Here is a 56,313-nt window from a genome sequence, read left to right on the forward strand (position 1 = left end):
CGCAGGCCACCGCAAAGCAGGCATAGCCGAGAAAGCAGGTGACAACGTGGTAGGTCAGCCAGTTGCTCTGCAGCGCCGGCACCAGCGGATCGATGACGTCGTTGAGGTAGAGCTGCGCCCAGACCATGCCGAGAAAGGCGAAGGGGACGACGAAGGCGCCGACCGCCCGCTGCTTGTACTTCAGGTCGATGAGGATGTAGATCAGCAGGATGGTCCAGGCAAAGAAGACCACCGACTCGTAGAGGTTGGTCAGCGGCGCCCGGCCGTCGGCGCCCAGCATCTGGTACGACTCGTACCAGCGCATGCCGATGGCGGCGGTGTGCAGGGCAAAACCGATGTAGCAGAGGATGTTGCCGACCAGAGATACGGTCCGGCTGCGGGTGACCAAATAGGAAATAAAGATGACCATGGCGCCGAAATAGGCGATGGTGGTGAGGTTGAAAAGCTTGACGCTGAGCATGAGAATCTCCCTCGTTCTGGGGTTGGATCCAACGATAACGGTCCAGGGCGGAAACGCCGCGAGGATAATCAGCCCTGCGCGCCCGCCTCGGATTCCGACACCGGGCCGGCCGCCAGTTCGTCCCGAAGCCGGGCAGTGAACTGATCGAACCAGATCGCGAAGGCCGGCTGGTTGCGATGGGCGTGGCCGCCTACCCGCACCCGGCTGCCGTTCTCCGTCGGCTCGATGCTGACCCAGATGCGTCGGTGCGACAGGAAGAAAGCAGCGAAACAGCCGGCCACCATCAAAAAGCAGCCGAGCCAGACCACCCAGACGCCGGGATCCTTCGCCACCTGCAGGCCGGTGTAGAAGCGCTGTTCGAAACCGTTCAGGACAAAGGCGTAGGCCCCGCCGCGCCGGGCGTCGAAATCGGGAAAACGCTGCAGCACGACGAAGGGCCGGCCGTGCCGGCCTTCTGCGTCGTTGACGTGCAGCTGGATTGCCGGCCCGAAATTCCGGTAACTGTCGGTGAAGTTGGTCACGGCGAAGGAAGCGCCTCCGGGCAACGGGACATGCTCGCCCAACTTCGCCTGCACCTTCACCTGCTCGCCCGTCTTCCGCTCGGTGACGACCAGGTCAAAGACCGGGTCGCCGGCCGGACCGTAACTCGACTGGTAGAAGGTCAGGCCGCGCCAGGTGAGCGGGTCATTGACCTCGATCGTCTTTCTCAGCACCTCCTTGCCGTCTTCCAGCACCACCAGGTCGCTGGTGAACTCCTTGGGGCGCCGGGTTCCCGGATAATAGGTCACCTCGAAGTCGTCGCACCGCACCTCGAAGCCGATGGGGATAGGCGTCTCGCTGCCGCGCGGCCAGACCTTGTCGGTGCTGCCCCCCTCGACGATGTTGACATAGGCCTTGTAGCCCCAGACATTGCCGATGATCGCGCCGGCGAAAATGATCAGTATCGACAGATGTACCGCGTAGACACCGAAGCGGGTCCAGGCCATCTTCTGGGCGAACAGATGGAAGCGCCCGTCCTTTTCGCTGACGACCGGAGCGGCGAACTGGTTGCCGACCATAGCGGCCAGGCGCTCCCTGAGCGTGCCGGCATCCGCCGCCACCACGAATTCGTCACGGTTGGCAAGACTTCGATAGTGCCTTTCATCCGGCGTCAGTTCCGGCTGCCGCACCAGCTTCAGGATGCGCGGCAGGCGCTTGATCGAGCAGCAGATCAGGTTGATGGCGAAGATGTTGAGCAGGGTCAGAAACCACCAGGAATGGTACATGTCGACGAAGTCGAGGGCGACAAAGACCCGGTAGGCGGTCTCTCCGTACTCCTGGATGTACTCCTGCGCCGGCCGGCCCTGCTGGATCACCGTGCCGATAATCGAAGTGATCGCCAGCAGAATCAGGGTGACGATGGCGAGTTTGAGCGAACAGAAGAAGTCCCAGATGATGGCGAAAAAGGATTGTTCCTGTTTGTCGGTCACGAAAATACTCCTGCTGAAAAGCCTGGCGACGCCGGTTATGCGGGCCGGCGCCCCGTCGGGATACTCGGAAATCGTCGCGAACGCCGTCGTCGACAGCGTCCATCGAATCTGGCTGGATTTCCGGCCGGCTTATAGCAGCAGGACGGTGGAACGAATGACTTTCAGGGCGGGATTTCGCTGTGGACCAGACAGGCCGAGACCGAAACCCGTCATTTCGGGCTGCCGGGAAGTCCACTGCGTCGCGGAAGGAACGAGAAACGCCAGGCTGCCGACGGAGCGGAATGTCGGCCCCTGGGGAAGCAGGTGCGCCCGGTCGGTATCCGGCCCGGGGTGATGATTGTAACAGGGGGGACAGCAGCTTCCGGCGTCGGCCGTGCGAGACAGGCAGGGCGCGGCCGGAGCCTGTTCGTGGACCTGCACACAAACAGCGGCGCCCGCGTCCGAACAGCAGACCGCCGCCAGGCCGCCGCCCAGACCGAAGAGCAAATAGCCGAGAAAAACCAGCCAGCTCAGATGTTGAAACAGTCGCTTCCTTCGCACAGAACTTTCCATGAATTCAACAGGCCGACAGATGCGCCACCGGATCAACAGCAAGCAGAATGCCAACCCGGTCTTCCCCACCGAAACGAATGGCGGCAGCCTCTCGTCGTGACAGATTGTCAGCCGAGTTCGAAACGGCATCCCGCCGCGGCAAAGAAATACCGGTCGCCCAGGGCTGCGGCGAGCCGGGCGCCGTTGGCCAGCCCGGTGCAGTGCGAAGCGCCGAGCCGCCGTATCCCGAAAGAGTCCAGGTGATCGAGGGTCGCCTCCAGCTGGGCCGGTTCGGCAAAACCGAGATGGGTGCCGCCGATCACGGTGTGAATCGGGCGGCCGGGAAGACTGGCGCGCACATGCTGCAGGGTATTGATCAACCCGGCATGGGCGCAACCGAGAACGACCAGCAATCCGGCGGCCGTATCGACCACCAGCGCCTGGTCGTCCAGCAGGGGATCCTGATGCCAGCAACCGTCGGCATCCCTGAGTTTCATGGCCGGATCGACCGGCTCGAACGGCGTCGTTCGCGGCACCTCTCCGGTCAGGTAGATCCCGGGAGCAATCGCGCGAAACCCGGTGGCGAGATCGAAACGCGCCCCCAGACCTTCAAGGTAGGGACGGGTGTAGCGCAGTCCGATCTCCCGCTGGCGGTCCTCCTTTTTCCAGTACCGCGACAGAAACAGGTCCGGATGGGCGAAGACCTGCACCGATCCGTCCTGCTCCCCGAGGGCTGTCGGCAGTCCGGCGGTATGGTCATAGTGTCCGTGGCTGAGAACGATGCCCTGCGCCTGCGCCAGGTCGACGCCGAGCACGGCGGCATTGTTCCGCAGACCGACACCCTGCCCGGTATCGAAAAGCCAGGACCCGGCATCGGTTTCGATCCACACCGCCCAGCCATGTTCCCCCACCACTCCAAAGGGGGATGCCACGCTGTTTTCACAAAGAACCGTGACCCGTACCTGCATGACCGCCTCCTTTCTCGTCCCGTCACACTGCATTGTGTCCTAAAATTTGAATATATCAAAAAACGTATTAAAACAACACCTTGCGGGCGGACAAAAGGTCGCACGCTGGTCGAAAACCGTTCACTCCTCTCTTCCCGGCACCGTCGTTAGGCAGGCAAAGCCTCCAAAACCATTTGTTTTTTCACATGTTCCGGGTCATAATGATCCCGCCCCCCGGCTGGCCGGGACCTTGCTGACTTCTCTTCATTCGCATGCCGCCGGAAAAGATCATGACTGCGTGCGGATCCGGGGCCGCACCAACTGCAACGGTTTTTCAACGGCCCGTTACGGGCCGACACCCGAACAGGGGGGGGAGGAGCATGACCACACCACAACCTGTCGGCAACCGGTCCTACCGCCTTCATGGCCTGTTTCAGGCTGTCATCCTTGTCTGCCTGCTGATCTTCGTCACCTGGTCGCTCTTCGCCATGAACCGGGCTCGCGAGGAGAAATTCCGCCTCGAAGCGCTCAGCAGCTGCCGGGTACTGGAAGTCGCCATCGCGGACATCCTGCACGACGGCCCGCCCCTCCAGATTACCCGGCAGATCGGTCTGATACAGCAGCGCATCGACCGGCTGGTCGCGAGTGACCCACACATCGTCAGGCTCAGCGTCATCGCCAGGGCCGCGGACGGCACCTACCGGCACATCGCCAGCAGCCTGCCCAGCCGGATCGGCCAGCCCGCCAACCCGGAAGATCTCGATGCCTTCTCTTCCGGAGAAATCATCTTTCTCGACGAAGACTACCAGGATGTCGGCGCCCTCGACATCACCTACCCGGTCCGTGACTTCGACGGCGGGATCATCGCCCTGCTCGGCTACACGGTCAGCCGGGAACCCGATTCCACGCCGATGGTTCTCGGCGGTCTTGGCCTGCTGATCTTCTGTCTGCTGGTCTTTCATCTCCGGCAGGCCCGCATCGTCGTTCGCCAGGAACGTGAAATCCAGCAGAGTCTGCGCCGCCAGCTGCAGAACGAAGAAGCGCTGCGCGCCATGAGCGAAGAGCTGCACCAGGCCAAAAAGATGGAGGCGGTCGGCATGCTGGCCGGCGGCGTGGCCCACGACCTGAACAACATGCTGATGGGCGTCGTCGCCCTGCCCGACCTGATGCTCGAAGAAGGCAACCTGACGCCCCGCCAGCGGGAGCAGCTGATCGCCATTCGCGAGGCCGGAAACCGGATCGCCGCCGTCGTCAGCGACATGCAGGTTCTTTCCCGCGACAGCGCCACCAGCCAGGAGGTCGTCGACCTCAACCAGATCGTCCGCGACTATCTCGAGTCTCCCGAATACGCCGAAATCGCGGGCCGTCACAACGTCGAGCTGTCATGCGATCTCGCGCCTGACCTGCCGGCGGTCATCGGCACCGGTTCCCACCTGCGCAAGATACTGATGAACCTGGTCATCAACGCCATGGAAGCCTGCAACCGGCAGGGCCTGATCAGGGTTTCCACCAGGCCCGTCACCCTCACCAGGGCCTACGAAGGTTACGAAACCGTTCCGCCGGGCGACTACGTCCGGTTGCGGGTCAGCGACAACGGCTGCGGCATCGATCCGGAAAACATGGGCCGCATCTTCGACCCCTTCTTTTCGAAAAAAGTCCTGGGACACAGCGGCACCGGGCTCGGCCTGGCCATCTGCTGGTCGATCGTTCACGACCATGGCGGCTATATCGACCTGTCCGCCAACGATCCCGGTTGCGTCTTCGACATCTACCTGCCGGCCTGCGACCGGCAGACGAAACCCGCCGTTCCGGACAGCGTCGAGTTGCCGCGGGCCCAGAACTCGACAACCACGGTTCTGGTCGTCGACGACGAGCCGGAAGCACGAAAGGTCGCCTGCGACATGCTCCGACTCCTCGGCTACCAGGCTCTGGCGGCGGAAAGCGGCGAGGCCGCCCTCGCCCTGCTTCGCCGCCAGCGTGTGGACCTGGTGCTGCTCGACATGGTCATGCCCCCCGGCATGGACGGACTCGAAACCTACCGGCGCATGCTCGCCCTCGACCCGGGCCTGAAAGCTCTCGTCATCAGCGGCCAGGCCGAATCGGGCGACGTTCACGAGGTTATGCGGTTGGGGGCGGGAGCCTTCCTGAAAAAGCCGCTGAGCCTGCAGCGGCTGGCCCAGGCGGTGCACGAAGAACTTAAGCGCAATCCTGACGGCAGTCCCGAACCGGACGACCGCAACACTGAAAATCAGGACGTCCAGGCCTGACAACACCGGTTGCGACCTTCTTCTCCGTTCAGTCAGTTATCCCGGCCCGTCTATCCGCTGCCAGCGGGAGAATGACGCGGGCTTGACAGGCGGTGGCAAAAAGGGGCAGACTGAGATAAACACTTGAACACTTGCTCAACTGTTGGAGCATAAGAGATGGACACCGACGTCTGTCAAGTCACCGTCATTGACCGGCAGCGCATCGACCGGGCGGCCCGGCAGATGCCGTCGGAACCGGTTCTCACCGAGGTCGCCGCGACCTTCAAGCTGCTCGGCGATCCGACCCGGCTGAAGATCCTGCATGCCCTGGCGGCCGGTGAACTCTGCGTCTGCGACCTGGCCGCCCTGCTCGAGCTCAGCGTTTCGGCCGTCTCCCATCAGCTCAGGCTGCTGCGCGGTCAGGGCGTGGTCCGCTTTCGCCGCGAAGGGAAAATCGTCTACTACCAGCTCGAAGATGAGCACATCCGTCAGGTGATGAGCGATATGCGCACCCACATCGAAAGCTGTCGATAATGCTTGACCTGCTGCTGAATATCCTGCGTGAAAGCTGGCTGATCCTGCTCGAGTCGGCCCCCTATGTGCTGTTCGGATTTTTCGTCGCCGGGCTGCTCAAGGCGCTGATTCCCGATGACGCCGTCGCCCGCCATCTCGGTGGCAACGGCGCCGGCGCGGTAGTCAAGGCGTCGCTGTTCGGCATTCCGCTGCCGCTCTGCTCCTGCGGGGTGATTCCGGCCGCCATCGGCCTGCGCAAGCAGGGCGCCAGCAAGGGGGCGACCGCCTCCTTCCTGATCTCGGTTCCCGAAACCGGCGTCGACTCGATGGCCATCACCTGGGCGCTGCTCGACCCGCTGATGACCCTGCTGCGACCGCTGGCGGCCTTCTGCACCGCCATCTTCGCCGGCCTGTGGATCAACCGCCTGCCGGAGCAGCCCGAATCACTCCCGGCCAAAGAACCGGCCGAGCAGCCGGGCTGCGGCTGACCGGAGAAAACCGACGGGGGTGCCCCGTCTGCGGCTGCCCGCCCACCGCTGCCGACCCGACTGCGCCAGGGGCTCGGTTACGCCTTCGGCGACCTGCTCGGCGATATCGGCAAATGGCTGCTGCTCGGCATCCTGATCGCCGGGCTGCTCTCGGCGCTGATCCCGGAGGCGATCTTCCAGCGCGTCTTCGCCAGCGAACTGCTCTCGCTGCTGCTGATGCTCGGCATCGGCATCCCCCTCTACATCTGCGCCAGCGCCTCCACCCCGATCGCCGCCGCACTGGTGCTCAAGGGGCTCTCCCCCGGCGCCGCGCTGGTCTTTCTGCTCGCCGGCCCGGCCACCAACGCCGCCACCCTGACCGTGCTCGGCCGGCAGCTCGGCCGCGCCGCCACCCTGCGCTACCTGCTCAGCATCGCCGTCTGCTCGCTGCTGTTCGGCTGGCTGGTCAACCGCCTCTACGCCGCCGCCGGGATCAACATCATCGACTGGTTGGCCCCCACCGAAACCGCCTCCAGCTCTCCTCTGGCCATCGCCTCGGCCCTGCTTCTGCTGGCCCTGATCGGCTGGAACCTGCGCCCGAAACGGGGTTGCAAGAAAGACTCCTGACTTCTGACTTCTGACTTCTGACTCCTGACTCCTGACTCCTGACTTCTGAAAAGATGCTGCATTTGTCTTGACTCCGTACTATTGTACGGGGTGCATACTTTTCCATGTAACCCGTGGGGGACACCATGACCGAACTGACTATCGGAAAAGTCGCCCGAATGGCCGGTGTGGGCATCGAAACCATCCGCTTCTATGAGCGGCAGGGGCTGATCGAACAGCCGCCCAGACCACAGAACGGTTTTCGAATCTATCCGCCGGAAACGATCCGCAAAATCCGGTTCATCCGTCGCGCCAAACAGATCGGCTTCAGTCTGCGGGAAATCCGCGAACTGCTCGATCTTTACTTCTCTTCCGGAGCCAGCTGCGACGAAGTCCGACGGCGGGCCGAAGAAAAACGGGCCGACATCGAGCAGAGGATGCGCCACCTGCAACAGATGGGACAGGCACTGCAGCAACTGATCGATGCCTGCCGACAGCGCGGACCGGATGATCCCTGCCCCATTCTGGCCGAACTCGTGGCCGACGAACCCATAACAGGGGACAGCTCCCAGCCACCGAGGTGACCGATGAACGTGTCGACAAAACAGGGAAAACTTGCCGGTCTCGGCCTGATCGGCGCCATCATAAGCGGCTTTCTCGCGTCAGGATGCTGCATCGGCCCGCTGCTGCTGGTTTTTCTCGGCATCGGCAGCGCCGGTGCATTGAGCGCCTTCGAACCCTGGCGCCCGATCATGATGGCGCTGACCTTTCTGTTTCTCGGTCTGGCGTTCTATCTCACCTATCGCGAACCGAAAGCAGCTGGTTGCGCGGATGCCGCCTGCGACCGCGTCGGCAGGAAACGATTCCGGAAGCTGCTTCTCTGGATCGTCACCCTGTTTTCCCTGGCGCTGCTCTTTACCCCGCAAATCATGCCCCTGCTGCTTGACTGAAAAACCGAGGTGAACCATGGAAAAAATTCTGAAAGCCGCCGCACTCCCCGTTCTCCTGGCCATTCTGGCCCTTGCCCCGACATACTGGTCACGACTGATCCAGGGACAGGGAGCCTATGGGGTCATGCCCGTCCATGCGGCAGAAATTCGCACCGTCCGCCTGGCCCTCAAGGGGCTGGCCTGCGCCTCCTGCAAATATGCCGTCAAGACCGCCCTGAGCAACCTGGACGGCGTCAGCCGGGCGGATGTCAGCTACAAGAAGAGGAGGGCAACGGTTCTTTTCGACCCGGACAAGGTGACGACACAACAGATGATCGAGGCGATCGAAAAGATCGGCTTCCAGGCCGAAATACTGCCGGAAAACGGGCGTTGACCGGGAGGGAAAGCATGCAACAGCTGATTTGCTACTGCTTTGAACACAGCGAAGGGGAAATCCGCCGGGAGGTGCTGGAAAGAGGCGGCCACAGCCGCATCCTGGAGCAAATCCGGATGGCGAAGAAGGCCGGCAGCTGCCGCTGCGCCGAGGTTCACCCCGAGAGCAGATGATGTCTGCCCGATGTCCGCCGTGTCGTGGACGCAGCCAAAAAGGACTTGAGAGATGACGATAAAACCTGAATCGACCCTGACCTGCCCACACTGCGGTCACCGTGAAACGCTGACCATGCCGACCGATGCCTGCCGGTTCTTCCACAGCTGCAGCGGCTGCGGCAAGCTGCTCAAACCCCTGCCCGGCGATTGCTGCGTCTTCTGCTCCTACGGTGACATTCCCTGCCCGCCGATCCAGCAGCAGCGGAATACAGGATGAGCGACGCCAGGCGCTTTCGCAACCGTTTTCTGGCCGCCCTGGCGGGTACCGGGCTGGTCGCGCTGTGCTGCTTCACGCCGGTCCTGGTTCTGCTGCTCGCAGCTCTCGGCTTGAGTGCACTGACCCCCTATCTCGACTTCGTGCTGCTGCCGGCGCTGGTGATTCTGGCCCTGCTCAGCTTCCTGGCCTATCGACGATGGAGGGCTGTCGACAGATAGGGGGTTCCGGCTCAGGTTTTCGTCTTTCCCGCTTCGTCTTCGTAGGCCCGGGCGATACCGCCGGCGGCGGTTTCCCGGTAGAGCGACGGCAGGGCCTGGCCGGTCTCCTTCATCACCCTGACGATGGTATCGAAGGACACCTTGTGCCGACCGTCGGAGAGCAGGGCGAAATGGCAGCAGGCCAGCGCCCGCGAAGCGGCATGGGCGTTGCGCTCGATGCAGGGGATCTGCACCAGCCCGCCGACCGGATCGCAGGTCAGTCCGAGGTGATGCTCCAGCCCCATCTCGGCGGCGTACTCGATCTGCGCCAGGCTGCCGCCGTGCAGCTTGGTCGCCGCCGCCGCGGCCATGGCGCAGGCAGTGCCGACCTCACCCTGACAGCCGACCTCGGCGCCGGAGATCGAGGCGTTGTGCTTGACCAGGTTGCCGATCAGCCCCGCCACCGCCAGCGCCCGCAGGATATCCTGCCAACTCAGCTCGAGGGTTTCGTCAAGGTAGCGCAGCACCGCCGGCAGCACACCGCTCGAACCGCAGGTCGGCGCGGTGACGATGATCCCGCCGGCGGCGTTCTCTTCGGCCACGGCGTAGGCATAGGCGCAGAGCAATCCGCTCTGCTTCAGGTGTTCACCGAACAGCGACGCCTTGCGGCAGAAGGAGCGCGCCTTGCGCGCCAGCCCCAGTCCGCCGGGCAACGGCCCCTCGGTCTGCAGGCCCCGGTCGATGGCGGCACACATCGCGTCCCATATCCGGCCGAGAAAGGCCTCGATGCCCTCCCCCTCGCGTTCGAACACGTAATCCCCCAGGGACTGCCCGTACCGGTCGCAGTGTTCCAGAATCTTTTGCAGACTGTTCAAGGGGTAGACGGAATCCACTTGTTCACCGACCATCCCTTCGGCGTCGCGCAGGGCGCCGCCGCCGACGCTGCAGACCTCCCAGCCGGCAAGCACCTCCCCCGATTCGGCCAGCGCCTCTAAGCGCATGCCGTTCGGATGCTCGGGCAGCCGCTCGTCGGGACGCCAGACTATCTCCACCGGCTTCGGAGCGAAGGCCTCTTCCAGCGCCCGGTCGGTCAGGTGACCGCGGCCGGTGGCGGCCAGGCTGCCGAACAGGGTGACGCGAAAGCCGGCGGCACGCGGGACGCGGCGGCAAAAGCGTTCGGCGGCAAAGCGCGGCCCCATGGTGTGACTGCTCGACGGGCCCTGGCCCACACGATAGAGTTGACGAATCGAGTCCATGCTCACTTCCGGTCGCAGGCGGCCGACGCCGCCGGTCTTCCCTGTAAGCTTAGCAGGACGGAGCCCGACCATCATCCGCCTCAGCCGGAAATACCGGCAGCGATGGTCGCCATCCCCTTGCGCTCGAAAGAAAAACAAAATATATTGAAAGCTGAATTTATCAGAAAGGAAAACCGCATGGACATCTGGTTGATGCTCGGCGTAGTCGCCGTCTGGGTCATCCTGCAGAAGTGGATTCTGCCGAAAATGGGCGTTCCGACGTGAATGTCCGACAGTTGCGACCTTCCGGTGCGGAAGGACCAGAAAACCGATAACGACAAAACTTCCTGAACGGCGGCCCCGGCCTGGCAGCGGGTCGGGGCCGTTCCCTTTCACCCCTGCCGCCGCAGACCATCGACGGCGAAACGCTCCGCCAGCACCTCGACCAGCCGCGACTCCGCCTCGGCCATGAAATCCCCTGCCGCCGCAGCCGGCCACCGCAGACAGCGGCGCAGGCTGGTGCAGGCCTCGGGATCGAAACGTCGCTGCTGACCGCACAGGGCGTAGAAGCGGTTCACCTGCCGTGTCATCTCTTCCAGATCGGGATCGACCAGCAGGCAGGCATGGGCCAGCACGACCGAACGGCGGCGGTTGCTGCCCGCCCAGCGCTGGGCCGTTCCCGCCAGCTTGCATCCGCCCACCTGCACATTGTAGCGGCCGTCGCAAAAGGCCCCCGCCACCTCGCCGACACCCGCATGCACCCCGAAACCGTCCAGCCAGGCTGTCAGCAGATCGCACAGCAGCCGGTAGCCGTCCTCAAGGCGCCAGTGCGCCGGGCGGGCGAAAATCAGGGCGAGATTGAGCACCCCCGGCCCCTGCGGCACGCAGGAGCCGCCGCTGCAACGCACCACCACCGGCCAGCCCTCGGCGGCCAGCCGTGCGCCGACAGCGGCAAAATCCGGCCAGCGCGCCTCGCGCCGGGTCGCGACCAGACAACGCGGGTGGCGGGAGATGACCGCCAGCGGCCCGGACTCACCCGCCATCACCCGTGCGAGCAGCGCATCCTCCCGGGTCAGGCTCCCCGCCGGATCGGACAGCGGCGGCAGCCGCAACAGCCGCCAGGGCAGGTCGGAGCAGGGGACGGAAAGGTGGGAAGGGACCGAAGACGTCATGGATGGAGTTTACCCGAGACCGTCCCGGAACGCATCCCGCCGCTCCTGGCGGGATACCGGCGCCAAAAACCTGCAGAGCGGCAAAACCCCGACGTCCTTCGGCAGACGGCGGCAACCCGCTCAGGCCGTGTGGTTCTGCGCCGCGTCGGCGTTGTCCGGCCGGCAGTCCTCGACCAGTGTGTCGCTCAGGCTGTCCACGCAGGCGAAATCGTCGAACCAGTAGCCCCGGGGATTGCGGCGGCAGATGATGATCTTGCCATCGTTGGCCGGGTTTGGCGCGCGATGATAGCGGAACATGATGTGCCCTTTGGTCAGGCCGATGACCTCGATCTTGCCCGTCCGATGCGACATGACCAGCCGCGCCCGCCGCGCCAGACCGCTGCTGCCCCGCCAGGCGTCGACGAAATGGCGATAGGCCTGCTCCAGCGGCAGGGTGTACGAGCGGTTTCCCCTGGTCGGCCGACACTGAAAGACGTAATAGGGAGGGATGCCGAGAAAGGAGAGCTGGTTGAACAGATCCCTGAGCACTTCCGGGTCGTCATTGATGCCGCGGATCATCGGCGTCTGGTTGGTCAGCATCACGCCGACTTCGGCCAGGACCCTCAGGGCGCGCTTCGCCTCGGCCGTCAGCTCGCGGGGATGGTTGAAGTGATTCATCAGGTAGAGCTGCGAACCGCCGCGCACCGTCCGGGCGAAAAGATCGACCAGCTCCCTGTCGTCCAGAATCCGGTAGGGATTGAACGCCGTCATCTTGCTGCCGATGCGGATGATCCGGACATGCTCGATGCTCGAGAGCGCCTCGAGAATCGGCGCCAGCCGGGCCGCCGACATCAGCAATGGATCGCCGCCGGTCAGCAGCACATTGGAAATTTCCGGATGACTGCGGATGTAGTCCAGTTCGGCGTCGACGTTGCGCACCGTCTCCTGGTTGCCCTTGAGAAAGAGCCGCTTGCGAAAGCAGAACCGGCAAAAGGCGCCGCAGACATTGTTGACCAGCAGCAGCGCCGTATCCGGATACTTGTGCTCGAGCCCCGGCATCACCGTATAGCTCGCCTCGCCGGAAGCGTCCAGGCTGCCCCATTCCACCAGCTCGTCCTCGTGCGGCACCACCAGCCGGCGAATGGGATCGTGCGGATCACTCCAGTCGATCAGTGACTGGTAATAGCTGTTGCTGCGAAACGCGAAACGCTCGGTCACCCGGGCCAGCCGGGTCCGCTCCTCGGCCGCCAGCTCGGGAACCTGCTGCAGTTTGGTGATATAGGAAACCTTCATAGACACCTCCCCAAGGGCCGGTCAGAGACCGGCAGAACAGAAAAAAGAATGACGCGCTGGAAACTGCCCGACAGAAGGGCCACAGGAAGATTTTCAGCCTAACAAAACTTGACCGGAACTGTCAAAAAAGCCCGGCGCGAACCGGGTCGGGCAGAAAAAGAGGTTGCCGGGGGCCACCCAGACACCCGGCACCGTTCAATCGCCCGACTGAATATCGACAAAGATCCGTGCCGTCGAACGGCCGGGGGCCTGCAGGTCAAGATCGAGGAAATAGCCGAAAGGGGTCTGGACGGCCTGATAGCCGGCCGCTTCCAGCCTCCGGGCGCTGCGTTCCAGCAGCGCGGCGGTAAAATCGGCATCGGCCTTGCTGGCGGCGAGGTGGGAAAAGGAGTGAAGCAGGATCGTGCGGCTGTCGTTTTTGCGCGCACCCCACTTCAGGTTCTTGACCAGCTTCTTCTCGACCCTGGCCGGATCGTCCTGATCGACGGCCTCGGCGTGAATCAATCCGACCAGCACCCGGGTGAGCTCACCCGGTTCATTGCTGTCGGGAGCCTCGGAAAGGGATTTATGGGCCGGCCGCCAGGCAAAACGGTCACAGAAGATCATCAACAGCTTCATGCCTAGAGTGTAGCAAAGAAAGCCAGAGCTGGGCACCCGAATCGTCCGGGGCCAAGCTGACCAGGGCATGGTCGCCCTGTGGAAGAATAGCCTCGGTTTCATCCTCGGCCAGCAAAATCGCTTTACCCGCCCCAGGACGATGAGATGGTTGCCGAGGTCCGGCCCGGAAGACCTGCGGGCGAGGGCAGCCTTGAAAATAGTTGGGCCGGATGGACTCCCTTCCCCGTGCAGGGAATAGCGCATCCGCAGTAGAATAGAAGCAGGCAGGATACCTGCCCTATGGCGCGAGGAGTTCACCATGAAACATCCCGGGATTCTAGCCCTTGCACTCCTGATCATCGGCTGTTCCGGCAGCCAGCTAGTCTGGCAGCACCCGTCGGGACTAGGGGAGACCGAACGGCTGCAGGCCGAAAGAACCTGCGATATGCTCATCGAAGAGGAATCTTGGCGCACCCCCTATTTCCCACCCTATTACGGCCGCTACTTCCATCACCCCTACGGTTACGGCTATCCCTTCCACTACCGGCACAGCTACGGATACAGTTACTATGACGACCCGGGCAACGTGTGGGCAGCACAGAAAGCGTTCCGCGTCTGCATGCGGGCCAAGGGCTGGGAGCAGGTTGAAGTCGACGAAAAAGGCACGGTCACGTACTGAAGCACCTCTGCCGAGGGGCCGTCCTCTCCGGGGGAGCTTGCGTCTCCAGTTGCCGCATAGCCCGGCCTGGCTGGCGCACGGTGAAAAAACAAACCGCCGAATCGCTTCGAGTGGTAGTCTATCATCAGCCTCTGGCAGGTAGAAGAACCGGAAACGAGCAGTTAATGGCCGCCGGATGTGTCGGCCCTGTTCGGAACCTGAGCCCATGGAGTAAAATATCACTATGAAAAAAGGGATGATCGATCTAAGCCAGGCGACCTGCGAGGTCTGCCGGGCCGGCGCGCCCCCGGTGACGGAAGAAGAGGCCGCCACCTACCTGAGCGGGCTGCCCGACTGGGAAATCGTCACCATCGACGGCGTCGACCGGCTGCGGCGCAGCTTCAGGTTCAAAAACTTCGCCGAGGCCCTCGCCTTCACCCATGCGGTCGGCCAACTCGCCGAGGAGGCAGGCCATCACCCGGCGATCCTGACCGAGTGGGGCCGCGTCACCGTCAGCTGGTGGACCCACAAGATTGGCGGCCTGCACCGCAACGATTTCATCATGGCCGCGAAGACGGATCGGCTGGTCTGAACTCATCACCTCAAACCGACTGCCTTCATGCGGGAAATTCTGCCCTGGGTGTCCCTATGCCCGACCTGGCATGGAGCCCTTGAGGAGGCGGGCCAAGGTGATTCAACCCCGCGGGTGCGGGGAACACGGGCGCGAAAATCGCGCATCAAAGAGACGTACCGGTTCATCCCCGCGGGTGCGGGGAACACGGGCGCGAAAATCGCGCATCAAAGAGACGTACCGGTTCATCCCCGCGGGTGCGGGGAACACAGGCGAGGTCTCCATTTTCGCCGCCGAATTCCGGGTTCATCCCCGCGGGTGCGGGGAACACATCGACACCATTGCTCCGTCGAACCCGGTGAACGGTTCATCCCCGCGGGTGCGGGGAACACTACTACTCCGACACCAGCCCCATGGTCGGCGACGGTTCATCCCCGCGGGTGCGGGGAACACAGCATCATAACTCTTGCCGCTACCCGGCACACCGGTTCATCCCCGCGGGTGCGGGGAACACGCCATCGACCAGGGCAGCCAGTCCGGTAACATCGGTTCATCCCCGCGGGTGCGGGGAACACCCGAACGAAAGCAGAAACGGACATACCAACGGCGGTTCATCCCCGCGGGTGCGGGGAACACACCGGCAGGCAAACTCAGCATGTCACCCCCCCCTCGGTTCATCCCCGCGGGTGCGGGGAACACTTTTTAGTGTGCGCTCGAACCGTCATTCTTTTCGGTTCATCCCCGCGGGTGCGGGGAACACACCGGCGAAGACCGCATCAACTGCCGCCCCAACGGTTCATCCCCGCGGGTGCGGGGAACACTGTCCGCTGGTGGCAAAAGTACGGGGAAAAGCCGGTTCATCCCCGCGGGTGCGGGGAACACGAATTTAACGCCAAAAAGAGTCATGCTGTCACCGGTTCATCCCCGCGGGTGCGGGGAACACTGTCAAAGGATTATCGGTTCAAGGTCGATTGACGGTTCATCCCCGCGGGTGCGGGGAACACGTCTTCATAACAAAAAAACAATAATTCTATATCGGTTCATCCCCGCGGGTGCGGGGAACACCCGCCGCAGTCAATCCCGGCTTCATCTCCGGACGGTTCATCCCCGCGGGTGCGGGGAACACGTCTCGCTGAAATTCAGCTGAGGGATCGACTGCGGTTCATCCCCGCGGGTGCGGGGAACACCGAGCCAGCGCCTCGAGCAGGTGGCCCTGACGCGGTTCATCCCCGCGGGTGCGGGGAACACAACCCATGCGCCTCTTCCCGCTCATATCCCTGCGGTTCATCCCCGCGGGTGCGGGGAACACGTCTCCGCAAGCCGCTGAATCTGCTTGCAGGCCGGTTCATCCCCGCGGGTGCGGGGAACACTCGCCCTCACCTCGACTTTTTCTCAACATATTCGGTTCATCCCCGCGGGTGCGGGGAACACAGTAAATTCCGTGCAGTTGACGATTCAGTTCTCGGTTCATCCCCGCGGGTGCGGGGAACACCCAATCAGGCCGTTGAGATAATCGAGACAATCCGGTTCATCCCCGCGGGTGCGGGGAACACGGCTGGAACTCCACCCACACATGGTGGGCGAGCGGTTCATCCCCGCGGGTGCGGGGAACCCCCCCCCTCACGCTTTCGGGGATGATCGACCACCGGTTCATCCCCGCGGGTGCGGGGAACACTGTGCCGCCTTCCACCGGGCCTGTCTCTCTCGCGGTTCATCCCCGCGGGTGCGGGGAACACATCCTCTCGCCCCGACCAAATAAAAACAGCCGCGGTTCATCCCCGCGGGTGCGGGGAACACTGCTGCTCCCAATGCTCCCGGCAGAAAAGATGCGGTTCATCCCCGCGGGTGCGGGGAACACGCACTTGCCAAGCACAGCGCCAAGGGCTAAGACGGTTCATCCCCGCGGGTGCGGGGAACACCTCGCCGGCATCGCGCAGGCCGCCGATGAACTCGGTTCATCCCCGCGGGTGCGGGGAACACGGGTTGCCGGTGATGTGGCAGACGATTTCGACCGGTTCATCCCCGCGGGTGCGGGGAACACGTCCAGCAGGTTGCGGGCCTCCCGGGCTTTCTCGGTTCATCCCCGCGGGTGCGGGGAACACCGTGACACTCGCGGCACAAGGCGCTGGTTTATCGGTTCATCCCCGCGGGTGCGGGGAACACGTGGTGACCACACGCTTGCCCTCCGGCGCGTCCGGTTCATCCCCGCGGGTGCGGGGAACACATCCTCTCGCCCCGACCAAATAAAAACAGCCACGGTTCATCCCCGCGGGTGCGGGGAACACATGGCCGACGCACGTGACAAGGGTATCGACCCCGGTTCATCCCCGCGGGTGCGGGGAACACAGGAAAAAATGAACCTCGGAATCAGTCTCGGCCGGTTCATCCCCGCGGGTGCGGGGAACACTGGTATATCGATTACAGCCGGAGCTGTTATCACGGTTCATCCCCGCGGGTGCGGGGAACACGTCGTAGTCGCCGTAATACCATGACCGGCAGCAGGTTCATCCCCGCGGGTGCGGGGAACACATCACCTATCTCCTTTCAAAAATGCTCTTCCTCGGTTCATCCCCGCGGGTGCGGGGAACACCATGGACAAGCGACAACCCCGACTGGTGGGGACGGTTCATCCCCGCGGGTGCGGGGAACACCATGAGCCTGGCCGGATGTGTGATTGATGACTCGGTTCATCCCCGCGGGTGCGGGGAACACCCGGTCCGGATGATCGAGGGAGCGCCAACCCACGGTTCATCCCCGCGGGTGCGGGGAACACCCCAGATAGCTGCGGGTGTTGTTGCGTTCGAGCGGTTCATCCCCGCGGGTGCGGGGAACACGTAGTTCGCGCCGACAGCCAGCCGTGCGTAACCGGTTCATCCCCGCGGGTGCGGGGAACACCAACAGGTAGTGTTGTCGTAGACCAGTGTGAGCGGTTCATCCCCGCGGGTGCGGGGAACACAAGGGAATCAGCAGCCCATCCCGGCAAGCCTGCGGTTCATCCCCGCGGGTGCGGGGAACACAAATGCAGGCGGAGTCGCACCAAGGTTAAATGCCGGTTCATCCCCGCGGGTGCGGGGAACACCAGTGCTGGATGCACAGGGCGCCGGGTTCAGTCGGTTCATCCCCGCGGGTGCGGGGAACACTTTCAGCCATTGAGTAAGGGTTGAAATCCATTCGGTTCATCCCCGCGGGTGCGGGGAACACCTGAGCGACCGCAAGAGCTTGAGAAAAGAAATCGGTTCATCCCCGCGGGTGCGGGGAACACCTGTCGTACAGGGTCTGTGAAGAAAGGTAGACCGGTTCATCCCCGCGGGTGCGGGGAACACGGCCGTCAGTTGGTTGACCGACAGCCCCATGGCGGTTCATCCCCGCGGGTGCGGGGAACACGATTTTCGCATCGGCCAGCCGTCGGGCGGCGTCGGTTCATCCCCGCGGGTGCGGGGAACACACTTCTTCTATCTAATCGAAAATATTATGTTTTCAAAGATCAACTAACCTTACCAAATAAAATCCCTCACTTCCCATACACCCTGGGGCTATCCGACAAACCATCTGTCGGAAGGAAAGAAACCAACTTGAGACCATCCATTTCTTTCGGGATACGGCGGTTGGCTCCCAAGGTCATGAAATCAAACCCGGATTCGGTATTGGAGCTCCAAGCCATCACTGCATTGCCATTGTCGATCCCCTTTTCTAGATTGTTCCAGATCATCTCACGGACCCGTTTCGATACCTTCCCCACATAAACACCTGCCCGCACTTCCAATAGCCATAGAGCTAGACGGCCCCGCAAACGCGCCGGGGCATTTTCAACCACGATGACCAGCATCGCCAATCCCTTCCTTATTCGGAATTGCCATCTCAACCGCCTCAGCGTGCGGTTTAGGCGGATCTAACTCACCGGCATTCAGCACCTCTTCGATGGCCGGAATGATCCGCTTGAGGAGCTTGGTCTGGCGAAACGCATCCCGGCAGGCCAAGCGAACCTGACGCTCAAGATCATAAGGCTTTTTCGCAGCGATCCTGAACGCCACAGGAACCACCGTGTCGAATTTGAAAATATCGGCAATGTCATAGACAAATGACTGGGGTTTGCCTGTATGGATAAACCCTACGGCCGGCGCGTAGCCAGCCGCAAGGATGGCCGCTTCGGTGATGCCGTAAAGACAAGCAGTAGCCGCTGACAGACAGCGATTCGGGATGTCACCGCTGCCCCACTGAGTATGGTCGTAGTTGCGCTTTCGCCATGGCACACCATACTGCCGAGCAATGAGCTCGTACATTTTGCGTACCCGTACCCCTTCAATCCCGCGGAGCTGTTCGACACTACGTCGTTCCGGCGGTTTCTCTTTGAACCGCAATTCATACATCTTGCGAACGACTTTCAAGCGTGCGGTATCATCAAGAGCCAATTTGGCCTGATACAAAAGACGGTCAGCCCGGGCACCACCGGGCTGACCTGCCGCGTACATCCGTACCCCGGCCTCGCCTACCCACACCAGAAGGCAACCGACTCGAGCCGCCAGCACAGCTGCCGCATGCGATACCCGAGTCCCCGGCTCCAGCATCAGGCAGGCGACCCCACCAAGAGGGATATGGGTTCGCACACCATTTTTGTCGACCAGCACGAAGGCCCCGTCGAGAACATCGAGATGGCCCTTTTCGACGAACAACACCGATACCCGGTCTTTCATCGGGATCGGTTTCAGCGGTGGCAGAATCGGCTCGGTCAAATCCCCCTCCCGTAGCTGGAATTGTCAATTGTCAGGCGACCGACTGGTTTCGCTTTTCCGGTTCGATAGCCAGGCGCAGCCCCATGGCGTGCAGAATCGCGGTGAGGCTCTTGATCTCCGGATTGCCACGGTTTGACAAGGTTCGGTAGAGGCTTTCGCGGCTGAGCTGGGCTTTTCGAGCCAGGGCGCTCATGCCGCCGCAGGCTTCGGCAACATTACGCAGGGCCAGCAGAAACACAGCGCGATCCCCCTCCTCGATAGCCGCGTTGAGGTATGCGGCCGCCTCAACCGGGTCTTTGAGCGATTCGATCAGGTCACGTTGGTAGGATGTCTGTTCAGCCATTCGCCGATCTCCTTTGATGGTACCGCCAATATTCACTTCGAGCGAGCAATGTCTCGCCTCTGTGACGACTTGTCACCCCCGAGCAGCAACAGCACCAAGCGCGCGCCGTCCCTCGATACCCAAATAGACACGATACCCCGGGCCGAAATTGATGCGGAGCTAAAAAAACGCCCTCGCCTACCGAACGATGATCTCCCAGATTTCCGAGACGCTCTCGATCCAGGCGCACCCGGATGCGCGCCCGACCCTGCACATCACGCAACCCTTCGAGCCAATCCTTGAAGGGTTTGTCACCCCGTTCGGTGACGTAGTAGTCGATCTTGGTAAGGATATGTCGGCATAATTGTAACTTATAAGCTACAAGCGGTCAAAGGGAGAGCTCTGCATCATCACGCAGGAGCCAGCGACAGCAGGCCGCAGCCGAAGGCTTTGGCGGGGCCGATGTTGGTTGTCACTCCGCCATCGGCACCACAGACAGGAGTCCAAGCCCCATGACCTTGCCGTGCCCAATCCCAGTCTGCAAAGCGCCCCTGAACTTGTCCTCGTGCGTCACGGTGAGGATGCCATCATACAGCACTGAAAAGACCCGTATCTGGTTTCCGGAGTGCTGTCGCCCGCGCAGCATCTGTTCTTGGGAAATGCGCACGTCTATTCGACTTTGCGGCGATTCAGTCAAGTCGAACGCAGCAAAACGAGGCATGGCGAAGCCATGAAGCTGTCCCTTCCTTTCGATCCATTGTTCCTGCTCCTCCTGACGCAGCAAACCCAGCCTCTTCCCTGCTCTACAGACGCTGGGATTGGCACGCAACCGGAAGCGAAACCGTTGCCCGGCCTTGAGAGAATCGATGTTGAGGCGGTCCATCAGGTCTATGGCAGGGGCAATATCTGCCAGCCAGTCTTTCACGCCGATCCGCTCCCAGTCTGGCAGTGTCCTGCTCTGTACCAGAATGCGAGGCTGTCCAAGGGCATCCGTCTCCGGTTCGAGACGCCAAAGAAATCCTCCCTTCGGGCACTTTGATTCCGGTGGGCTGAAGGCACGGCACAAGGTCGCGTGCAGCTGGTAGGGGTCGGACAGATCACGTCTTGCTTCGCGGCAGCGAAGATTGAGGTGAATTCTATGCAGGTACATGGGGCACCTCCTGCGGGAAGGGGATCCATTCCGAGCTTACATATCGGGCCCCGAAACGACGCTCGGCGAAGGAAGACAACGGCTGGTCCATCCTGAGAAGGCCTGAACCAGCATCCGATTCCATGGAAAGCCGCAACCTCTCGGGGACACTTTCCCAGTCTCGGGGGGAAGCGATCCATGGATAGCTCCTCAGGGTGTCCGCCAGCCCGGCATCCTGAATCCCGTCTCTAAGCCAGACAGGCTCGGACGGGACATAGGACTTTCTCCCCAATGCCAACGGCCAGACAGGATCGTGCAGGGCTGCATGCACACGCTCCAGCAGAGAACGGTCATTTCCGGACAACCCCACCAGAAAGGCGGCATCGGCCAGATAATCCCGGCGTGAAACGATACCATCCCTGGAGAGTCTTCCGTCCGCCTTGATGACCCTGTCTCCCTTGGCACAGCCCGCTGTCTGGTAATCCCTCTTCGGGATGCCCGGTCGGTCATGACGTACCCCCATGACCAGCCTGGTCAGTGGCTCGAGGTCTGTCCAGTTTTCGCGGTCGATTCCCATCGCGGCGGCAATCAGACCCAGTACACCCGATTTGCTCGGCTCTTTGCCGGTGTCACGCTGGTCAAAGCGACTGGTCGTTCCCCACGATTGCATGGGTCCCACCAGCCGAAGCAACAAGGTCGGCATGGCTCACTCCTGTACGGCTGCGAGGGTCCCGTCCAACAACTCTTTCAATGATGCCACGACGCAGCCGAACCCTTCGTGCCGGGCACCAGCAAGATTGAGCACCAACGTCTGCTCGTCACCGCCATAGGCGGCCTGCAATATCCGGGCTTTTTCCGTCATAGCTTCGGCTGATTTCCGGGTTAAAGATTCCCCCTTACCGACTCGGATAGCGGTTTCAAAGGCATTTGCCAGGCTGCGTGGTGCCGTGTTGCGGCGGACAGCAATGGCCACAAATTCGGGCGGGTTGTGGGCTGCGAAAGTATTCTGCTTGCCGGTGGGCGCGGCCACCACAAAGCCTTCCAAGAACGCCCGCAGCCCTTTCCGGGCCAGCTCGGCATCGCCCTGAAGATTGTCAACGAGTTTTTCCCAGTCCACGACTGCGTAACGATAGAAACAGGCGGAATTGAATTCCACTGTCCCCATCATATCGGCACCCGCCGTGTCCTCCGGCTTGAGATCGTCCACCGCCGTATAAAAGTCGAACTCGCGGTCGACGGCATGGGTCGAAATGGCGTGGGCCACCTGGCAGGCGGCATCCTGATTCTTCTCCGGAAGATCGGCCAGCATGCGACCGAAAAGCGCGACATCCACCGCTTTGCCGCCGTTGAACACCTTGTCGAGAGCCTTCTTCAGCTCGGGATCGGCATTCTGCGCCGCCCGTTTCTTGGCTTTACCAGCTTTCTTCCCTTCCGCCACCGATTCGGCCGCAGGCGAGATCAATTCCCACTTTTCATGAATAATGTCGGCCAGCGCAGCGATCTCCCGTTTGCCGAGGAACAGGAGATATTCGGTCTTGCCATCGTCCTTCACCGAAATTTCCATGGCGGCCAGCGCCAATTTGGCCTTTTCTCTGGCTTCGTCCTCGTCATGCCCCTTGTCTTTCAGGGCTGCAGTGATTTCCTCGAGAACCCGCTTGGTCCGGAAGGCCACATCAGTCTCCTCAAGTGCGGCCCGCTCCATCAAATCTGTGAAATACCGGCGCACAGCGCGTTTGAAACACTGGCTGGAAACCCGAGCGCGGCGGGTGCCGCCGAAAATGGCATCCTTGGGTGCGCCGGTGTCGTCGCGGTTGAGGTTCGACGGGGCGAAATTCTGCAAGGCATGGATTTCAATCAGCGTCTTCATTGGACATTCTCCTCCTGTGTGTTGGATTCGATGGTAGTGTTGGTTGCGGCGCTCCTGTAATAGTCGCGCGCCCAGCGATTCTGAACCGGTTTGCGGGGATTGTTCCAGGCCAGAAGGTCGCTCAGCAAACTGCCAAAATCGAGTGGATAGTCTTTGAGCAGTGCAACCATCTGGCGCAAACGATGAAGAAGTTGATCTCTGTCTGCATCCAGCAAGGCGACAAATCGTTGTTCCGTACTCAAGGAACCGTTGGCACTTTGATAAGCTGCGCACGCTCTGCCAAGAGACATCGGTTGCCCCTGCCGCCCTTCGCGCCAATGCAGGGCCCAGAGTCCGGCGGCGAGGTAGTGCATACCGCGTCGCCACTCGCTGGATTCATCGGGAAGAAATGGCTCGACATAGGGGTAGGCGGGGGGAAATGCGCCCGGCTCATACGCAAGGCTTCGCCTGAGCACGGCCCTCACTTTTCTGTCACGGGCATTCAGATCTTCCAGCCACTCGAAAAATGCACTCATACTCCCTCCTCTTGCGGTTCGAGTTTGGCGATTTCGTTAGTAAGTTCATGTAGCTTGCGGCTCAGTGGTCCTTCTGCTCTGGCCAGCGCCCTGATGGCCCACGCATTACCTGTGGATACAGATAACCTTTGATGCTCCCAGGCTTCGCTTAATGCGTGTCTGACAAACTTCAACCAAAGCCCTCGGATATCCTCTGGGTCTCGATCAAGCGTGAATTCCGACAAGATTTCATGAAATCTTGTCTCCAGGATGGACCAGTACCTCGGAGAAACAGGCATCTGCTCGACGAAAGCACTGATATCCTTTGCGGCTGGCTCGCGATTACCGCGACCAAGCAAATCACGCGCAAAGTTGCGGCATGCCTGCCAAAGCGCCTTTTGGGCCCCTTCCGCATCCATAAGAAACTGGCGGATATCTGATCTTATGTAACGGTTGCCCGCCAAAGCTTCAGGGAGTGTGAAGCGCTCCATGCGCCAGAACTCGATCTTTGCCTTGTTGTTCGCCTGGCCAAGGATCATCACCGACCTGGGCAGCCTCTCCCGATCCGTTTTCGCAAGCCGCGCCGCATGTTCAATAACCTGGGGCGCGAGTTTCGAATCGTCAGGCAGCAGAGAATCAAAATCCCGCCAGATTCCGCGCTCGCGAAATTGAAGTGGCAGTCTGCCAAGCTTTACATCCTCGCGATAGCCAACCATCGGGTCGATGTAATCGGTGGCAGCAATGCCAACACCTGAAGCGAATGCCAATTGACTCACGTGTCCGTCTTTTTCCTCCTTCAAACGGATAGAGCGGGTGCGCCAGCTGAACAGATCGGCCAGCCCGCCAGGTGGGCGAGCGATCCCTTTTTTGAGATCTTCGACCGTCTCAGGTTCTCGCTCCCAGAGAGGGAGGTCATTCTGTATGACCGCCCGATTTTGAGGGACCAGAGAAAAAATGAGGGTTTCCTCGAGATTGCGGGCTAGAGGCAGGGCCATAACCGCGGTCGCGGAAGGGGCTGTGCCGGTGTGGGCAAGTTCGCTCTTGCCACAGCTGACCGCATATGTCTGAGTGGCCAGAATCCAGCGAGCTGCAGCCGCCGACGAAATACTCCCGGGGGAATCGACAACGACGTGATCGAACAGAATCTTGGCGTTATCGGCATTATGTTCAGTCGCCAGTGCCGTCCAGGCCCGCCAGATTTTCGGTGTGAAGGACGGGACCTGTCCGAACGGGTATTTCTCATGGAAGAGCCAGAACCTGTCTCGCCATTTTTCGAGATAGGCGTTGATCTTCGCCACCGGAAAGCCGGAGCGGAACAGATCCCTGGCCTGATCGAAATCGGTGGGTCCCTCAAGGGCGCGATAGAGGACGGCCAGCAGGAAGCGGTGCAGGGCAGCGACAACCAGGGGAGAGGGGTCTTCGATGGCGGCGATTTTCTTTGCATCAAGCAGGGTTTCGCGAATCCCCAATTCGTCCCGACGCCCGTTAAGCAAACGGACCGGAATCCATTTCTCATCAATCAGGTTAAATCGACTCATGCCTCCTCCTTTGTGTCGTAAACTAATCCGAGATCGTCATCCAGGCGCACTGACTCATCCAGCTTCCACCGGCCCTCTTCATTTAGTTCCAGGGGAAAGGAGTTTCGCAGTAATGTAGATTTCTTCCAGGCTTCGGGCACCCCCAGGGCCTGACAACGCCTGACCACCCCCTTGCGCGAAAGGCTCATCGAACGCAATGACCATGCTCTGGCTTTGAAAAACTCCGGGGGGCTGGTCGGATCGAAGCCATCTCCTGGGAACAGCGGGATAACCACGACCGAGGGATCGCCAAGTCGGGTCTGAGCAATCAGAGTCGGATGCAGGCCGGGCTCGTCCTCGTCGGCCTTAACCCCACGCCCGGTGTCGTTCCAGGAAGCATCATCGGGGAATCCGATGAAGGCATGGTTCGCCTGGTTTTTTCTGGAATAATCGGCACCGTCCCCCTGTATGATTGCCTCGCACAACCTCTCCTGAAGCGCTTCCGGCACTTCGACCTCTTCTTCATAAACACTGGCAACCAGAGCGTCGATCTGGTCCGGCAATATCAACGTCGACATGCCTCGCAAAAGGCACCAGGTCCGCAACAGTACATCCTCGCGATAGACAGCCCCCCACCAAAGCGGCTGACCGAAATCGGGCGGCTCATCACCCGAGAGGCCGGCAATCACCAGCAGCGGTTCGGTCAGCGGCCGGCCATTTCTGGGATGCCGCCAGAGACGACCGGCGCGTTGCAGAACCAGGTCGATGGGAGCAAGATCGGTGACAATCAGGTCAAAATCGAGATCGAGACTCTGTTCGGCGACCTGGGTGGCGATGAGAATTTTGCGGCCTGCTCGGCAACCCTTTTCGCCGAAAACCTCCAGGGCCTGATCCTCTCGCTGTTGTCGCCATTCCGCCGGGAAGCGGGCATGGAAAAGAAATATCTCGGTGCCATCGGACAATCGTTTTCCGACCCGCTGCCCATTCCGAACCAGGGGGGCGCCCGCGGGAAAAAGGCGGTAGAGATCCTGCGCACGCTGGACCGTATTGACCAGGGCGAGCCCCATGCCGCCGTCTGCCAGATGCTCCATCAGAGCCGCTTGCAGACTGGTGACATCGGCCGGAAGTGACTGTAGACGCACTACTCGCCGCCGCTCGGGATCAGCTTCGATGTGCACCTGTTTCACATTGTCCGGAGAATAGAGTGTCAGGCGCGGGTAATCAGCTTCCTGCTCGGGCAACGTACCCTTTACAACTTCCGCCAACTTCCTCCGAGTGGACGGCGAGAGGGTTGCCGACAGGAGAATGACTGAAGAACCCAGAGCCAATAGCCAACGTAGCAGGTGGGCCAGAAGCGTGCCGGTATAGCTGTCATAGGCGTGGATTTCGTCGAAAATCACGACCCGGTTGGCCAACCCCCACAGCCGTACGAACTGGTGCCGCACCGGCAGGATGGTCAGCAGTGCCTGATCCACAGTCCCCACCCCGTATTCCGAGAGAAGAGCCCGCTTCTTGTGGGTGAACCATTCGCCAGCGCGGACCTCCCCGCCAAAGGACTCATCGTGAATTCCTGAAAGTCTGAGGTTCTGAAATGTCTCGTTGAGTTGAGTCGCCCCGTGGAGCAGTTGCAGATCCAGCTGGCGATCCTTCCCCTGGCGGCTAATGAATCCGAGCGTACGGGCGAACATGGCGTTGCCGGTGGCTTTGGTGGGCAAGGCCACATACAAGCCGCGATGCCCGAATTTTCGTTGCAAAGCCAGATGACCGTAAAATGCCGCTTCGGTTTTGCCTTCACCCATGGGGGCTTCCATCAGCAGAATGGAAGGGGTGCTGACCGCCGCCAGGAATTCGGCGACTGCCTCTTGCAACGGCCGAGGCTGAAAGGAAAAAACCTGATCGAAGGATTTTTCTTCCGAACAAAGCGGCGACCGAGGCAACCAGCCAATGGCATCGAGCGCACGATCAGCCTGTGTGCGACGCCTTTCAAACCATCCCTGCAAATCCTGGCAATCGTCGGAATTGCCAAAGGGAAACCAGTCCTCGTTGGAACCGATCCAATCGGCGAAACTCGTCAGCCCCGCCAGCAGCATGAAATCGGGACCGGACAAAGTCTTCTTGGCTGGGGGCTTAGATGGCTTGAAAACAGTGAACAGCGATTCCAGAAGTTCCTGGCGGGCCTTCTCCCAGTCGCTCTCGCCAAGGGCACGCCGGTCCCCCATGAGGCGATCGAGGGTATTCGATGCGGCCCTCATCCCGTGGTGGCAACCAACGGCATCCGCTACCAAATCGGCCAGGTCATCAGGCCAATCCTGCGCCCGCAACCATTCAGCGAGTACGCCCTGGCTGACAAAAGCGTGGTTGATGTCGGTGCTGGGGCTGCGCGGATTCTTCAGTGAAAGCCGGGAAAGAAGTTCAGGCCATTTGCATTGGAACCCCGGACAGGCTTTACCGAGATCGTGGCAGGCGACAATCAAAAGAAACCAGGGGCGTGCTTCTTCCCATGGCATTCCGAAGATGGCAGCAAGCCGCTGACGAGTCGATTTCGGCTCACGGGCAAGAATGGCATCGGCACTGGCCGCAACATCAAGCAGATGAAGCACCAATGGATGCCACCGCAGATCACCCTTATTACTACTATCTGATTTGGCCCAGAGGAAATTTAACACCTCACTCACGATCCCCTCCATGATTTGCCGCCCCAATATCGCCGGCCACTCTACCAGCAAAATCTCAAAAAAAATCTCACATTGAAGCGACAGGCTCACCCAGTCTATGTTCCTTCGTACAAACGCGGATCGGCACCCTCCTCCCAAAATTCCTGCACGATGGTGTATTCACCGCTCATCGTCCAGCGCGGGTCACCCAGAGTGCAGGGTTTGCACCCTTTGGCGTTATCGAGGTCACTTCCATAGAATTCGAAGAAGGTCCCGTCATCGAGCACCAGGTGCACCTTTCTGGCCGGGCTGCCGGGGTGCCTGTTTGATTCCAGGGCCACCACACCAACAATTCTGCGGGGCACATAGCCCAGCTTGCGACCGTTCCATTCGATGCGAACGGCGAATGCATCATGGGGATTGTCCGGTTCCGCCCGAAGCTGCAACGTCTGTCCTGGCCGCAGTATCGGCAACAGGGCCGTTCCCTGGTAATAGCGAAACCCCGCGATACTGAAGCGGTTGAGCAGAAGGCCGCGGTCCGGCGACCGGGCAATGGCAGGCCGGTGGAGCAGGGCAACAGGGACGGACAGCAGTGACTTCAGAAAAGAGCGGCGCTTCAACGGCATGACGACCCCCTTCGATTGTTGACCGTGCCGCCATTCTGCCACGCCACCTGGGACATCTGGTGTCCTACATGTGATTTTTTTCAGCATACAGTCCCGATATCCGTTGCGCTTCTTCCACAATTTCACGGCGCAAGGCTTCCGGAGCCAGGACTTCGACATCCGCGCCGAACTGCAGAACCCGCAACTTGATTTCACGCAGATCCGCAACCTTGAAGCGCAGAATCAGCGACCCGTCGGGGCATTCCTCGACTTCCTGTTCCGGATGCCAGATTTCATGTCTGATCCAGCGCGCCCGGTAAGCGTTGAAATGCAGCACGACCTGCTGGTGTTTCAGTCCCTGAAACAGGCCGAACGCTCCCTCCAGCTCACGCTTCCACGAAGCCGGTGGCAGAGGGGTAAACGAATCAGACGTCAATTGCACATCGCTCATCCGCCCCAGGTTGAATTTTCTCCAGTCCTGCTTCTCGCAACACCGGGCCAGCAGCACCCAGCTGCCAAGGTAATGTTGCAGGTGATAGGGCTCGACCAGACGCTCGCTGCGTTCACCACTGGCAGGGGAGAAATAATGGAACTGCAACCGGCGCGACTGCAGCAGACTGTCGGCGACCAGGCGAAAGGCCCGGGGATCGGCGGGGGTGTAAGCGTTCCAGACGGCGGAAAAGGCGGTGGCGATGCGCTCGGCGCCAAGTCCGATATGATCGGTGGCGGCAAACAACCTGCGGCCGAAGCGTTCTATTTCGCGGCTGATGAGCCCGCCGGCACTGTCGGCAAGCAGATTTTGCGCCAGAAGAATGGCAAGCAATTCGTTCTGGCTGACCTGCAGGGCCGGCAGGGAAAAATCGACGTCTGTGTAGTAATAGCCCTTGCGCCGGGAATCGTATTCCAGCGGCATCGCCAACTGGTCGCGCATGTAATCAATGTTTCGTTGCGCCGTCTTGGTTGAAATTTCAAAGTGCTCGGCCAGAGTCGTTGCGTTCGGATAGCGCCCTGCCCGAACTTGCCTGTCGAACCAGTAATAACGGATGAATTTGAGGTGCCCGGCCATGAGTCGCCCCTTTTCCAACGAGGTGGCAGAAAAAACGAACGCCTCATATTAGTCTCCGCTTCTCAAAAAAATCTCAAATCCGTCCCCTGAGGCAATTGGCGGCCTTATTCGCCTCACATTCCGAGTCGAATCTGGCGCTTCGGACCTGGTTTCTACAGATATGGCGAGGAGAGCTTGCAGACGGAATCGAGCAGCCTGACGGGGAGGGGCAGGGCAGGCTGCGTGGGTCGATGGCGTGAATGGTACTTGCCCGAGGCCGTCCAGCCCCCCGGTGAGGTTGAAAAGGGGACGGAATCTTATCACCCTGACCTGCACGACTGCGATGAAAACGAAGCGGGGGATGCTGTCGCATCCCCCGCCTGTTTTGCCTTTCCGTGCAGCAGAAATTCGGGGCTATTGGGCCTTTTTCAGGTAATTGAAGAAATCGGAATCGGTGGAAATGATCAGGCGGCCGTTTTTTCGGATCCCTTTCTTGTAGGATTCGAGCGTTCGCGAGAAGGCGTAAAACTCCTTGTCCCGATTGTAGGCCCCGGCATAGATCGCGGCGGCCTCGGCATCGCCACGCCCGCGAATTTCGAGCGCCTGTCGCAGTGCCTCGGAACGGATCTCCTTCAACTCCCGCCCCATCTGGCCGAGGATGTCGGCCTTTTCGCCCTCTCCTTCGGAACGGTACTGGGTCGCCACTTTCTTGCGTTCATTGATCATCCGCTCATAGACGCTGCGCCTGACCTGCTCGATATAGTTGATCCGCTTGATCTGGACATCGATCAGTTCGATGCCGTACTCGGGAGTGCTGGCCCTGGCCTTTTCCAGCATGCCGCGCATGATTTCCTCGCGACCGATGATCTCTTCACGCGGAATCTCGGCGCCATCGATCACGAAACGTTCGCTGGCGCCCTTTTCCGGAACATAATCGCTGCCGCGAACCAGTTCCACCAGCAGTCGTCCGGAGACGGCGTCGCGCACTACCGAATCGATAATGTCGTCAAGGCGGCTCTGGGCGCCAAGTTCGGTGGCGACGGTCTTGTAAAAAAGCAGCGGATCGGTAATGCGCCAGCGGGCCGTGGTGTCGATCCAGATGAATTTCTTGTCCTTGGTCGGAATCTGGTTCGGGTCGCCGTCCCACTTGAGGATACGTCGATCGAACCGGATGACATCCTGAATGACCGGGATCTTGAAATGGATGCCGGCGTACTTGACGTCGCCGACCGGGGCGCCGAACTGGGTGATGATGGCCTGTTCACCCTCGGTGACGACATAGAAGCCGCCCTTGGCAATCAATACGGCGGCCACAACAAGGACCGCAATCAGGGACTTTTTCATTTTCCGGCCCCTCCTTTCTCGCCGCGCAGCTGCAGCAACGGAAGGATGGCTCCGCCCTGCTCGTCGAGGATGTAGACCTCGTCGAGCCTCGGCAACACCTCTTCGAGAGTTTCGAGATACATCCGGCGCCGGGTGACTTCCGGGGCCTTGCGATACTCGGTCAGGATCGACAGGAAGCGGTCGGCCTCGCCCCTGGCCCGGTTGATCCGTTCGGTCGCATAACCTTTGGCTTCCTGGATCAGCTTCTTCGCTTCACCTCGGGCCTTCGGCACCTCGCGGTTGTACTGTTCGCGGGCCTGGAAGATCAGGCTCTCCTTCTGCTGTTCGGCCTCGTTGACTTCGTTGAAGGCCGCCTTCACCGGGTCGGGCGGTGTCACGTCCTGGAACTTGACGGTGACGATGCGGACGCCTATGTCGTATTCGTTGAGAATTTTCTGCAGGTCAGCCTCGATCTCGCCGGCGAGCTCGGCCCGTTCGGTGGTCAGAACCTTGCTGACGTTGGAGTTGCCGACCGCCTTGCGCACCATCGCTTCGGAGATGTCGCGGATGGTTTCAACCGGCCGGCTGATGCGGAAGACGAACTTGAACGGGTCGGCTATCTGGTACTGGACGATCCATTCGACGTCACTGACGTTCAGATCGCCGGTCAATGTCAGCGACTCTTCCTCAAGCCCCTTCTTGGTGTAGGACGTACGGACACCCGGCTTCACGGTACGGAAACCGAACTCCTCCTTCAAAACGCGGCCGGTCGGCACGGTGTAGATCCGATCGATACCGAAGGGGAGCTTGAAGTGGAGGCCCGACCCGGAAAAACCGGCGAACTTGCCGAAGCGGAGAATGACCGCCGTCTCTTCGGTATTGACCTCGTAGAAACTTCCCAAGACACCGAAGCCGAGAATGATGATCAGAGCGACCAACAGCAGCCCACGACTCGGCTTGAAGCGGCCACCCTGCATCTTTTTTTTCACCTTGTTGGCGAAATCGACGATTTTCTTCTCCAACTCTTCACTGGAGGGGCCGTTACCCCAATCCCGCATAAAACCTCCTGTCCTTTGGTTTCCTGACCATGTTCGGTATTTTTTCGATTATGCCTTGAAGTTTCACTCTAACACCTTTGGGCGGCAAAAAAAGTTTAAACAGTTTTTTTTTTTCAACCCTGTTCAAGGGATGTTTTCGCCGGCCGATCTTGGCGACCGGCATCTCCTGACCGAGAACGACGATGAGTACCCGGAAGAAATTCGGACTTACAGATACGGCGAGAAGAGCTTGCAGACGGAATCGAGCAGCTTGACGGGCAGGGGGCGGCCGTCGACTTCGGCCTGGGTGACGGGGCGGGACTGGTCGCGGACGGCGTCGAAGTGCCGGCTCAGCTTCCAGTTGAGTTCGCGATCGAAGACGGTGAGGTTGAACTCGAAGTTGAGCCGCAGGCTGCGCGGGTCGAGGTTGGCGGAACCGACCAGGCTGTAATGGTGGTCGACCAGCAGCAGCTTGCTGTGGTTGAAGGGGGGCGGCTGGTAATAGATACGGGCACCGTACTGGAGCAGTTCCCAGAAGTAGGCGCGGGCGGCCCAGCCGACGTAGGGCAGGTTGTTCTTTTGCGGCAGGATGATCTCGACCTTGACACCACGCAGGGCGGCACTGTTGATGGCGACCAGCAGGGGGCGGTCGGGGATGAAGTAGGGGGTCATGATGCGGATGTGCTCGCGGGCGGAGTTGAAGGCGCCGACCAGCAGCCACATCAGCTTGTCGAAATCCTCGTTGGGACCGGCACTGATGCCACGGCAGAAGGCGAGGCCGCCGGGAACGGCGGGCGGATACTCGGGATTCTGGAACCGGTCGCCGGTGGCGAAGGCCCAGTCTTCGAGAAAGGCCTCCTGCAGCTGACCGACCACCGGCCCCTGCACCCGGAAATGGACATCGGCGGTGCGGCGCGGATTGCGCACGTCGGAGGCCAGATGCCGGTCGCCGATGTTCATGCCGCCGGTAAAACCGAGGCGGTTGTCGATGACCAGCAGCTTGCGGTGGTTGCGCAGGTTCAGGTAGATGCCGCGGCCAAACAGCGACGGCGGCAGAAAGCGGGCGATGCGCACCTTTTTCGAGCGGAACAGGCGTCGTGCCGGGGGAAAATCGTAGCGCTCGCCGATGGCGTCGATGAGTACCCGCACGGTGACGCCCCGCTCGGCCGCCGCCTCCAGGGCGGCGACGAACTTCTTGCCGGTGCGACCCGAACCGAAGATGTATGTCGCCAGGTTGATCTCGTGTCGCGCCGACTCGATCGCCTCGAGCATGGCCGGATAGGCCTCTTCGCCGTTGAACAGAGGTTCGACCAGGTTGCCGGAGACCAGCGGCCGGCGGGTGACGGCATCGGCCAGGGCGAGCAGGGCGGCGTTGTTTTCATGCAGAAAGACCGGATCGTCGTCGACCGGCGGCAGCCAGCAGCTGGTGTTCGGCTCCGGCCAGGGGCGCTCTTCGCCGCGTGTCTGCCAGTCGCGGGCACGGGTGCGGATGCGGTTGATGCCGAGCAGCCAGTAGAGTCCGGCTCCCAGCCCCGGCAGGGTGAAGCAGATAAGGACCCAGATCAGGGCGGCACGCGGATCCCGCTTGGTCAGCAGGGCGTGCCCGGCCGAAACCAGGGAAAAGATGAAAATGAGCAGCCAGAGGATGGTATCGAGCACGCCACACCGCCTTTGCGAGAGGTCCGGGCCGGCAAGCGGGCCGAACCCCTCACTGAAACCTGCTGCAATAACAACATGTTATCAGGTGCCGGATCGATATCCAGCAAAAAGCGGCCGCTTGTCGACCCGCCTCAGCGCAGACTGGTGGCACAACGGGGGCATGTCAGCATGCTGGTGGACGGTACCTTGTGCCCACAGGTGGGGCAGTTGAACCAGTAACGGCAATGCCGGCATTGCGGGTCGGAAACCCCCTGCTTTTTCTTGCACTTGGGGCACTGCCGGTACATCTTCTTGCGGTTGATGTAATCCTCGAAGATCAGTCCGCACTTGGGACAGCTGGTCAGGTCGCGCTTGCGGATCTCGTATTCGCAGCTCTGCACGGGGCAGCGGAACATGGTCTTGCAGTTCTTGCAGAAGTATTTCCCCTTGCTCTGTTCCTTGCAAACGGGACATTTTTCCATGGTTGGCCTCCCTGTCTCGACATCAATGGCCGCACGATGGCAACAAAAAGGCCGGGCCCCTGAAGGGCCCGGCCGGAAAATTTCGGCTGTGATGGCCTTCAGTCGACCTTCTTGAACGCGGCGATGGTGGCGCCGCAGACTTCGCAGGGTCCGTCAGGTTCGCCCTCGATGGTATTGCCGCAAACCTGACAGACGTAATAATCAACTTCGTCATTGCGCCCGAGATTGTCAAGGGCTTTCTGGTAGAGCCGGGCGTGGGCCTTTTCGACGGTGTTGGCATAGGTGAAGCTCTTCAGCGCCGAATCGTAGCCGGCGTTGGTCGCCTCGCGGATCATGTGCGGATACATTTCGGTGAACTCGGCCGTCTCGCCACGGATCGCCTCTTTCAGGTTGGCGGCTGTGTCACCGATGCCGCCGAGTACCCGCAAATGGGCCAGGGCATGAACGGTTTCGGCCTCGGCCGCGGCCCGAAAGAGCTTGGCGACCTGCGGATAGCCTTCGGCCTCGGCCTGACGGGCAAAGGCGAGATACTTGCGGTTGGCCTGGGATTCCCCGGCAAAGGCCTCCTTCAGGTCGGCCTCGGTCCTGCTCCCTTTCAGATCTGCCATGATCTTGTTCCTCCTGTTTGAGTCCGCATCCATGATTCGGGTCCAACCCGCGCACAGTTTAGCAGTCGGAGACGGCTTGTCAACCGGCAATCGGCCGCCCCGGGCGTAGCCGCCCGACCGGTGGATCACAGGGCAGACAACGGAGGAAGAATCTGCAAATGGTTCGTTTACGGGGAGCCGGCGAAACGTCCCGGCCACGGGAGGAAAGAGCCGGGAAGGGAAAAGGTCAACGGAAAAGGGTTTCCAGGTTGCCGCTGTCACCGGCGACCTGCTCGCTGCCGGGACGCAGAATGAATTCGTAGCTGTCCTTGAGCTTCTTGCTGAAGAGGGTGCCGATCAGCAGCGGACTGCCCAGGGGCAGAAGCAGGCTGGCGGTAACCCAGCCGGCCTGGGCCTCGCGATCGACTTCGTCGGAACGGATGGTGTAGCGAATCGGCTCGAACCCGTCCTTGAGCAGCACCACCTGCCGCTCGCGGCCGCCGTCGCAGCGGTAATCGAGAGTGCAGGGCGTGGTGCCGATCTCCCTGCCGTCGACGATCACCCGGGCTCCGGGGGGCACGGAAATGAACGCCGCCTGGTTGGCCGCGCAACCGGTCAGAAAACAGACCAGAAGCAGCAATGTCAATGCGCGCCGCAGGTACATGGGACCGGATCAGCCTTTCGGGTTCGCGGTTCAGCCTTGCCGTCAACCTTGAGCGCTGCATCAGACATGCCAACCCCGTCGACTGCCGGACCCAAAGGTCAAAAAAGACGGCCCGACTGAGACAAGCGGCTGAAATCGATGCGACATCGGCAAGGCGACAGGTGCCGGACGGATCATTTCCGGCGGGGCCGGGAAGCGACATCCGCCCCTCCGCAGGGGACGCATGGTGGAAAGACGTTGTGCAATAGCCACAGAGTGTCAGTTTTACCTTGCCGCGGCCGACGCAGCGAAGGCGGGCAGGCAGGTGCGCAGATAGCGGCCGGTATGCGAGACCTCGACGCCGGCCACCTCTTCCGGCGTGCCGGCGGCGACCACCGTGCCGCCGCGCGAACCACCCTCGGGACCGAGATCGATGATGTAGTCGGCGGTCTTGATAACATCGAGGTTGTGCTCGATGATGATCACTGTGTTGCCTGCCTCGACCAGCCGGTGCAGCACCTGCAGCAGCTTTTCGATGTCGGCAAAGTGCAGGCCGGTGGTCGGTTCGTCGAGGATGTAGATGGTCTTGCCGGTGGCCCGCTTGCTCAGCTCCTTGGCCAGCTTGACCCGCTGCGCCTCGCCACCGGAGAGGGTGGTGGCGCTCTGGCCGAGCCTGATGTAGCCCAAACCGACATCGCGCAGCGTCTCCAGCCGGTTGCTGATCTTCGGAATGTTCTCGAAGAACCGGGCCGCCTGGTTGGCGGTCATGTCGAGCACGTCGGCGATCGACTTGCCCTTGTACTTCACCTCGAGGGTCTCGCGGTTGAAGCGGGCTCCCCGACAGACATCGCAGGTGACGAAAACGTCGGGCAGAAAGTGCATCTCGATCTTGAGTATGCCGTCCCCCTGGCAGGCTTCGCAGCGGCCGCCCTTGACGTTGAAGGAGAACCGCCCCGGCTTGTAGCCGCGGATCTTCGCTTCCGGCAGCCCGGCGAACAGCTGCCGGATCTCGGTGAAGACGCCGGTGTAGGTGGCCGGATTGGAACGCGGGGTGCGGCCGATGGGCGACTGGTCGATGTCGATCACCTTGTCGAGCTGCTCCAGGCCGAGCACCGCGTCGCAGCGGCCGGCCCGCAGGCGGGCGCCGTTGAGGCGTGAGGCCAGAGTGCGGTAGAGGGTGTCGATGGTGAGGGTCGACTTGCCGGAACCGGACACGCCGGTGACGCAGGTCATCACCCCGAGCGGAAAGCGGACGTCGATGTTGCGCAGGTTGTTCTCCCGCGCTCCGCGCACCTCGAGCCAGCGTTCGGGCACCCGGCGCCTCTCCGGCACCGGAATCGACAGCTCGCCGTTCAGGTAGCGGCCGGTCAGGGAGCGCGGATTGGCCATGATCTGTTGCGGCGTCCCCTGGGCGACCACCTCGCCGCCGTGGATGCCGGCCGCCGGTCCCATGTCGATGACGTGGTCGGCCTCGAGAATGGTCTCCTCGTCGTGCTCGACCACCAGCACCGTGTTGCCGAGATCGCGCAGCCGCTTCAGGGTTTCGAGCAGCCGCCGGTTGTCGCGCTGGTGCAGGCCGATGGAGGGCTCGTCGAGAATGTAGAGCACGCCGACCAGACTCGAACCAACCTGGGTCGCCAGCCGGATGCGCTGCCCCTCGCCGCCGGAGAGGGTGCCGGAGGAGCGGTCGAGGGAGAGATAGTCGAGGCCGACGTGGGTGAGGAAGGAGAGCCGTTCGCGGATCTCCTTGAGGATGCGGCGGGCGATCTCCCGTTCCCGGCCGCTCAGCTCGAGGGCGGCGAAAAAGGCCTCGGCCTCGGCGATGGAGAGGGCGCAGACTTCCTGGATGTTCTTGCCGCCGACCCTTACGTTGAGCATCTCCAGCTTCAGGCGCGCGCCGTTGCAGGTCGGGCAGGGCATGACGTTCATGTAGCGCTCGAGCTGTTCGCGCACCGTCTCCGAGTCGGTCTCCCGGTAACGGCGCTCGAGGCTGGGAATCACCCCCTCGAAGGGCTTGCTGTAGTAGTGCCGCCGCCGTCCCTGGTCCCAGAAGAAGCGGATCTTCTCGTCGCCGGAACCGTAGAGGACGATCCGGCGCACATTTTCCGGCAGCTGCCGGAACGGAGTGCGGATGTCGAACCGGTAATGCTCGGCGAGGGCCTCGAGCAGGTTCTGGTAATAGACGCCGGAGCGGGTCTCCCAGGGAGCCACCGCCCCGTGCCGGAGCGAAAGGTCGGGGTCGGGAACCACCAGCTCCTCGTCAAAGTACATGCGGGTACCCAGTCCCGAGCAGTCGGGGCAGGCGCCGTAGGGATTGTTGAAGGAGAACATGCGCGGAGTGATTTCCGGATAGGAGACGCCGCACTCGACGCAGGCGTGATGCTCCGACCAGAGTTCGCTGGCGCCGCCGACCACCTCCACCCGCACCACGCCCTCGGCCAGCCGCAGGCAGGTCTCCAGGGAATCGGCCAGCCGGCTCTCGATCCCCTCCTTGACCACCAGCCGGTCGACGATCACCTCGATGGTGTGCTTGCGGTTCTTGTCGAGCGGGATCTCCTCCCCCAGCTCGTACTGCTCACCGTCGACACGCACCCGCACGAAGCCGTCGGCCTGCAGCTGCTTCAGCTCCCGGCGATACTCCCCCTTGCGGCCGCGTACGATCGGCGCCAGCAGAATGACCTTGCTCCGCTCCGGCAGGGCCATCACCCGGTCGACCATCTGTTCGACGGTCTGCCCGGCGATCTGCCGGCCGCACTTGAAGCAGTGCACCTTTCCGACACGGGCGAACAGCAGCCGCAGGTAGTCGTAGATCTCGGTCACCGTGCCGACGGTGGAACGCGGGTTGCGGCTGGTGGTCTTCTGCTCGATGGAGATCGCCGGCGACAGGCCCTCGATGCTCTCCACGTCAGGCTTGTCCATCTGTTCGAGAAACTGCCGGGCGTAGGCCGACAACGACTCGACGTAGCGGCGCTGGCCCTCGGCGTAGATGGTGTCGAAGGCCAGCGTCGACTTGCCCGAACCGGAGACGCCGGTGATCACCACCAGCTTGTCGCGCGGAATCTCGAGATCGATATTCTTCAGGTTGTGCTCACGGGCACCCTTGATGATGATCTTGTCGGTCATGAAAATCAGGCTCTAGGCTTGAGGCTCGATACGGAAGGTTAAAACCCGAAAAGGCCTGCTGTCACGTTGCTCGCTGCGCTCGCTTGAAACACCAAAGCCACCAATGGACATGAAGAAAACCCACTTCAATTTTTTCGAGAATTGCCTCTCGGCTGAATCTGGGTTCTGGTCTTGTGGAAATTTCGATTCTCCTTCGCTATCTTCGTGCCATCGTGGCGGGTTTTGAATCTTCCTGTATTCAGCTGTTACGAGTCATCTGCTCCGCCATGCGAATCGCCGCCAGCAGGCTGGCGGTGTTCGCCTTGCCCGTGCCGACCAGATCGTAGGCGGTGCCATGGTCGACCGAGGTACGGACGATCGGCAGGCCGAGAGTGACGTTGACCGCGTCCTCGAAATGCAGCAGCTTCAGCGGTATCAGCCCCTGGTCGTGATACATGCAGATCACCGCGTCGCAGTCGCCGCGGGCGGCGAAGTAGAAAAGGGTGTCGGGCGGAAAGGGACCGCGGGCGTCGATGCCGGCGGCCCGCGCCTCTTCCAGCGCCGGAACGATGATCCGCTTCTCCTCGTCGCCGAACAGGCCATCCTCGCCGGCGTGGGGATTGAGGGCGGCCACCGCCAGTCGGGGCCGCTCGAGGCCGAACTGCCGACGCAGGGAACGGTCGACGATCCGCAGGGTGGCGAGAATCTCCTCCCGGCTGAGCCGGGCGGGAACCTCGCGGTAGGCGAGGTGGGTGGTGACCAGGCAGACCTTCAGCCTGGCGCCGGCCAGCATCATCACCACCTTCTCGACGCCGCAGCGCTCGGCGAGCAGTTCGGTGTGACCGGGAAAGGGGATGCCGGCGGCCTGCATAGCCGCCTTGCTGATCGGGCAGGTGACCATGCCGGCGGCCTCGCCGCGCCTGCAGGCCGCCACCGCCCATTCGACGTAGGCGGCCATCGCCGCGCCGCAGGCGGCGTCCGGACACCCCGGAACCAGCCGGCCGGCATCCAGCCGGCTCAGAACGCGAACCGGCAGCGAGCGGTCGGCCAGCCACAGCCGTCCCGTCCCGTCGTCTTCCGGTTCGAACCTGGCGGCGACGGCAAAAGGGGCCGAGGCCCGCGCCAGCACGCCGGCATCGCCGGCCACCAGCAACCGGTCGGCAAAGGGGTCGAGCTCACCGGCCAGCAGGGCCTTGAGAATCAGCTCCGGACCGATCCCGGTCGGATCGCCCATAGTGAGAATCAGCGGTTTCATGCCCATTGTTTTCCAAAATGGTAAGCAATCACTATAGCCGAGGGGAGAAGGGGCGGGCAAGCAAAACGCAAAAGAGGCAGAAAGGGATCTCCCGACCCTCCCTGCCTCCTGCCAGCTCCCGACATCCGGCGCCTGACGGCCTCACAACCGGATATCGATATAGGCATCCTTCTTCATCGACTTGCTCCACTTCCTGAACTCGCGCTCGCGGGCCTCGTCGATCAGCTTCTGGCGGATCTCCGATTTGACCAGATCGAAATTGCGGATGTGTCCCGGTATCCGCTCGTCGACCCGGAAGATCATGAACCCCCTGGGCACCTTGAGCGGCCGGCTGTAATCGCCGACCTTCATCCCTTTCAGGGCCTCGACGATCTCCGGCGACAGTTCGCTCTCCTTGAAACGGCCCATGTCGCCGCCGATCGCCAGTCCCTGACGCGACAGATCCTCGACCACCGACTCCAGGCTCTCGCCTCCCCGCAACCGGGCCAGGGCCTTTTCGGCCAGCTCCCGGGCCTCGGCCTCCCGGCGGGCGTCAGCCTTCTCGGGCAGGGTGACGATCAGGTGGGAAAAGCGGATATAGGGCGGCTCGCGAAACTCGTCAATATGGTCGCGGAAATACTCCCGGATGTCGCTGTCGGTCACGTCAACCTTGCTCTGCACCTGGCGGCCGAGCAGCTTCAGGCGCAGAATCTGCTTGCGCAGCTTCTCCCGGTAGCTCTCCATGGTCAGCCCCTGGGCCTTGAGCGCCCTGGTCAGCTGCTCGGTGGTCAGCTTGTTCTGCCGCTGCACATCCTGCACCGCCTCGTCGATCTCGGTCTCGGAAACGGTCAGGCCCAGCGCCTCGATCTGCTGCTGCAACAGGGTTTCCTCGATCAGCTTGTCGAGCAGGGTGCGGCGCAGGGTTTCGATCTGGTCGGCGTTCAGCTTTTCGCCCCGCGCCCGTTTCGCCAGCACCCTGGCCACCTCCTGCTCGAGCTGGTAGGTGGTGATGATGTCGTCGTTGACCACGGCCGCGATCTTGCTGACCAGCTCGGCGCGGGCCGGCAGGACGGAGACGAGCAGAAAAAAGAGCGAGAAGAGGAGTTTGTTCATCGCGTTGTTCCTCCCGTTCCGGCGTCAGCCGGATGCGGTTCGGTCGAGCTGCTGCAGGTCGATTTCGATGCGGGCCCGCCGCCGCAGCTCTTTGAGCCAGCTCTGAAAGGCGGTCTTTTCCGCCTGGCGCCGCAGGATTTTCCGAATCTCGTCGCGGGCCTCGTCCAGCGCGAGCCGCCTGGCCGGCCGCCTTTCCTCGACCAGAAAGATATGATAACCGTAAGGACTCTTCACCAGGTCGCTCAACCGGCCGACCGGCAGGCTGAAGACGGCCCGATCGAATTCGGGCGGCATCTGGCCGCGGGGAAACCAGCCGAGATCCCCGCCCTGTTCGGCGTCGGGCGACAGTGAATGGGCCCGGGCCACCTCGGCGAAGGACTCACCCTGCCGCAGCAGGCCGAGCAGACGCTCGCCTTCCTCCCTGCTGCCAACCACGATCTGCCGGGCCCGCGCCTGCTCCGGACGGTCGAATTCGTCGCGATGGTCGCGGTAGTAGGCGGCGACCTCCTGGTCGCTGATGGCGATGCGCGATCGGACCTGCAGATCGATGACCTTTTCGATCAGCAGCTCGTCGGTCAGCTGCCGCTGCCACTCGTCGAGAGTCAGCCCCCGGCGCTCGAGCATCTGCTCGAACTCCCTGTCGGCATAGTCGCGCTCGATCTCCCGCCGGGCGCGGGTCAGCTCGCCGGCGGTGACCTGCAGATCGAGGCGGTCGGCCTCGGCAAGGATCAGTTCGCGATCGATAATCTGGGCCAGAAAGGACCGGCGCAAATCCCTGCGTTCATCCGGAGACAGCAGCCGGTCGGCAGGCAGGCTCCGGGCGAATTCCCGGTCGAACCGCTCGGCGGACAGCACCCGGTCGTTGACCCGCAGCAGGGGGCGGCTCTCCGGCGTCTCCCGCCGGCAGCCGACCAGACCCGCGACCAGGAGCAGAACCAGGACCAGGCAGCGTAATCCGCGCATCATGACTGGGCAGACTAGCATGCGCCGAGCAGCAGCTGCAATTCTTTTCTGGCTGCAGCGAGCAGCTCGTCCGGCGCCATCCGGCCCAGCTGAACGGTCAGCCGGTAGTCGGGCGAAAACCGGTAGCGCTGCGGCTGCCGCTGCAGCAGGGCGAGAATGCTTTCCGGCGAAACCGGAGTTTTGGCGTGGAAGGCGCAAACCAGGCGCCGGCCGTCGTATTCGGCCTGCTCGATCCAGAGCTTCTTCAGCAACACCCGCAGTCGCATCACCTGCAGCAGCAGCCGGGCCGGCGGCGGGATCTCGCCGAACCGGTCGCGCAGCTCGTCGGCGGCCTGGTAGAGCTCGTCCTCCTCCCTCGCGGCCGCCATGTTGCGATAGAGAACCAGCCGCTGGTTGGGATCGGGAACGTAATCCTCCGGCAGATAGGCGGAAACGCCGAGCCGGATCTCCGGGTCGACCTTCTCCTCCTTCTCCCGCCCCTGCAGTTCGGCGATGGTCTCCTGCAGCAGTTCGGTGTACATCTCGAAACCGATGGCGGCGATCTGCCCGGCCTGCCGCGCTCCGAGCAGATCACCGGCGCCGCGCAGCTCGAGATCGTGGCTGGCCACCCGGAAACCGGCGCCGAGCTCGGTCAGCTCCTGCAATACCCGTAGCCGCTCCCGCGCCTGCCGGGTGAGCGCTCCCTCGCCGGGAATCAGCAGGTAGGCGTAGGCCCGCTGGCTGGAGCGGCCGACCCGGCCGCGCAGCTGGTAGAGCTGGGCCAGGCCGAAGCAGTCGGCACGATTGATGATGATGGTGTTGGCGCGCGGAATGTCGAGACCGCTCTCGATGATGGTCGAGCAGACCAGAACGTTGCTCTCGCCGGCGATGAAATCGACCATCACCTTCTCCAGCTCCTTTTCCGGCAGCTGGCCGTGGCCGACGACGATCTTCGCCTCCGGCACCAGAGTGCGCAGATAGTCGGCCATCGCCTCGATGTTCCGCACCTGGTTGTGGACGAAAAAGACCTGCCCGCCACGCCGCAGCTCGCGGCGGATGGCGTCGGCGACCAGTTCTTCGTCGAAACGGGTGACGTAGGTACGGATGGCCTGGCGGTCGACCGGAGGGGTTTCGATGACCGACAGGTCGCGCAGGCCGCTGATGGCCAGGTGCAGGGTGCGCGGAATGGGGGTCGCCGTCAGGGTGAGGACGTCGACCTCGGCCCGCAGCTTCTTCAGCCGCTCCTTGTGCGCCACCCCGAACCGCTGCTCCTCGTCGATGACCACCAGCCCCAGCTCCCTGAAACGCACGTCCCGCTGCAGCAGCCGGTGGGTGCCGATCAGGATGTCCACCCGCCCTTCGGCGACGCGCTGCAGAATCTCCTTCTGCCGGGCCGGCGCCACGAAGCGGGAGACCATCTCCACCGTCACCGGAAAATCCTGCAGCCGCTGGCGGAAGGAGACCAGGTGCTGCTGGGCGAGCACGGTGGTCGGGACCAGCACCGCCACCTGCCGGCCATCGAGCACCGCCTTGAAGGCGGCACGGATGGCGACCTCGGTCTTGCCGTAGCCGACGTCGCCGCAGACCAGCCGGTCCATCAGCCGGTCGCTGGTCATGTCGGCCAGCACGTCCTCGATCGCCGCCAGCTGGTCGGGCGTCTCCTCGTAGGGGAAGGCCGCCTCGAACTCCCGGTAGAGCCGGTCAGGCGGCGAGTAGCGAAAGCCCCGGGCCAGCTCCCGGCGGGCGTAGATCTGCAGCAGGTCGCGCGCCAGCTCCTCGACCATGGTCCGGGCGCGCAGGCACGCCTTCTCCCAGCCCTGGCCGCCGAGCCGATCGAGGCGGGGCTCGGCCGCGCCCTCGCCGCCGATATATTTCTGTACCTTCTCGATGCGGTCGACGGGCAGGTAGAGCTTGTCCTGTCCGGCGTATTCGAGATGGAGGAAATCCCCTTCCACCGGACCGAGCCGCAGGTGCTCCAGGCCGTGATAGCGGCCGATGCCATGGTCGACATGCACTACCAGATCGCCGCTCTTCAGCTCGGCCAGCGACGACAGCAGCGCCCGTGCCCGCTCTTCGCCCCCCCGCCGGCGCCGGACCCGCGGCCCGAACAGCTCTTCCTCGGTCACCACCGCCGTCTTTTCCAGCGGCAGCCGGAAACCGGCCGACAGGTCGCCCAGCACCAGCTGCAGCTGCCCGGGCTCCGGCAGCGCGGTCAGCGGTTCGGGATTCTTCGGCAGCGCAAAACCGTAGGGTTCGAGCAGATCGGCCAGCCGTTCGGCCTGCCCCCGGGTATGGCAGACCAGCAGCAGGCGCCAGCGCTCGTCCAGCCAGCGCCGCAGTCGCCCGGCCAGCGCCTCCAGTCCGCCGTCGGCGGCACCGGGATCGACCCGCAGATCGGCATTGCCGCGGGCGTCGATGCGAAAGAGGGGATGGTCGGCATCGAGCCGGTAGACCTGCAGCGGCGAAAAATCGAGCCGCGGCCGCACCGCCAGCTGCCGCTCGAGCTCTTCCGGCGTCAGGTAGAGGCTGGCCGCCGGCACCCAGGGCTCGTCACGCCGCCCGGCGACCAGCTGCCCCTCCTCGATCTCGGCGGCGAAGGCGTCGGCTTCCCGTTCGACGCCGGCGCCGTCGACCACCACCCAGCGGGCGTCGCCGGCATAGTCGAACAGGGTGTCGAGCCCGGGATAGACCAGGGGGAGCAGAAAGGAGCGGCCCGGAGTGAGATAGCCCTCCCGGGCCTCCTCGGCCACCGCCTCGCGGGCCGAACGGGGCAGACCGAGTTCGTCGCAGCGCTGCTTGAGCCGGTCGAGAAAATGGGCAAGGAATTCGCCGGCGAGAATCATCTCCCGCGCCGGATACAGGGCCAGTCGCTGGAGCTCCTCGCCGGTCGAGCGCTGGCTGACCGGATCGAAGGGGCGGATGCGCTCCAGCTGGTCACCGAAGAATTCGAGCCGCAGCGGCCGCTCGCCCGTCGGCGGGAAGAGGTCGACGATATCGCCGCGGGCGGAAAAGGTGCCGCGATCCTCGACCAGGGGGACCGGCTGGTAGCCAAGCCCGGTGAGCAGGCGCTGCAGCTCCTGCCGGGGGTAGTCCTGTTGCAGCTGCAGTTCGCAACTGAGGGCCTGCAGCACCTGCTTCGGCATCACCCGCTGCATCAGGGCGCGCACCGGCAGCACCACCGCCCGCAGCCGGCCGGCAGCCAGCCCGGCCAGGGTCGCCAGACGCGTCGCCTCGACTTCGGGGTGGGGGGTCAGGGGATCGTAGGGCCGCATCTCCCAGGCGGGAAAGTGGCCGATCTCATCGCCACGGCGGTGATAGAAGGCGAGATCGCGGGCCAGGCGGGCGCTCTGGCGGGCATCGGCCGTCAGCACCATCAGCGGCCGCCGGTCGGCAATGAGCAGGGAGGCGAGCAGGTGGGCACCGGCGCTGCCGTGCAGGCCGAGGACCTCGGCCCGGGTGACAGACGCCCGGCACACCTCGACCACGCTGTGGACGGTGGCGTGCTGAATCTCTTGCGCAGAATCCTCGCTCATCCAGTCAGCATCCCGGCAGAAGACAGGGGCAGGTCGGCGGCTGCGCAGCGGTGCGGGCAGGTGAACACGAGGACGGTGGCGCGCCTCAATCCCGCGGCACCGCCAGCATCCGGTCGAGGGCGGTCTTCGCCTTCTGCCGGATTTCGGCGTCGACGGTCACCACGGGCTGCATGGTCTGCAGCGCCCGCAGCACGTCCTCGAGGCTGGTCAGCTTCATGTTGGGACAGATCAGGGCCTTGCTCGGCAGGATGAATTCCTTGTCCGGATTCTCCTTGCGCAGCCGGTAGAGGATGCCCATTTCGGTGCCGACGATGAACTTGCGCGCCTCGCTCGAACGGGCGAAGGCGTACATGCCGCTGGTCGAACAGATGTGATCGGCCAGCGCGAGCACCTCCGGCGTGCATTCCGGATGGGCCATAAAGAGGGCATCGGGATGCTCGGCGCGGGCCCGCTCGATGTCGGCGACGGTCAGTCGGTCGTGGGTCGGGCAGTAGCCCTCCCAGCAGATGCACTCCTTCTCCGGCACGTGCCGGGCGATGTAGCGGCCGAGATTGCGGTCGGGCACCAGCAGCAGCTTCTTGGCGTCGAGGGAGCGGGCGACATTGACGGCGTTGGAGGAGGTGCAGCAGATGTCGCTTTCGGCCTTGACCGCGGCGCTGGAGTTGACGTAGGTGACCACGGTGGCGTCGGGATGCTGCGCCTTCAGTTCGCGCAGTCCTTCGGCGGTGACCATGTCGGCCATGGGGCAACCGGCGTCGAGCCGCGGCAGCAGCACCGTCTTGTCGGGCGCCAGGATGGCGGCGCTTTCCGCCATGAAATGAACGCCGCAAAAGACGATCACGTCCTTGTCGGTACGGGCGGCCTCCATCGACAGACCGAGGGAATCCCCCGTGATATCGGCGATTTCCTGAATTTCGTCGCGCTGGTAGTTGTGCGCCAGCAGCAGGGCGTTACGCTCGACGCAGAGGCGACGGATTTCCTGTTGTAATTCGCTCGTATTCATGACTGTCCTTCCGTAAACGGTCGTGGCCCGCAAGTCTAGAAGAAAAACCCTGATATGTCAAACCGTTAACAGCCATTCACCCGCTTGACTTGCCCCCTGATTGCGGCTATTCTCAACCGACTTCAGACGGAAGGGTTCTTCATGTTCGGCATCGGTTTTCCCGAGCTTCTGCTCATCCTCGCCATCGCCCTGATGGTCATCGGCCCGCGCAAACTGCCCGATATCGCCCGGGCGCTGGGACGGGCGATGGCGGAATTCAAACGGGCCACCGACGAGTTCAAGCAGACTCTCGAGGAAGAGACCCGCACCCGCGAGATACGCGAGCAGATCCTTGGCGGCGGCAGTCTGAAGCCGCCGGGCAGCGATCCGGCGGAAGATTTCGATCCCTACGCCCCCGCCACGCCGCCGCAGGCTGGCGAAACCTCAGGGGACACCGCGACCGGGAAGGGCCCGGCGAGCGAAAATGGCGGCGACGGGCGGGAAGAGGACGCCGAAAAGGAGGATTCCGCGACCGGGGAGGAAAGCGACCGTGCATGACGAGCAGCTTCCCCTGATGGCCCACCTGGAGGAGCTGCGCAAGCGGCTGGTCATAGCCGCCAGCTCCTGGTTTGTCGCCTTTCTCGGTTGCTACGCCTTCGCCGAAAAGCTCTTCAACTACATCGCGGCCCCGGTGAAGGCGGCCCTGCCCGAGGGGAGCTCACTGGTCTTCATCAACGCCACCGAGCCCTTCTTCACCTACATGAAGATCGGCGCCCTGGCCGGATTCCTGGTCGCACTGCCGATCATCTTCTGGCAGCTCTGGGCCTTCATCGCCCCCGGCCTCTACACCCACGAAAAACGCTACCTGATCCCCTTCGTGCTGGCGAGCTGTCTCTGTTTCGGCGTCGGCACCTATTTCGGCTTCTTTTTCGTCTTTCCGCAGATCTTCACCTTTCTCATCAGTTTCGGTCTCGACGGCAGCCTCGCTCCCATGCTCTCCATGGGCGGCTATCTCACCTTCGCCACCAAGCTGCTCTTCGCCTTCGGCATGGTCTTCGAGCTGCCGATCATCATCTTCTTTCTCGCCCGCATCGGCGTCGTCGACTACAAGTGGCTGGCGGCCAAGCGCAAGTACGCCCTGGTGATCGGCTTCGTCATCGGCGCCATCCTCACCCCGCCGGACGTCTTTTCGCAGACCGCGCTGGCGCTGCCGTTCGTTCTGCTCTACGAAATCGGCATCTGGGTGGCCCGCTTCTTCGGCAAGAAGAAAGCGGCCGACGAACCGGACGAAGAAGATGAGAAGCCAGAGGAGGGCGGGGCGGCCTGAGCGCCCGGCGCGCCCCCCAGCGGAACCGACTTCCGCCGGAGTGAACCGAACTACACACAACGGCCGTTTCCGAAAGGGAAACGGCCGTTGCCGTTTTGCGGTCACGCGGCACTGTCTTCACCTTTGCGCAGGTCGACTGGCCTTCAGCGATTGCCGCCCGGCGTCCACAGCCGGTCGCTCCGGCCGCCGTCGTTGGCCAGGCGGGCCCAGACGAAACAGAGGTCGGACAGGCGGTTGAGATAAACGAGCGCCTGGGGATTGACCCTGTCGGCCCCTTCTTCCTCGACCAGCCGCCAGGCCAGCCGTTCGATGCGGCGGGCGGTGGCGCGGGCCAGGTGCAGCAGCGCCCCCGCCCGGGTGCCGCCGGGCAGAACAAAACTCTCCAGGGGCTCGAGCAGTCCGGTCACCCGCTCGATTTCCGCCTCGAGACGTCGTACCTGATTTTCGCCAATCCGCAGCGCCCTCTCTTCGTAAGGTCCGCCCGGCGGCATGGCGAAATCGGCGCCGAGATCGAACAGGTCGTTCTGGACCCGTTCCAGCTCCGGGCCGACGCCCGCCGGCAGTGCTTCGAGCAACACCACGCCGATCAGGCTGTTCAGTTCGTCGACGCCGCCGTAGGCCTCGACGCGGACGGCGTGCTTCGCCACCCGCGTCCCGTCGGCCAGACTGGTCTGCCCCCTGTCGCCGCCGCCGGTAGTGATGCGATCGAGCTTGACCATGGCAATCCTCCCTGGAAGCCAGAAGTCCGTATCCGGAAGATTTTCTCCTGGCCCCTGTCTTCTGACTCCTCTTTTAAATTCTTTCGCTTGCGCCTATTATACCCGTCATGAGCGCAATCTCCGCAAATCAAAACTTCCCCGCCCTTCAGGTGAGCGGGCTGCGCAAGCGTTTCGACGGCCCGGAAGTGGTCAAAGGGGTTTCCTTCGACATCCGAGCCGGCGAAATCTTCGGCCTGCTGGGCCCAAACGGCGCCGGCAAGAGCACCACCATCAACATGATTGTCGGCGTCACCCGCATCGGCGGCGGCCGGGTGGCGATCTTCGGCTTCGACAACGTGCGCGATTACCGGATCACCCGCCGGTTGACCGGGGTGATGCACCAGGAAGTGGTCATCGACAACTTCTTCACCATCGATCGCGCCCTGCGCATCCATTCCGGCTATTTCGGCGTCGACGACGACCCGGCCTGGCGCAACATGCTCATCGACCGCCTCGGCCTGCGGCCACACCTCGACAAGGTGATGATCAAGCTCTCCGGCGGCCTGAAACGGCGCTTCATGGTCGCCAAGGCACTGATTCACAAGCCGAAACTGCTGATTCTCGACGAACCGACCGCCGGCGTCGATGTCGAACTGCGCCATTCGCTGTGGGAGTTCGTCCGCGAGATCAACGCCAGCGGCACCAGCATTCTGCTGACCACCCACTACCTGGAAGAGGCGGAGCAGATGTGCGAACGGGTGGCGATAATGAACCACGGCGAGATCCTGGCCCTGGAACGGACCAGCGACCTGGTCCGGCGCTGGGGCCATCGGGAGCTGACCATCGAGCTGGAAAATCCGCTGGCACAGCTGCCACCGCAGCTGGTCGCCCTCAAGGCGCGGCTGGACGACGACGGACGCCACCTGCGCCTGCCGGTGCCGGCCGAAACCACCACCGGTGAGCTGGTCGGCCGCCTGCACCAGCTAGGCCTGAAGATTCGGGAGCTGGAAACGCGGCAGCCGCGGCTGGAAGAGGTCTTCATCGAACTGACGGGACTGAAGAACGGCGGGGGAGGGCAGACATGAAACTGGAACACGCCGGACGCCGCTACAACCGCTGGCAGCCCTTTTTCACCCTGACCCGGAAGGAGATCCTCCGTTTTCTGCGGGTTTCTACCCAGACCCTGCTGGCGCCCATTGTCTCGGCCTCGCTCTACCTGTTTGTCTTCGGCGCCACCCTGGGTGAGCGGATCAGCGTGCTGGAGGGCTTCTCCTACGCGCAGTTCGTCATTCCCGGCCTGATTCTGATGGGGGTGATCAACAACGCCTTCGCCAACACCAGCTCCAGCCTCTTCATGTCACGCTACCTGGGCAACATCGTCGACCTGCTGGTAACGCCGATCACTCCGCCCCAGTTCATCTTCGCCTACACCCTGGCGGCCATGATCCGCGGCCTGGGGGTCGGCCTGGCGGTCTGGACGATCTCCCTCTTCTTCGCCCGGCTTCCCTGGGCCGATCCGCTGGCGGCACTGGCCATGGCGGCACTGGCCAGCTTTCTCTTCGCCCAGTTCGGCCTGCTGGCGGCCATCTTCGCCAACAGCTTCGACGCCCTGTCGATGTTCACCAACTTTCTCATCCTCCCCCTGATCTATCTGGGCGGCGTCTTCTATCCCCTCTCCATCCTGCCCGACTTCTGGGCCGGTATCTCCCGGCTCAATCCGCTCTTCTATCTGATCGACGGCTTCCGTCACGCCGTCCTCGGCGTCGGCGATCTGCCGCTGCACACCGCGTTCACCGTCGTCGGCGTCCAGACGCTGCTTCTTTTCGCCGTCACCGCGTTCCTGATCGGCAGGGGATATCGGCTGCGGAATTAGGAGCTGAAAACCCTCTACGAAGGCACGAAGGAAAGGAAGACATGGGGCGGGTGTAAAGAATTCCCATGGTACCTGTGGTTGCCGGACTTGCGTCTGTTTCCCAAATCTTATGTCATGGATTTTCTCTGTGTTCTTCGTATTCTCGTGGACCTTTGATCTCTTCAGCTCTTGGCGAACAGCAGCACGAAGTTGCGCAACAGCTCCTGATCCATGTCGGTCAGGATCTGTTCCTGCATGAACTTGAGCGCCTCGAAAGTCGTGCGGCGCTTGTGGTAGGGGCGATCGGCGGTCAGGGCCTCGTAGATGTCAACCAGGCGGCAGATGCGGGCGTAGGGGTGGATGTCCCTGCTTGTCAGGCCGGCCGGATAGCCTTCGCCGTCTTCCCGTTCGTGGTGCTGCAGGGTGAGGATCTCCGCCTCGTCGGTCATGAATCCCTCCAGCCGCAGGATTTCGTAGCCGTCGCGAGGATGCCGGTTGACGAGCCGGCGCTCCTTCGGCGTCAGAGAACCGGGCTTGTTCAGGATTTCGACCGGGATCCGGCACTTGCCCAAATCGTGCAGGAAAAACCCCGCCCCCAGCCGCTCCATCACCGCCACCGATTCCTGACCGTACATGATGCGCGCCAGGGCGATGCCGAAGATGCCTACGTTGGTCGAATGGACGTAGGTACAGTGGTCGTAGGCGGTCAGCTGGACCAGGGCCCGAGTCGCCACATCGTCGTGGACGATGAGATCGACCGTCGGCGCGATTACCTCGTGCGCCTGCTGCAGAAAGACGGCCCGGGGATCGGCGTAGGCGCGACGCATGGTTTCCATACAGGAGACGTGCACCGCTTCGGCCTTCTTCTGCGGACTGACGGAATTGTCCCGGACAATCTTTTCCAGCGTTTCCCTGATGAAGGTAAAGAAGCGCGGAACGTCGTCTTCACGAATGTAGAGCTCGCTTACGCCGAGCTCGTGCAGGCGGTCGCGCGCCTCCTGGTCGAAGGGGATGCCGCGCCGGGCGAAAAAGACCATCTCTCCGTCCTGCAGCCGCCGATAGAGATCGCAGGGTGCGCGCAGGTCGAGATAGAGACACTCCAGCCCGATCGGATAGAGGTCCCCCAGTTCGGCATCCGCCAGCCGCATCCCCGAAACCGGCGGTCCCGGCCCGCTTTTTCGCTCCAACGACAGAGACATCTCCACCTCTTTGCCCACCCCCTCGTATCGACAAGGCCGCTGCCTTTCTTTACCTGCCGCACACAAAGAAAAAGCCGACCCTCTGTCGAGCGTCGGCTTTTTCTTCTCCATGCTTCAGGGCCGAAAGCCCGCCTCCGGACTCCGGTTCCGTCAACCCGGCGGCACCGGCGGATTCCGGCTGCGGTTAGAGATCCATCGCTTCACCCATGTAGCTGGGCTGCTTGCCCGGTTTCTGTTCCTTCATGCTCTCCAGCAGCACCTTGCCGCCCAGCTCGGCGGTCTTGCTGACCAGATGGTCAGCAGCCTCGCCGTCGCGGGCGCGAAAGGCCTCGATCAGCTTGCGGTGCTCGGCCACGGAGATCTCCATCCGGCCGGGAAGCGACAATGAGGCGATGCGCAGGCGGTTGAACTTCATCCCCACCTGTCGGATCAGATCGGCCAGCTTCTCGTTGCCGGCGGCATCGATGAACAGGTCGTGAAATTCGCCGTGCACCTTGAAGAAGGTCTTGATGTCGCCCTCGGCAGCCAGTTCCGCCAGCTTCCGGTTGATCTGCTCCAGCCGCTCGATTTCCCTGGCCGTCAGCTTCTCGGCCGCCAGGCGGGCGGCGTAGCCTTCGAGAATGCTCTTGATGGCGTAGAATTCGGTGATGTCCCGCTCCGACAGTTCGGTCACCACCGCCCCCTTGCGCGGAATGACGGTCAGGTAGCCTTCCGATTCAAGCTGGCGGAAGGCTTCCCGGATCGGCGTCCGGCTGATGCCGAACCTCTCGGCCAGTTCCGGCTCGGCGACCTTTTCTCCCGGCTTGAGCGTCCCTTTCAGTATCGATTCCCGGATGGTCTCGAGAATCTTTTCCCTCAGTGTCTGGTGGCGTTCCAAAGGTTTTCTTCGCAACGGATATCTCCAGTATCAGAACATTTCCCGCAGAAAATCACATTGTTGCGGGCACTACATCATACGTATACGATTGTATACAGTATACATGCGCTGTCAAGATTTTTCTCTCCTGCCCGCCACCCCTTGCCACGGCCGGGCATCGCGGCTATCATCGCACCAAGACCTTCCCCCCGGGAGCCCCTGATGGATCCGGTCCGACATCTGCGCTTCTCGCTCTTCATCCTGGTCGTGGTCATCGCATTCGGCACCTTCGGCTATTCGACGATCGAGGACTGGACCACCTTCGACGCCCTCTACATGACTGTCATCACCCTCGCCACCGTCGGCTTCCGCGAGGTGCACGACCTGTCGCCGGAAGGGAAGGGCTTCACCATCCTGCTCATCATCTTCGGCGCCGGCATCATTGCCTATGCCGTCGGCAGTCTGATTCGCTTTACGGTCGAGGGGCAGCTCAGGCAGCTGCTCGGGAGGAAAAAGGTGGAAAAGAAGATCGCCCGGCTGCAGAATCACTATATCATTTGCGGCTACGGCCGCATCGGCACGCTCATCTGCCGCGAATTCGCCCTCAAACCGCTGCCGTTCGTGGTGGTGGAAAAGGACCCGGCCCTCTGCCAGAAGCTGGCCGAGGAGGGCTATCTCTTCGTCGAGGGCGACGCCACCGACGACGCCACCCTGCAGGCCGCCGGCATCCGCCGCGCCCGGGGGCTGATCACGGCGGTCACCTCCGATACCGAAAACGTCTATATCACCCTGACCGCCCGCGGACTCAATCCCCAGCTCTTCATTCTCGCCCGGGCCGGCGAGGAGGGTTCCGAACTCAAGCTGCGCCGGGCCGGCGCCAGCAAGGTGATCTCCCCGTACGTCATCGGTGCCACCCGCATGGCGCAGGCCGTCCTGCGTCCGTCAGTGGTCGACTTCATCGAGATCGCCGCTCCCGGCCACAACCTGGAAGTGCAGCTGGAAGAGTTGCGCATCGCCAGGGAATCGTCCCTGGTCGGCAAGACCCTGCTGGCGTCGGGGATCCGCCGGGAGCTGAACATCATTATCGTCGGCATCAAGAAGACGGATGGCAGCATGGTCTTCAACCCCGCCTCTGCGACCGTCATCGAGGAAGGGGACATCCTTATCGTACTCGGTGAATACCCGGCCATTCAAACCCTGGAAAAGATCGCCGCCGGAGGCCGCCCATGAATCCGAAACTGCACGTCCACGTTCCCTTCCGGCACATCGAACAGTACCTGCCGCTGCTGCTCGAACACGGCCTGCAGCCCGAGCTCGCCCTGCAGGCCGCCGATCTCGACAACACCCAGGACGACTACTTTCTCAACATCGGCGCCCGCCTGCGCAAGCGGGGACTGGCGCTGACGGTGCATGCGCCGTTCATGGATCTCAATCCCGGCGCGGTGGAGCCGATGGTCCGCCAGGCCACGCGCCATCGCTACACTCAGACCTTCGCGGCCGCCGAAAAGCTCGGTGCGCGGTTGATCGTCTTTCATCCCGGCTATGATCCCTGGCATTACGGCAGCCAGGTGCGCCAGTGGCAGGAACTGGCCCTCGATTTCTGGCCGGAATTTCTGCACCGGGCCGAAGATTCCGGCATGCGCCTCGTGCTGGAGAACATCTACGACCGCAGCAGCCGTCTGCTCTGCTGGCTGGTGCAGACCCTCGACCATCCTCTGTTCGGGCACTGTTTCGACATCGGCCACTGGGCCCTGTTCGGCAACCAGCCGCTCGCCACCTGGCTGCAGCAGCTCGACGGCCGCCTCTTTCACCTGCACCTGCACGACAATCGGGGTCGCAACGACGACCACCTGCCCATCGGCCAGGGGAAGATCGATTTCGCGCCCCTGTGGACCCATCTGCGGACCCTGTCGCGGCTGCCGACCATGACCCTGGAGGCACACAGCGTCAACCACCTGCTGCACTCACTCGCCGTCTTCGAAACCATCCTGCCGACGCTGCACCGATCCGTCCAGCCCGAGTAGCGAGGCCCGGGTCAGCCCCTTTTCGCCGAAGCGGCGCCAGATCCTGTCGCGGGCCTCGTCGAGCCGGCGCAGCCGTTCCCGCTCTCCAAACAGGTCGAGCTGGCTCTCCGGCGTCAGGTCGTTCAGATAGAGGCCGAGCAGCCGCACCGGCCGCTGCGGCTCGATATCCGGCAGGGCCGCGCCGGCCCAGGCCATCAGCTCCGGCACCGCATTGACCGGAGAGGTGAAGGTTACCGAGCGGGTGCGGGTGGAAAAATCGGCCAGCCGGACCTTCAGCGTCGCCCCGCGTCCGGCCAGCTTCTGCAGCCTGGCCCGGCGGCAGACTTTCTCCGCCAGGCGCAGCAGTTGCCGCTCCAGCTCCCGCCGGTCGTCGAGATCGCTGACAAAGGTCTCCTCGGCACCCAGGGATTTCCTCTCCGGCGGCGGCTGCACCGGCCGGTTGTCGATGCCGCGCAGCAGGTCGTACAGCCGCTCGCCCTGCACTCCGAACATGGAACGCAGCTGACGGCGCGACAGGCTCCTGGCCTCGGCCACCCGGTGCACACCGATGCGGTGCAGCGCTTCGGCGGTCTTCGGCCCGACGCCCCAGATCCGTTCGACGGGCAGGGGGAGCAGAAAGGTCTCCACCTCATCGCCGGCCAGCACTCGCATGCCGTCCGGCTTGGCCGCCGCCGAAGCCAGTTTGGCGAGCAGCTTGTTGTCAGCCACGCCGACGCTGACTGCCAGTCCGGTTCGTTCGCGCACCAGCCGCCGCAGAGTTGCGCCGATGGTTTCACCATCTCCGAGCAGCCGGCGACATGCGGTGACATCGAGAAAGGCCTCGTCGATGGAGAGGGGCTCCAACCGGTCGGTAAACTGCCTGAAGAGGGCGAAGACCGCCTCCGACACCTGCCGATAGCGCTCCATACGCACCGGCAGCACCGCCGCCTGCGGACAGAGCTGCAGCGCTTTGGCCATCGCCATGCCGGAGCGGACCCCGAACGGCCGCGCCTCGTAGGAACAGGCGCAGACCACGCCCCGCCGGCGATGCCCGCCGACCAGCACCGGCCGTCCCCGCAGCTCGGGCCGATCTTGCTGTTCGACTGAGGCATAGAAGGCGTCCATGTCGCAGTGCAGGATCACCCGTTCTGACCGACTGTCGTCGCCCATCAAAACCCTTGCCTTTTGTCAATCAAAATGCCAAAATGTGGTCTTACCAATTTTCCACGTGGAGCATTGGAATGACCAACGTGTTCAAGCCGATCCGCCCCAAGAAAATCTCCGAAGAGATCGTCGAGCAGATCCGCAACCTCATATCCGAAGGCCAGCTCAAGCCGGGCGACCGGGTCCCATCCGAACGGGAACTGGCCTCGCTACTCGGGGTCAGCCGCCCGTCGGTACGGGAGGCGATCATGGTGCTCGAGGCCATGGGACTGGTCGAATCGCGCCAGGGCGGCGGGACCTACGTTCGCTCGCTGACCGAAACCTCGCTCGCCGATCCCCTGTCAAGCATGGTCGAGAAGAACCCGAAGATGCTCTACGATCTGGCCGAGGTGCGCATGGGCATCGAGACCTGGTCGGCCTATCTCGCCGCCGAGCGCGCCACCGATGAGGACATCGCCCGGCTCGAGGAGATTTTCGCCGACATGGAACGCCAGGCGGCCAACGGCGGCTGGGAACCGGACATCGACGCCCGTTTTCACTATGCCATCAGCGTCGCCGCCCACAACACCATTCAGATGCACGTGCTCAACACCATCCAGAGCCTGTTCCACACCACCATCATGGTGGCCCTGACCGAATTCTACAAGCGGGAAGGCTACATCGAGCTGCTGACCCGCCATCACCAGGCCATTCTCGACGCCATCCGACGCCATGATCCCGAGGCAGCGCGCCAGGCGATGCGCGAACACCTGGCGGTGGTGATGGACAAGATGCGTCAGCTCGAGCGCGACGATCTGCTGGTCCACTGATCCCCTGCCTTCGCCGCCATATCGTCAGCCTAGGTAAAAAAAAGGGCGACCCGCGCGGGTCGCCCTTTTTCACTTGTTGCCGGTGGAATCAGCGGGCCTTTTTGCCGGCCACCTGAATCCGGATCATGGCCCGTTCAAGGGCCGCTTCCATGACCTTGAACTCCTTGTCCTCGGACGAGAGCTTCTTCAGGGCCTCCTCGGCACGGCCAAGTGCCGCCTTGGCGCGCCCGAGATCGATCTCGTCGGCCGGCTCGGCGGTTTCGACCAGCACGTTGACCTTGTCGTTCTCGACCTCGAGGTAGCCCCAGTTGACGGCGACATGGTAGGTCTCGTTACCCTGCCGATAGGAGAGTTCACCGATCTTGAGGGTGGTCAGAAGCGGGGTATGGCCGGGCAGCACCCCGAGTTCACCGATCGAACCGGGAGCCGTCACCTCGTCGACTTCCGCCGACAGGACCCGCTTGTAGGGTGTTACCAGTTGCAATGTCAGTTTATCTGCCATGGGCTCGTTCCTCTAGGCGGCGGAACACAATCAGGCCGCCAGCTTCTTGGCTTTCTCCAGGGCTTCCTCGATGGTGCCGACCATGTAGAAGGCCTGCTCGGGAACATCGTCGTGCTTGCCTTCGACAATCTCCCTGAAGCCCTTGATGGTGTCCTTCAGTTCGACGTACTTGCCGGGGGATCCGGTGAAGACCTCGGCGACGTGGAACGGCTGCGACAGGAAACGCTG

General features: G+C 62.6%; 54 protein-coding genes, 2 pseudogenes and 1 CRISPR repeat array (1 of these 57 only partly in view). Of the genes and pseudogenes, 19 read left to right on the forward strand and 37 right to left on the reverse strand.

Annotated elements, in window-relative coordinates; translation table 11 throughout:
* The 3 genes from ccsA to EDC39_RS10030 all read right to left on the reverse strand — a co-directional run.
* The coding region (gene ccsA, locus EDC39_RS10020; RefSeq protein ID WP_187426738.1) for a cytochrome c biogenesis protein CcsA at positions 1-460 on the reverse strand (460 nt) is incomplete at its 3' end.
* A 68-nt stretch (positions 461-528) separates the two neighbouring features.
* Complete coding sequence (gene resB, locus EDC39_RS10025; protein ID WP_246140229.1) at positions 529-1,929, reverse strand: cytochrome c biogenesis protein ResB; 1,401 nt, start codon at positions 1,927-1,929, stop codon at positions 529-531.
* Between the two features lie 659 nt (positions 1,930-2,588).
* Positions 2,589-3,428 (reverse strand): MBL fold metallo-hydrolase, encoded by an 840-nt coding sequence (locus EDC39_RS10030; protein WP_148896249.1) that lies wholly within the window; start codon positions 3,426-3,428, stop codon positions 2,589-2,591.
* A 359-nt stretch (positions 3,429-3,787) separates the two neighbouring features.
* Between EDC39_RS10030 and EDC39_RS10035 the strand changes: the two genes are divergently transcribed.
* From EDC39_RS10035 to merF, 9 genes and pseudogenes are all read left to right on the forward strand, one after another.
* On the forward strand, positions 3,788-5,674 hold the full coding sequence (locus EDC39_RS10035; protein WP_187426739.1) for a hybrid sensor histidine kinase/response regulator: 1,887 nt from the start codon (positions 3,788-3,790) through the stop codon (positions 5,672-5,674).
* A 156-nt stretch (positions 5,675-5,830) separates the two neighbouring features.
* Positions 5,831-6,187, forward strand: coding sequence for an ArsR/SmtB family transcription factor (locus EDC39_RS10040; protein WP_148896251.1), 357 nt, complete (start codon positions 5,831-5,833; stop codon positions 6,185-6,187).
* A pseudogene (locus tag EDC39_RS15765) lies at positions 6,187-7,260 on the forward strand (SO_0444 family Cu/Zn efflux transporter). Before EDC39_RS10040 ends, EDC39_RS15765 begins: the two are co-directional and overlap by 1 nt.
* A 125-nt stretch (positions 7,261-7,385) precedes the next feature.
* A complete protein-coding gene (locus EDC39_RS10055; RefSeq protein WP_148896254.1) occupies positions 7,386-7,823 on the forward strand; it encodes a MerR family transcriptional regulator in 438 nt (145 codons plus the stop codon).
* Between the two features lie 3 nt (positions 7,824-7,826).
* The gene (locus tag EDC39_RS10060) at positions 7,827-8,189 is read left to right on the forward strand and encodes a mercuric transporter MerT family protein (RefSeq protein WP_148896255.1); all 363 of its coding nucleotides are present in this window, start codon (positions 7,827-7,829) and stop codon (positions 8,187-8,189) included.
* 16 nt (positions 8,190-8,205) lie between these two features.
* The gene (locus EDC39_RS10065) at positions 8,206-8,562 is read left to right on the forward strand and encodes a metal-binding (seleno)protein (RefSeq protein WP_148896256.1); all 357 of its coding nucleotides are present in this window, start codon (positions 8,206-8,208) and stop codon (positions 8,560-8,562) included.
* A gap of 14 nt (positions 8,563-8,576) precedes the next feature.
* Positions 8,577-8,735 (forward strand): (2Fe-2S)-binding protein, encoded by a 159-nt coding sequence (locus EDC39_RS10070; RefSeq protein WP_148896257.1) that lies wholly within the window; start codon positions 8,577-8,579, stop codon positions 8,733-8,735.
* A gap of 52 nt (positions 8,736-8,787) precedes the next feature.
* Entirely contained in the window at positions 8,788-8,994 is a 207-nt protein-coding gene (locus EDC39_RS10075) for a GDCCVxC domain-containing (seleno)protein (RefSeq protein ID WP_148896258.1), read from the forward strand.
* On the forward strand, positions 8,991-9,212 hold the full coding sequence (merF, locus tag EDC39_RS10080) for a mercury resistance system transport protein MerF (protein WP_148896259.1): 222 nt from the start codon (positions 8,991-8,993) through the stop codon (positions 9,210-9,212). The genes EDC39_RS10075 and merF overlap by 4 nt, the downstream gene beginning before the upstream one ends.
* Before the next feature lie 11 nt (positions 9,213-9,223).
* Here merF and EDC39_RS10085 read toward each other — a convergent pair whose 3' ends face one another.
* A complete protein-coding gene (locus EDC39_RS10085; RefSeq protein WP_148896260.1) occupies positions 9,224-10,447 on the reverse strand; it encodes an L-serine ammonia-lyase, iron-sulfur-dependent, subunit alpha in 1,224 nt (407 codons plus the stop codon).
* Positions 10,448-10,549: 102 nt separating this feature from the next.
* Between EDC39_RS10085 and EDC39_RS15350 the strand changes: the two genes are divergently transcribed.
* Complete coding sequence (locus EDC39_RS15350; RefSeq protein ID WP_187426740.1) at positions 10,550-10,711, forward strand: hypothetical protein; 162 nt, start codon at positions 10,550-10,552, stop codon at positions 10,709-10,711.
* A 107-nt stretch (positions 10,712-10,818) separates the two neighbouring features.
* On the opposite strand, the gene EDC39_RS10090 is transcribed toward EDC39_RS15350, so the two are convergent.
* The 3 genes from EDC39_RS10090 to EDC39_RS10100 form a co-directional block, all read right to left on the reverse strand.
* Entirely contained in the window at positions 10,819-11,598 is a 780-nt protein-coding gene (locus EDC39_RS10090) for a lipoate--protein ligase family protein (RefSeq protein ID WP_148896261.1), read from the reverse strand.
* 120 nt (positions 11,599-11,718) lie between these two features.
* The gene (locus EDC39_RS10095) at positions 11,719-12,870 is read right to left on the reverse strand and encodes a KamA family radical SAM protein (RefSeq protein WP_148896262.1); all 1,152 of its coding nucleotides are present in this window, start codon (positions 12,868-12,870) and stop codon (positions 11,719-11,721) included.
* Between the two features lie 195 nt (positions 12,871-13,065).
* On the reverse strand, positions 13,066-13,476 hold the full coding sequence (locus EDC39_RS10100) for a threonyl-tRNA synthetase editing domain-containing protein (protein ID WP_222862866.1): 411 nt from the start codon (positions 13,474-13,476) through the stop codon (positions 13,066-13,068).
* Between the two features lie 310 nt (positions 13,477-13,786).
* Here EDC39_RS10100 and EDC39_RS10105 point away from each other — a divergent pair, with 310 nt between their 5' ends.
* Positions 13,787-14,146, forward strand: coding sequence for a hypothetical protein (locus EDC39_RS10105; RefSeq protein ID WP_148896264.1), 360 nt, complete (start codon positions 13,787-13,789; stop codon positions 14,144-14,146).
* A gap of 235 nt (positions 14,147-14,381) precedes the next feature.
* Positions 14,382-14,717: a 4a-hydroxytetrahydrobiopterin dehydratase gene (locus EDC39_RS10110; RefSeq protein ID WP_148896265.1), complete on the forward strand. Its 336-nt coding sequence runs from the start codon at positions 14,382-14,384 to the stop codon at positions 14,715-14,717.
* Positions 14,718-14,815: 98 nt separating this feature from the next.
* Positions 14,816-18,141: a CRISPR direct-repeat array (repeat unit 29 nt; unit sequence CGGTTCATCCCCGCGGGTGCGGGGAACAC).
* A 66-nt stretch (positions 18,142-18,207) separates the two neighbouring features.
* On the opposite strand, the gene cas2e is transcribed toward EDC39_RS10110, so the two are convergent.
* From cas2e to nadA, 24 genes and pseudogenes are all read right to left on the reverse strand, one after another.
* Positions 18,208-18,522 (reverse strand): type I-E CRISPR-associated endoribonuclease Cas2e, encoded by a 315-nt coding sequence (gene cas2e, locus EDC39_RS10115; protein ID WP_148896266.1) that lies wholly within the window; start codon positions 18,520-18,522, stop codon positions 18,208-18,210.
* Positions 18,503-19,387: a type I-E CRISPR-associated endonuclease Cas1e gene (cas1e, locus tag EDC39_RS10120; RefSeq protein WP_148896356.1), complete on the reverse strand. Its 885-nt coding sequence runs from the start codon at positions 19,385-19,387 to the stop codon at positions 18,503-18,505. The genes cas2e and cas1e overlap by 20 nt, the downstream gene beginning before the upstream one ends.
* A 70-nt stretch (positions 19,388-19,457) precedes the next feature.
* On the reverse strand, positions 19,458-19,769 hold the full coding sequence (locus tag EDC39_RS10125) for an addiction module antidote protein (RefSeq protein ID WP_148896267.1): 312 nt from the start codon (positions 19,767-19,769) through the stop codon (positions 19,458-19,460).
* Positions 19,762-20,100: pseudogene (locus tag EDC39_RS15860) on the reverse strand (type II toxin-antitoxin system RelE/ParE family toxin). Before EDC39_RS15860 ends, EDC39_RS10125 begins: the two are co-directional and overlap by 8 nt.
* Positions 20,101-20,220: 120 nt before the next feature.
* The gene (gene cas6e / locus EDC39_RS10135) at positions 20,221-20,898 is read right to left on the reverse strand and encodes a type I-E CRISPR-associated protein Cas6/Cse3/CasE (protein ID WP_148896268.1); all 678 of its coding nucleotides are present in this window, start codon (positions 20,896-20,898) and stop codon (positions 20,221-20,223) included.
* On the reverse strand, positions 20,885-21,580 hold the full coding sequence (gene cas5e, locus EDC39_RS10140; protein WP_148896269.1) for a type I-E CRISPR-associated protein Cas5/CasD: 696 nt from the start codon (positions 21,578-21,580) through the stop codon (positions 20,885-20,887). Before cas5e ends, cas6e begins: the two co-directional genes overlap by 14 nt.
* Positions 21,581-21,583: 3 nt before the next feature.
* Positions 21,584-22,744, reverse strand: coding sequence for a type I-E CRISPR-associated protein Cas7/Cse4/CasC (gene cas7e / locus EDC39_RS10145; protein WP_148896270.1), 1,161 nt, complete (start codon positions 22,742-22,744; stop codon positions 21,584-21,586).
* Positions 22,741-23,259 carry a type I-E CRISPR-associated protein Cse2/CasB gene (casB, locus tag EDC39_RS10150; RefSeq protein WP_148896271.1) on the reverse strand — a complete coding sequence of 173 codons (519 nt, stop codon included), beginning with the start codon at positions 23,257-23,259 and terminating at the stop codon, positions 22,741-22,743. Before casB ends, cas7e begins: the two co-directional genes overlap by 4 nt.
* Entirely contained in the window at positions 23,256-24,776 is a 1,521-nt protein-coding gene (gene casA, locus EDC39_RS10155; RefSeq protein WP_148896272.1) for a type I-E CRISPR-associated protein Cse1/CasA, read from the reverse strand. The genes casB and casA overlap by 4 nt, the downstream gene beginning before the upstream one ends.
* The gene (gene cas3, locus EDC39_RS10160; protein ID WP_246140231.1) at positions 24,773-27,520 is read right to left on the reverse strand and encodes a CRISPR-associated helicase Cas3'; all 2,748 of its coding nucleotides are present in this window, start codon (positions 27,518-27,520) and stop codon (positions 24,773-24,775) included. The genes casA and cas3 overlap by 4 nt, the downstream gene beginning before the upstream one ends.
* Before the next feature lie 5 nt (positions 27,521-27,525).
* Positions 27,526-28,122, reverse strand: a complete 597-nt coding sequence (locus EDC39_RS10165) for an HIRAN domain-containing protein (protein ID WP_222862867.1) — start codon at positions 28,120-28,122, stop codon at positions 27,526-27,528.
* A complete protein-coding gene (locus tag EDC39_RS10170; RefSeq protein ID WP_148896273.1) occupies positions 28,100-29,080 on the reverse strand; it encodes a helix-turn-helix transcriptional regulator in 981 nt (326 codons plus the stop codon). The genes EDC39_RS10165 and EDC39_RS10170 overlap by 23 nt, the downstream gene beginning before the upstream one ends.
* Before the next feature lie 393 nt (positions 29,081-29,473).
* Positions 29,474-30,403 carry a protease modulator HflC gene (gene hflC / locus EDC39_RS10175; protein ID WP_148896274.1) on the reverse strand — a complete coding sequence of 310 codons (930 nt, stop codon included), beginning with the start codon at positions 30,401-30,403 and terminating at the stop codon, positions 29,474-29,476.
* On the reverse strand, positions 30,400-31,440 hold the full coding sequence (hflK, locus tag EDC39_RS10180; protein WP_187426741.1) for an FtsH protease activity modulator HflK: 1,041 nt from the start codon (positions 31,438-31,440) through the stop codon (positions 30,400-30,402). The genes hflC and hflK overlap by 4 nt, the downstream gene beginning before the upstream one ends.
* Before the next feature lie 207 nt (positions 31,441-31,647).
* The gene (gene cls / locus EDC39_RS10185) at positions 31,648-33,078 is read right to left on the reverse strand and encodes a cardiolipin synthase (RefSeq protein WP_148896275.1); all 1,431 of its coding nucleotides are present in this window, start codon (positions 33,076-33,078) and stop codon (positions 31,648-31,650) included.
* Positions 33,079-33,209: 131 nt separating this feature from the next.
* Positions 33,210-33,539, reverse strand: a complete 330-nt coding sequence (locus tag EDC39_RS10190) for a hypothetical protein (RefSeq protein WP_148896276.1) — start codon at positions 33,537-33,539, stop codon at positions 33,210-33,212.
* Positions 33,540-33,637: 98 nt separating this feature from the next.
* A complete protein-coding gene (locus EDC39_RS10195) occupies positions 33,638-34,147 on the reverse strand; it encodes a rubrerythrin family protein (protein WP_148896277.1) in 510 nt (169 codons plus the stop codon).
* 226 nt (positions 34,148-34,373) lie between these two features.
* Positions 34,374-34,790, reverse strand: a complete 417-nt coding sequence (locus EDC39_RS10200) for a PEGA domain-containing protein (protein WP_148896278.1) — start codon at positions 34,788-34,790, stop codon at positions 34,374-34,376.
* 264 nt (positions 34,791-35,054) lie between these two features.
* On the reverse strand, positions 35,055-37,892 hold the full coding sequence (gene uvrA / locus EDC39_RS10205) for an excinuclease ABC subunit UvrA (RefSeq protein ID WP_148896279.1): 2,838 nt from the start codon (positions 37,890-37,892) through the stop codon (positions 35,055-35,057).
* Positions 37,893-38,130: 238 nt separating this feature from the next.
* Positions 38,131-39,126 carry a 4-hydroxythreonine-4-phosphate dehydrogenase PdxA gene (gene pdxA, locus EDC39_RS10210; RefSeq protein ID WP_246140232.1) on the reverse strand — a complete coding sequence of 332 codons (996 nt, stop codon included), beginning with the start codon at positions 39,124-39,126 and terminating at the stop codon, positions 38,131-38,133.
* 141 nt (positions 39,127-39,267) lie between these two features.
* Entirely contained in the window at positions 39,268-40,218 is a 951-nt protein-coding gene (locus tag EDC39_RS10215) for a peptidyl-prolyl cis-trans isomerase (protein WP_148896281.1), read from the reverse strand.
* 24 nt (positions 40,219-40,242) lie between these two features.
* The gene (locus EDC39_RS10220; protein WP_222862868.1) at positions 40,243-41,181 is read right to left on the reverse strand and encodes a peptidylprolyl isomerase; all 939 of its coding nucleotides are present in this window, start codon (positions 41,179-41,181) and stop codon (positions 40,243-40,245) included.
* Between the two features lie 14 nt (positions 41,182-41,195).
* Positions 41,196-44,693, reverse strand: a complete 3,498-nt coding sequence (gene mfd / locus EDC39_RS10225; protein WP_148896283.1) for a transcription-repair coupling factor — start codon at positions 44,691-44,693, stop codon at positions 41,196-41,198.
* 85 nt (positions 44,694-44,778) lie between these two features.
* Entirely contained in the window at positions 44,779-45,696 is a 918-nt protein-coding gene (gene nadA, locus EDC39_RS10230) for a quinolinate synthase NadA (protein WP_148896284.1), read from the reverse strand.
* A gap of 141 nt (positions 45,697-45,837) precedes the next feature.
* Between nadA and tatB the strand changes: the two genes are divergently transcribed.
* Together tatB and tatC are read left to right on the forward strand one after the other, a co-directional pair.
* Positions 45,838-46,233, forward strand: coding sequence for a Sec-independent protein translocase protein TatB (tatB, locus tag EDC39_RS15770; protein WP_148896285.1), 396 nt, complete (start codon positions 45,838-45,840; stop codon positions 46,231-46,233).
* The gene (gene tatC / locus EDC39_RS10240) at positions 46,226-47,002 is read left to right on the forward strand and encodes a twin-arginine translocase subunit TatC (protein WP_246140233.1); all 777 of its coding nucleotides are present in this window, start codon (positions 46,226-46,228) and stop codon (positions 47,000-47,002) included. Before tatB ends, tatC begins: the two co-directional genes overlap by 8 nt.
* A 143-nt stretch (positions 47,003-47,145) precedes the next feature.
* On the opposite strand, the gene EDC39_RS10245 is transcribed toward tatC, so the two are convergent.
* Positions 47,146-47,721, reverse strand: coding sequence for a cob(I)yrinic acid a,c-diamide adenosyltransferase (locus tag EDC39_RS10245; RefSeq protein WP_148896287.1), 576 nt, complete (start codon positions 47,719-47,721; stop codon positions 47,146-47,148).
* Between the two features lie 149 nt (positions 47,722-47,870).
* Here EDC39_RS10245 and EDC39_RS10250 point away from each other — a divergent pair, with 149 nt between their 5' ends.
* Positions 47,871-48,785, forward strand: a complete 915-nt coding sequence (locus tag EDC39_RS10250; protein WP_246140234.1) for an ABC transporter ATP-binding protein — start codon at positions 47,871-47,873, stop codon at positions 48,783-48,785.
* Complete coding sequence (locus EDC39_RS10255) at positions 48,782-49,573, forward strand: ABC transporter permease (protein WP_148896289.1); 792 nt, start codon at positions 48,782-48,784, stop codon at positions 49,571-49,573. The genes EDC39_RS10250 and EDC39_RS10255 overlap by 4 nt, the downstream gene beginning before the upstream one ends.
* A 161-nt stretch (positions 49,574-49,734) precedes the next feature.
* On the opposite strand, the gene EDC39_RS10260 is transcribed toward EDC39_RS10255, so the two are convergent.
* Both EDC39_RS10260 and EDC39_RS10265 read right to left on the reverse strand, forming a co-directional pair.
* A complete protein-coding gene (locus tag EDC39_RS10260; protein ID WP_148896290.1) occupies positions 49,735-50,751 on the reverse strand; it encodes an HD-GYP domain-containing protein in 1,017 nt (338 codons plus the stop codon).
* 184 nt (positions 50,752-50,935) lie between these two features.
* Positions 50,936-51,643 carry a GntR family transcriptional regulator gene (locus EDC39_RS10265; protein WP_148896291.1) on the reverse strand — a complete coding sequence of 236 codons (708 nt, stop codon included), beginning with the start codon at positions 51,641-51,643 and terminating at the stop codon, positions 50,936-50,938.
* Positions 51,644-51,829: 186 nt separating this feature from the next.
* On the opposite strand from EDC39_RS10265, the gene EDC39_RS10270 reads away from it, so the two are divergent.
* Together EDC39_RS10270 and EDC39_RS10275 are read left to right on the forward strand one after the other, a co-directional pair.
* Positions 51,830-52,837, forward strand: coding sequence for a potassium channel family protein (locus EDC39_RS10270; protein WP_148896292.1), 1,008 nt, complete (start codon positions 51,830-51,832; stop codon positions 52,835-52,837).
* Positions 52,834-53,631: a sugar phosphate isomerase/epimerase family protein gene (locus EDC39_RS10275; protein ID WP_148896293.1), complete on the forward strand. Its 798-nt coding sequence runs from the start codon at positions 52,834-52,836 to the stop codon at positions 53,629-53,631. Before EDC39_RS10270 ends, EDC39_RS10275 begins: the two co-directional genes overlap by 4 nt.
* Here EDC39_RS10275 and dinB read toward each other — a convergent pair.
* On the reverse strand, positions 53,572-54,780 hold the full coding sequence (gene dinB, locus EDC39_RS10280) for a DNA polymerase IV (protein ID WP_148896294.1): 1,209 nt from the start codon (positions 54,778-54,780) through the stop codon (positions 53,572-53,574). The genes EDC39_RS10275 and dinB overlap by 60 nt on opposite strands.
* A 71-nt stretch (positions 54,781-54,851) precedes the next feature.
* Between dinB and EDC39_RS10285 the strand changes: the two genes are divergently transcribed.
* Positions 54,852-55,583 carry a FadR/GntR family transcriptional regulator gene (locus EDC39_RS10285; protein ID WP_187426742.1) on the forward strand — a complete coding sequence of 244 codons (732 nt, stop codon included), beginning with the start codon at positions 54,852-54,854 and terminating at the stop codon, positions 55,581-55,583.
* A gap of 88 nt (positions 55,584-55,671) precedes the next feature.
* On the opposite strand, the gene EDC39_RS10290 is transcribed toward EDC39_RS10285, so the two are convergent.
* Together EDC39_RS10290 and atpD are read right to left on the reverse strand one after the other, a co-directional pair.
* Positions 55,672-56,085 carry a F0F1 ATP synthase subunit epsilon gene (locus tag EDC39_RS10290; RefSeq protein ID WP_148896296.1) on the reverse strand — a complete coding sequence of 138 codons (414 nt, stop codon included), beginning with the start codon at positions 56,083-56,085 and terminating at the stop codon, positions 55,672-55,674.
* A gap of 30 nt (positions 56,086-56,115) precedes the next feature.
* Positions 56,116-56,313, reverse strand: the final stretch of a protein-coding gene (gene atpD / locus EDC39_RS10295) for a F0F1 ATP synthase subunit beta (RefSeq protein WP_148896297.1). It continues 1,209 nt past the right edge of the window; 198 of the gene's 1,407 nt are visible here — the last part of the coding sequence; its start codon lies beyond the right edge, outside the window; the stop codon is at positions 56,116-56,118.

It is taken from the genome of Geothermobacter ehrlichii, assembly GCF_008124615.1.
GTDB lineage: Bacteria > Desulfobacterota > Desulfuromonadia > Desulfuromonadales > Geothermobacteraceae > Geothermobacter > Geothermobacter ehrlichii.

Bases quoted from the DNA above. Each gene is read 5' to 3' on its own strand.
- EDC39_RS10200 (WP_148896278.1), bottom strand. From the start codon at position 34,790: ATGTACCTGCGGCGCGCATTGACATTGCTGCTTCTGGTCTGTTTTCTG.
- cas5e (WP_148896269.1), bottom strand. From the start codon at position 21,580: ATGCCGACCTTGTTGCTTCGGCTGGTGGGACCCATGCAATCGTGGGGA.
- cas6e (WP_148896268.1), bottom strand. From the start codon at position 20,898: ATGTACCTGCATAGAATTCACCTCAATCTTCGCTGCCGCGAAGCAAGA.
- uvrA (WP_148896279.1), bottom strand. From the start codon at position 37,892: ATGACCGACAAGATCATCATCAAGGGTGCCCGTGAGCACAACCTGAAG.
- EDC39_RS10220 (WP_222862868.1), bottom strand. From the start codon at position 41,181: ATGCGCGGATTACGCTGCCTGGTCCTGGTTCTGCTCCTGGTCGCGGGT.
- casB (WP_148896271.1), bottom strand. From the start codon at position 23,259: ATGAGTGCATTTTTCGAGTGGCTGGAAGATCTGAATGCCCGTGACAGA.
- EDC39_RS10090 (WP_148896261.1), bottom strand. From the start codon at position 11,598: ATGACGTCTTCGGTCCCTTCCCACCTTTCCGTCCCCTGCTCCGACCTG.
- EDC39_RS10165 (WP_222862867.1), bottom strand. From the start codon at position 28,122: ATGCTGAAAAAAATCACATGTAGGACACCAGATGTCCCAGGTGGCGTG.
- EDC39_RS10170 (WP_148896273.1), bottom strand. From the start codon at position 29,080: ATGGCCGGGCACCTCAAATTCATCCGTTATTACTGGTTCGACAGGCAA.
- EDC39_RS10035 (WP_187426739.1), top strand. From the start codon at position 3,788: ATGACCACACCACAACCTGTCGGCAACCGGTCCTACCGCCTTCATGGC.
- EDC39_RS10040 (WP_148896251.1), top strand. From the start codon at position 5,831: ATGGACACCGACGTCTGTCAAGTCACCGTCATTGACCGGCAGCGCATC.
- merF (WP_148896259.1), top strand. From the start codon at position 8,991: ATGAGCGACGCCAGGCGCTTTCGCAACCGTTTTCTGGCCGCCCTGGCG.
- EDC39_RS10285 (WP_187426742.1), top strand. From the start codon at position 54,852: ATGACCAACGTGTTCAAGCCGATCCGCCCCAAGAAAATCTCCGAAGAG.
- EDC39_RS10075 (WP_148896258.1), top strand. From the start codon at position 8,788: ATGACGATAAAACCTGAATCGACCCTGACCTGCCCACACTGCGGTCAC.
- EDC39_RS10195 (WP_148896277.1), bottom strand. From the start codon at position 34,147: ATGGCAGATCTGAAAGGGAGCAGGACCGAGGCCGACCTGAAGGAGGCC.
- tatB (WP_148896285.1), top strand. From the start codon at position 45,838: ATGTTCGGCATCGGTTTTCCCGAGCTTCTGCTCATCCTCGCCATCGCC.
- EDC39_RS10190 (WP_148896276.1), bottom strand. From the start codon at position 33,539: ATGGAAAAATGTCCCGTTTGCAAGGAACAGAGCAAGGGGAAATACTTC.
- EDC39_RS10125 (WP_148896267.1), bottom strand. From the start codon at position 19,769: ATGGCTGAACAGACATCCTACCAACGTGACCTGATCGAATCGCTCAAA.
- casA (WP_148896272.1), bottom strand. From the start codon at position 24,776: ATGAGTCGATTTAACCTGATTGATGAGAAATGGATTCCGGTCCGTTTG.
- pdxA (WP_246140232.1), bottom strand. From the start codon at position 39,126: ATGAAACCGCTGATTCTCACTATGGGCGATCCGACCGGGATCGGTCCG.
- EDC39_RS10100 (WP_222862866.1), bottom strand. From the start codon at position 13,476: ATGATCTTCTGTGACCGTTTTGCCTGGCGGCCGGCCCATAAATCCCTT.
- cas2e (WP_148896266.1), bottom strand. From the start codon at position 18,522: ATGCTGGTCATCGTGGTTGAAAATGCCCCGGCGCGTTTGCGGGGCCGT.
- EDC39_RS10105 (WP_148896264.1), top strand. From the start codon at position 13,787: ATGAAACATCCCGGGATTCTAGCCCTTGCACTCCTGATCATCGGCTGT.
- nadA (WP_148896284.1), bottom strand. From the start codon at position 45,696: ATGAATACGAGCGAATTACAACAGGAAATCCGTCGCCTCTGCGTCGAG.
- EDC39_RS10270 (WP_148896292.1), top strand. From the start codon at position 51,830: ATGGATCCGGTCCGACATCTGCGCTTCTCGCTCTTCATCCTGGTCGTG.
- EDC39_RS10290 (WP_148896296.1), bottom strand. From the start codon at position 56,085: ATGGCAGATAAACTGACATTGCAACTGGTAACACCCTACAAGCGGGTC.
- EDC39_RS10065 (WP_148896256.1), top strand. From the start codon at position 8,206: ATGGAAAAAATTCTGAAAGCCGCCGCACTCCCCGTTCTCCTGGCCATT.
- EDC39_RS10085 (WP_148896260.1), bottom strand. From the start codon at position 10,447: ATGGACTCGATTCGTCAACTCTATCGTGTGGGCCAGGGCCCGTCGAGC.
- mfd (WP_148896283.1), bottom strand. From the start codon at position 44,693: ATGAGCGAGGATTCTGCGCAAGAGATTCAGCACGCCACCGTCCACAGC.
- hflK (WP_187426741.1), bottom strand. From the start codon at position 31,440: ATGCGGGATTGGGGTAACGGCCCCTCCAGTGAAGAGTTGGAGAAGAAA.
- hflC (WP_148896274.1), bottom strand. From the start codon at position 30,403: ATGAAAAAGTCCCTGATTGCGGTCCTTGTTGTGGCCGCCGTATTGATT.
- EDC39_RS15350 (WP_187426740.1), top strand. From the start codon at position 10,550: ATGGTCGCCATCCCCTTGCGCTCGAAAGAAAAACAAAATATATTGAAA.
- EDC39_RS10245 (WP_148896287.1), bottom strand. From the start codon at position 47,721: ATGGTCAAGCTCGATCGCATCACTACCGGCGGCGGCGACAGGGGGCAG.
- dinB (WP_148896294.1), bottom strand. From the start codon at position 54,780: ATGGGCGACGACAGTCGGTCAGAACGGGTGATCCTGCACTGCGACATG.
- EDC39_RS10260 (WP_148896290.1), bottom strand. From the start codon at position 50,751: ATGTCTCTGTCGTTGGAGCGAAAAAGCGGGCCGGGACCGCCGGTTTCG.
- EDC39_RS10275 (WP_148896293.1), top strand. From the start codon at position 52,834: ATGAATCCGAAACTGCACGTCCACGTTCCCTTCCGGCACATCGAACAG.
- cas7e (WP_148896270.1), bottom strand. From the start codon at position 22,744: ATGAAGACGCTGATTGAAATCCATGCCTTGCAGAATTTCGCCCCGTCG.
- EDC39_RS10215 (WP_148896281.1), bottom strand. From the start codon at position 40,218: ATGAACAAACTCCTCTTCTCGCTCTTTTTTCTGCTCGTCTCCGTCCTG.
- EDC39_RS10055 (WP_148896254.1), top strand. From the start codon at position 7,386: ATGACCGAACTGACTATCGGAAAAGTCGCCCGAATGGCCGGTGTGGGC.
- cas1e (WP_148896356.1), bottom strand. From the start codon at position 19,387: ATGAAAGACCGGGTATCGGTGTTGTTCGTCGAAAAGGGCCATCTCGAT.
- EDC39_RS10030 (WP_148896249.1), bottom strand. From the start codon at position 3,428: ATGCAGGTACGGGTCACGGTTCTTTGTGAAAACAGCGTGGCATCCCCC.
- EDC39_RS10255 (WP_148896289.1), top strand. From the start codon at position 48,782: ATGAAACTGGAACACGCCGGACGCCGCTACAACCGCTGGCAGCCCTTT.
- EDC39_RS10095 (WP_148896262.1), bottom strand. From the start codon at position 12,870: ATGAAGGTTTCCTATATCACCAAACTGCAGCAGGTTCCCGAGCTGGCG.
- EDC39_RS10060 (WP_148896255.1), top strand. From the start codon at position 7,827: ATGAACGTGTCGACAAAACAGGGAAAACTTGCCGGTCTCGGCCTGATC.
- EDC39_RS10110 (WP_148896265.1), top strand. From the start codon at position 14,382: ATGATCGATCTAAGCCAGGCGACCTGCGAGGTCTGCCGGGCCGGCGCG.
- EDC39_RS10070 (WP_148896257.1), top strand. From the start codon at position 8,577: ATGCAACAGCTGATTTGCTACTGCTTTGAACACAGCGAAGGGGAAATC.